This window comes from Paenibacillus sp. DS2015 (genome assembly GCF_050433705.1).
In the GTDB taxonomy this organism is placed as follows: domain Bacteria; phylum Bacillota; class Bacilli; order Paenibacillales; family Paenibacillaceae; genus Paenibacillus_AQ.
In genome coordinates this window covers 1-53,385 of sequence record NZ_JBNPWS010000022.1, presented here as the reverse complement: position 1 = coordinate 53,385, position 53,385 = coordinate 1, and the positions used below count along the sequence as shown (strand labels likewise).

Sequence of the window (53,385 nt, the reverse complement as noted above, 5' to 3'; positions counted from 1 at the left end):
TTGCCCATAATTATTGTCACCCATTGATGTTAATTTTGCGACATATGGAGAAATGACTTCCACTTTAGCTGTGCCCGCTTTGAATACCTCCCATTCCGAAAGTGCCGGCAATAAGTTGTCTTGTATACTTGAAATGGTAACGTCTTTAATGCCATGTACACCTGTTCCTACATAGGGGTATTTCGTCGCTACTTGATCGGCTGTCATGCCGGCAATTTCAGCGCTTTCTTGTGCGGTTATTTCATACAGCCGTAATCCTTTAAAATAACCACTTGCTCCGACTACAGATGAATTAACTCTGAGTATAAATAGTTCCAGAGGGGGGTTGGTAATCACCTGATAGATAAAATTAAATTTTGTTTTATCCGTTGAGATTATTGCGGAACCCCGACCTTGAACATATATACCCACGCTATCGGCGGTGTCGTTTTTTACCTCCCCGGCTAAGAGATACCTCTTTGCTGTATTTAGTCTAGGAAGGGTTAAATATGCGTCTGCAAAATTTGGCGCACTTGCTACTGTTGATATCTTCAAGCTGCCATCACTCTGCGCTGTCAATACAGAGTTAACCTGTGTAAAACCCACCGCTTTATCGCCCTTCCCCAAGTCACCAAACATGTTAATCAGCGTCCGGCCAACAACCCTAGGAAATGCAAGTGCTGGAGCGCTAACCCCTTGTATGACTTGGGATCCAGCATTAATATTAGAGGTTAGCTGGCTTGAGGGACTTAGCTCGGCTTGAACATCAGTAACGTCAGTTTGTAAGTCTGCTACGTTGTCATTTACTACAACGGCAGCGGCGTCTACTCGCTCTACAGCCTCGTCAATCTTATCCCAGTTATCGTTCATCATCGTCTTGATATTGAACGTGTCGTTCTGGTCCAATGTTGGGTCTTTCTTAAGTAACTCGAGATGCTCTGTATTAGTTGACAATAGGTACACCCCCAGTGAAATTTGATAATTTGATTGTCTCTAATTGCTTAAGTGTCATGACGTTGTGGATTTCTCGGATCAGTAGATATCTAAATTTATATTCAAGCGCCATGTGTGCTGGTTTAATATCTTCTAGCGCTTGCTTTAAATCATCCAGATTTAGAGGTATTCCCATCGTATCGATAAAGGTAATAATAATTGTGTAATGCGGTATATCAACCCCGACTTCCAACGTCCCACCATCATAGGCTTGGGCTACGTTTTTGATCATTGATCCTGACACCTTACCGCTTCCACGCATCTTAGATATGATTACAGATCGTCTCTGATCGACTGGCTTTGTCTTATCAACTAAGATTTGAAGATCCTTCTCATATCGATCTAGGAAAATAGTAGATGTCTCAGGGTATGACTCATTCAGTAGCGTTTCGATATCCGAATACAGTGCATCAAACTCTACGCCTTCTGTGGCTGTCAGATTGTCCATCTCTACGATCTCAGCATAGTAATCGGGTAAATAATCCCTCAACCTTTCAACAGTGGTCATGACACACTCACCGTGCCTAAGACTGCAACAGAGTCCATTGTTATTTCGATATTTTGCGTCCCTTCGTTAACTAATAAGTTACTGTAATCAATTACGGGAGGGATCCCTAAGATGATGCTTTGAATCCGTGTATACCTTACCAGAGGATCGTTAAAGGCTAAATCCTTTAAATATTCCTTAGCCCCTGATTCTAGTAACTCTCTGACTCCCTCAATGGTAGCGCCTGAAGCAAGAACCACCGTAACAGATATACTAATTGGTACTTCTAAAGCTCCTACGACTGTTGCCTTAGCGCCTATCGGTGCTGCACCTTCTCCCATACCGTCTTGAGTAGGATCAATATACATCTGAACCGCATTAACAGTAGCTGCAGCAGGGGTTCGCATATCATTGTTTAATATGACTACTTTAACAGTGCCTTCTCCGTCCCAAATGGGAAATGCCCTAGCTCTGCCTACTCCTGGTATCTCCCTAGCCCACAACTCATACTGGTATCTGTTCCCCGAAGTAATTGGTCGGGATACTCTTTCTTGGTAATAATCATAAAGAGCCTGGTCTGTTTCTTGGTCCTGTCCAGCAACAAGCAACTCTGTGATCTCTCCACGTCCAAGATCATTAATGTAGTCGATGGGCAGTAGAGCACCAAAGTGACGACTCCCTTCTGATCCATCGGTTTCACATTCCAGACGGTAGTTACCTAATGAGAGCTTTTCAATTGCTTTATAATTCAAATCACCCAAGGACAATCTACTTCCAATCGGGATATCTAATAGAGCATTGCTGCCATTGTAGAACAAACCTCTTAACTGTGCCTTGCTTGCTTGTTTTCTTACAACACCAGACCAGGCGATAGCACGATCAAGATATTCACCGGTGGCTGTATCCGGAAAGCGGAAACTATCATTTGTGTCTAACTCGATATAATACTGAGCCAGTTCTAAAGCGGCCGGAGCCAAAGCATCATAGATAATACTTCCTTCACGCTTATCTACGTCACCTGGCACTCTGTCTAGCATTCGTTCTAATATATTTTCATAGGTTTGATCCTCATACAATGTTACCCACCTCCCTCGATTCTTGATATCTTCCGAATTCTGATTCAACAGTAAAGTTAATCAATGCATTATCAAGCTCATAGGCAAATTTAAAGCCTGTTACAGCCACGATTCGATCATCTTGGGTCAATGCTTCCTTTACCCACCGTTCGACCTCAGATTCAAACACTGAGCGCCCGCGATTGGCAGATAGATCCACCTCGCTACCAAAGTCATTACTGTAAATAAGATGTTCAAACCGAGTAGTTGAAAGAATCTTGAATACGACTTGCTTGATTGCTTCAAGTCCGTCAATGGTTTGGCTGCTGATTCTCTTGTTAACTAAATCAAGCTTATATGTCCTACTTGGTAGGGCAACCGGCTCTAACTCTTCATCTGACATCTCATAATCATTCTGCGGTATCACCCACTCACCACCTTGTCCATCACCACGAATTGTTGACCGCCTTGGACACGCAAGAGTATTACCTTGTCACCACTCTCTAATCCTTTTCTGATCACTAACTTATCTAGTAATGCTTCATCGGTATCAGGAAGGCCGCTCATTTTGTGAACGTGTTTCAAATCAATCTCAAAGCGCGTCATAGACTCCGGAACAACTAAAAAAGCCTCTGTTAAAGTTAGGCGCTGGTCCACGCTAATCTCTAAAGGGCTTATAGATGATACGGTGCCGAATTGTATTGCCACTGGGCTACTAGCCTCAATAACATCTAGTGCGGCTTGCTTAATAATATCTAGCATTATACCAACCTCAATTCCAATGACATCGTGTGATTCGTTCCACTCTTTTTATGTGTGCACTCATCAACCAAAAAGAATTTATTAATGCCGAATCGTGCGATATAAACATTTACATACATTCCAGCACGCAACCTAAAATCTCCAATAGCTTCAATCTTCATTGATCTAGTCTCTCGATTTTTGACAGCTATTAGCCTGGTTAAAATATCGTTGATCTGTGCGTCATTTAAACCTTCGTCCACACTTTGAGTCAGTTGCAGCAATCCCCACCTTTTTATGTGATTACTATCTTTGATCTTATATATGTCGCGTTTTCCAGAAGTCTTGTTATCTCGATATAAGATGACTTGGTTATAAGTCTCATCATCAATGGATTTGGAATAGGTGTAGCCAGTCATTAAACTACCCTCGCCGATTACAAAACCATATTTCATATTCGAAATATTCCGAAGTGTGAGCTTCCCAAAGTCGTCATAAAACACGAAATTAGTAGCATAAGCAATTAGGGTTTTATCTAGCGACTCACAAATCATGTCAAATAAGGATTTGTCATCGAAAAGCAACGCTGGTATCTTATATGCGCTATCATCTAACAAGCCGACTTTCAACTCAAAATCTTTGGCTATCTTTTGTATGATTTGAGTTGCAGTTTGCTTCTCGAATTTGTAGGTATGACTTACGTTCAAATACCTCATCTGGTCATAAGCAAGAATCTTTGCCTCTCCGCTTTTGCCTGTCTCAAAGCGAAATATATACCCGTAAAATACATTCTCAGATCCATCCTTGAACCTTACAATATCACCATTTTGATACTTGAATTTCTTGTTCTGATATATTCCTTCTTCAATGAGTGTGAATTCCAATGATGAAGCTTTGCCAATTCTACTTGTACGATAACTGATATCCTTTACGATATCTGATACATCCCATACATTCCCGTCTTTGTTATCGATCAGTATTTCCATGTGATCACCCCGGGAGTTTAATTACGGTCCCTATTTTCAGTTTCTTGGCTTGAGCATCCGTAATGCCATTCAATTTCTGGATCTCTTTATATCTCGATCCGTCTCCTAAATTCTTTTTGGCAATGATCCATAGCGTATCACCACTCTTAATAGTGACTGTCTTTGCCTTTGCGCGTTCATCAGCTCGTTTAGGTTCCGTTTTAGTAGCAGTTTTGGTAGTTGTTTTATTTGTGGTAGTCGTAGTTGCTGTTTTAGCAAACACTACTTTTCTGGCAGCGTAGAAGACAAACTCCTTCAATGATAGTTCGTATTCCCAATCACCTACAGCGCCGCCTACTTCTTTATAATTAAAATCCTCAATCGATACTGGAATGTTAATTTTCAAACTGTCACTGACATAGATAAAACGGATTGGACGCTTTTTGTTCATCCAATCCTCGATAAGCATAATAAAATCCGCTGGCTGTTCAAAACCAACGGACTGTATTGCAGATGACATTTCAGCTGGAAACACACCACTAAAGCTAATCTCTTTCAACTTAGGAGCCTTGATAACATTTATTTCGCCTAGCCCAGCAACATCATGCGTTTCTCCGTTCCCTGCACCTTCGATCTCAATTTCCTCAGGCAAAATAGGAATTTGAAAGAATACCTCGTGATTGTTATAGCTCAGTTCGATGCTATATTCAGCCATTAGGAGTACACCCCTTTAGCACTTGATGCAATGTCATCTTGTAGCTTGTTGGTTATTTTAGACACGATAGTATCTAGGTTAGTTTCGTTGTTGATCGGGCCTGTTTTAACTTGCACAGTAGGTGTGAGAGTAACGAAGTTTTGAATATTCTTCATCTCAGCTAGGTCACGCATCACTTTTAAATCCTCGCTAGATATGTCTACTTTGTCTTTGATCTTATCTACTGTACCTATGTTCTTTTTCTTTTTATCGTCAGCCTTTTTTCCAGCGTCAGCAGCGGCGTTTTTTCCGGCATTGGCAGCGGCATTCCATGCTGATAAGTCTTGATTATTATCTGTGCTCGGTAAAGACATGTCTAGATTATTCGCAAAATTAGCGCCACTTTTGTATCCGACATCGAATTGATCTTTGAGGTTCTTCGGATCCATGCGGTCAATACTAATAACATTTTTTGTGCTTGTCGGCTCTTCCCACTGATCCATTAAACCTTGTAATTTATCAGACATGGCGTTAACGTTGTCAGTGTCAAACATATCTGCTGTCCCTAAATCAATGCCTGTCATGTCTGCTATCTTTTTGCTCAGCCAATTAAACCCCTTAAGCACACCGTTGATAGCACCGAGGATTGTTTTCATAAACCCACCTGCAAAATCTTCAGCACTGCGAAGCATGTTTACCATCTGTCCTCCAAATGTCATCGCTAAGTCATAGATAAGCTTCTGTACTGCATACACAGGATCTATAAAGACATTGATCAAAAATTCAGCCACAGACGCAAAGATATTCCATATTAAAGCAACTTTATTGTAAATGACTCCGTAGAGTGTCGTGAATAGTCCGGCTATAAATCCAATGACTTCGCTGAAAGACACCCCGCATTTTTGAAGAATAAGTATGAGACCAATTACAGCAAGGCCTATCAAGACAATGGGCCAGTTAATAACTAGCCAAGCCGCAGCTTGTGCTAATAATGGTGGTACAGCAGCCCATAATGGCGGTATCATTGCCCAAAGTTTAGGTATCACAGCTAGCGCAATGGTCGTGCCAATACCTGCTAAGACAGCACTAATCTCAGGCCAGTAAGTCTGTATAACTTCCCATAACCACATTGCTCCATTTGCAAAGCCCACCACAAGCGTTGTGGCCCAAGCGAGCCCCGTACTTAAAGCATCAAAAAATGGCTGGAATGTTCCCGCTTGAAATGCTTCATTAATCATTGTTATCAAAGGTAGGAGTGCTTGAACCGCTGCACCCCCAGCCTCCGCAAATTTAGATTTAACATTATTCCCAAGAGTCTCCAATTGCTTGGCGGGGCTTGCCATCATAGTATCAAACGCAGCCTGACCCATCTTTTGCTTTTCTAACAATTTATCAAACGCTTTAATAAACCCATCCATATCTCCAGCTTTACCGAGCTTGTCAATATCAAAAGCTCTAATATCCACCTTTGACATATTAAATCGTTCCGCCAATGAAACGATATCGCCTGACATAGCTTCCTTCAATGCAAATGTAGCTCCTTCTATACCGTTTCCGGCACTATCGAAGGCATTCATTCTTTGTGCAAGGTTATTCAATTGCTTCAGCTGATCGGTATTTTGGGTCGTCGAGAAGAATGATAATGTACCTTGTAACGATTTATTGACATCTTGTCCAGCGGCCAAGGCATCCTGCTTGAACTGATCGAACATTGCCGTACCTATTCGTGCGTCACCTGTTCGAGCGATAAGCATATCTTTCATTTTCTGTTGTTCCATAGAACCACCCATAGTAGCTCCAACAAGCGCCTTTGCCCCGGCTATAGTCGCATAGGCCGCCACCATGCCCTTAATACTTTTTAACAGTCCGGAGCTCTCGCTTTTCCCTGTCTTGAGTGATTTATTAAATTTATTTTGACTGTTTGTTGCTTGGTCGATAGAACCTTTTATCGCTGCCTCCGCAGCCGCTATTTGCTTTTTGGCTGCTATCAAGCCTTTATCTACGTTCACATTTTTATTCGTGGCTTGCTGCATGTTCTGCATCGTTGATATCATCATGTTCATACTTGACGTTATACCCTTTAAGGGACCGCTCATAGCATCGAATAACTTCAGGCTTGATGATACAGTTGTCATTGTGCACCCCCTTTCTGACAATAAAAAAACACCCTGTGTAGTAGGGTGTTAAAATAAGGTGGTCATTAATACTTTATATAATTTATCATTGATTTCTAACAAACTCTTATTTCCGTCCTTATACTCTACAGCGACCACGTGGGTTCCTTTTTGCTTTGCACTAAGCCCTGCAAGCAGCCCGACTGGACCAAGGATAAACGATCCGACCAGACCTCTGCCGATAGCACTTGTGGCACTCTTCGTGTGTTCCTCACTCATCACTTCATACGATTCCACCACATCTTTGGTTAGCGTCAATGATTTAGTAAAACTAATGGCTATAATCAATCCATTTTTTGATGTGATCAATTTGCTTTTTTCGTACTCTCCAGCGATAACTGCGTTTTTCGCTCCCAAAGTCATTCCCCCTGAATAGGTCATATTTACCAACAACCTTAACAAATTAGAGGACTTTGGTCTACCCTTTTTTACGTCCTTTACCTTTTGTCTTTGCGCGTTCTTTCTTCTCTTTGTCGATCTTAACAGAGATCATAGCATAGATTGCAGCTTGTTCCTCCGCCCTCATCTTCATTAAGTCGTGCGGAAGTATGTGTAACTCATGGAGGGCGTAGTAAGCTAAGTTAGCCTCACCATCACCCTCCTCTATTAGTTTTTTACTTCTTCAACCAGCTCATTCATATCCTGATCAAAACCATTCATCGCTGTGACCTTTTCCATGAGTCCACTAAACTCTCCTGGTAGTAACATTTTGCGTAGAAGCTTCTCAGCTCCTATTACACCGTAAGATTTTTGAATCTCCGCATTCTTTAAATCCGGAAAAGTCACACAAGCAACAACCAATTTCGAAAGATATTCATTTTGATCAACATCAGATGTATAATTGCCGCCCTTTACTTTCGTTTTCTTCGTTGCAGACTTTCTTAATTCTTGGTTCTCGTCCTCACTGATCGAACGTAGTTTCCACTTAGCTGCCTTACCATCTTTATCCTTGAACCGTGGGGAGACCGCAAACTCCTCTGCCACCTCAACTGCTGCATTTTGTGCAAAAAACATACTTAAATCATTCATATATATAATTCCTCCTATTTAACCCAACGTTGGGGCTGCGAATTGGTCTAGTACATCTACATCATCAAAGGTGAAGTCAGTATCTTCTTCGAGTATTTCACTCTCTGTATCAATCTTGGCCATAATGACGCTATCTAAATTAACGCCTCTAAGTACCACAGTCTGCTTTCCGATCGTGGAACCTTCATCTTCATTTATGATAGTGATATCAAAGTACGTATCTTTACCTGTTTTGATATAGTCCAGCATTAATTGTCTGAAGCGAGAAGTGACATAGAAGATAGTCATACTACCTGTACCTGCCCACCCATTAGCTTTAGATTGCGTTCCACGTTTCCCTAGTACTTTGACCTCTGTTTTGTTTTTCTCAACAGTAGCTTCAAGAGTTTTAACATAAAACATTTCTTCGACTTGACCACCGATTGTTGCATATGCTCGTCCCTCTTGACCGGATATCGTATCCCCTGCGTTTAGGAATGACATACTACTTCACCTGCACTCTCATATATATTTTCTCAATTGAATCAACAGGCTGCACAAAAACTTCTGAATACACTGCATCAGATTCAACACCTTGGATAAATGAGACATCGTTCTGAGCATCAAAATTCTGCAATGCGTTGATGTTCTGTAATGTCGTAAAATAGCTGATCGCTTCACTTCTTAGTAGGTTACGACCATCAGCGTTATTGTCCACTTTACCGATATAGAATTTCTCGAAGATACTTTTCAGATCATTCGCTATACCATCCAACACTCTAATGACTCTATTCTTCCTGAATTGTCTGCCTTTTTTAACTGTGAAGCTATGAAGAGTATTAATATCCTGCTCAACAATCGCCCTACCATCGTTAGCTGTAAATACAAACTCTCCAGCATCTAAAGCAGCTATGATCTGTGTGTTGGTGTATCTCGGCGCAACGTCTACTGCATCGTCATACGCACTATAGGTGAGAGCTTCATTAACATTAGCCGCCGCTGTAGCCCCAGCCACCCATGCAATTGCTTGAGCGTTCGTAAGTGTTGTGCCATCAGACAGTACTACACCGTTTTTTACACTTATCACACCCTCGTAATCGGCGATAGGATAGTTCGGCACAACTGCCTGTACTTTCTTCCCTTCGTCCTCTCTGAGGCGCTTAACAAAGGCTGTGTAGACTGATTTCAGTGTGGTTTCATCAGTGGTCAATCCAACAGTCTGGAAGTCTTGCAACTCTACTGCAGCTAGGAATGCTGTGTGATCAGCATTTGTTACGACGCCATTGGTGCCACCTGTGAGTGGAAGCCCTGCTGTAACCGTTAAAGCACCTGTTCCGCTAAACACTACCCAATCATTCTCAACAAGACCTGCGAAGCCTGAGACAATCTGTGTATCTACTACAGCGCCTGATACCAGTGTATTAACATCGAATTTAGCAGGATCATCTATATTGGTCTGGATAATGATTGAAACGTCATTACCGCGCACACCACCGTATTTTGCTGTCACAGTCAAAGTTGTTAGTGTTGCAGTAGCTTTAACACCTTCGTTTAACCGATATAGCAGCAATGTCTTAGCTCGTTTAAGAGACTCACGAACTAATAACAATGAAGCATCTGTAATGTCATATCCAAGAGCGTCGAAAGTGTCTGCTCCTGCCTCTATAGCAATGAGCTGTTTAGATGGTCCCCAAGGTAATGTAAGAGCCAATGCAGTAATGCCACGCTCTCCTAAGGTTCCAAGTGGTTTCGGAACTGAACTAATGTCGATATATACACCCGGTCTTACTTTATTCTGTGTTACAAATGTGCCACCAGCCATATTACTTCACTTCCTTTCCCAAGAATGTATTTGTGATTGAATCAACTTGTTCAATCGTGTATGTCTTGTTATCTTCCAAGAGTCCATTCAAGATGTCTTTTTGTCCTGCGAATCTCTTGGAATCAGTGATTTGTGATTTGGTGTACCCTTGGGTAACTACCGGCTTATCATCAGCTTTAGCCATTTTTAATAAATCCCTCCTTGGTGAGAGTTTGCATCTTCGGATAATCTTGTTTTGGACGCATAACATGGAAATCGTATGAAACGAAAAAATGAAGCACACCGTCAACGATTTCATGATTCATCTTAGATCCGTGGTGCGGACCAGATATCCATTCCAGTACGTCATATAGCTTCTCAGCTACGTTGTGCATATCTTCATTTGCGCTATCCTTTGACAATGGGAAGTAATGCACATCAAATGTGTGATAGCGTTTATAGCGCCTGCCAAACTCCTTGTCTTGGGCAACGGGAAAGAGCTTAACAAAAAAGCAAGGCTCAATTAAGCCCTGCTTGATCTCTTCTTCATATATGGTTGCGACTGGAAAGGTTTGACTCAGTTTTAATATCACGCCATCCAACACATTATTTACTGTTACCACGGCTTCACCCCTTACGGCCGTTCATTAACTGCTCGAGCAACGCCATTTGTTTCTTTTCTAAATAACGAGGTAGCTCTCGTTCCATTTCTTGCATGGATATCGTCATCATGAATCGACCTTCTACCCAACCTGTCAGATCCTTGCCTGTACGGTGGCCATATTCCACAAAAGGTGCATATTCAGTGTTGTTGAATATCTCGACGACATAGGCACCGCCTTGTTTCTCAACTTTGCCTAATTGCCAATTACGCCTCAATTCTCCTGTATCACCTACAGGCGTTCGCTTTTTGATCTTTCGATCTGCGCGATAGGCCATCTCCAAAAGGAACTCTCGTATCCACCGATCGATTACACGTTGATCCACCGCCTTCTGGAATGTCTTTGCCATCTGTTCCATCTGCCCGAAGTCAAAACTTCCCCACTTAGCCATCAGGCTTTATCCTTACGCTGAATGCTGATCTCTCGGTGCGTTGAGTAGGGGAATGGTTCTCCTGCCGTATACAAGTGCTCTAGAGTCCCACGCGTTACGTTAATGGTGTCACCTTGCTTGATCTCTATGTCTGGCGAGATAAATAGCTTTGTTTCATATGAGATATTGTTAGCTGATTCAGTTTGTCCGTTGCTGCCTAGCGCCTTTTGAGAGACTCGGCAAGGCGTGTCAGTATACACAGCATACAGTTCATTCTTTGTGCTCCCATTTGGTTGTTTAACGGGTCCGTATCGACTCACTGTACATTTGTCCTCATATAGCTTTTCAAGCGCTCTGCGGTATCTTCTGAGGTTCATTTACCACACCACCTGACGGAATCGCACCAAGTCATTATGATGACCCACCATTGCCGTTTGTATCGCCGATCCAATAGATCCTCCTGAACCTTTACCAGGAGTAACAGAGGTATCACCGATCTTTACTGTTTCCCCACCACCCAAGAAGTCATCCAACTCTTCAATGTGACCTTGTTGCGCAGAAAAAGCACCCATTGTTATGGATGCCCATGTGTACATTAATGCTTCAGGTATCTGATTGATTGAGGAGCGATTAATATAATTGATGATGTGAAACCCAGCCTCGTCAATATAGGAACGCACGAGAAGATCATACTTCTCTGGTAGATTCCAACGGCGCTTAATGATAGCTTCTACCTTTTCGATTAGCTCAGTCATTGTTGTAACCCCCTATGCAAAGAAGCAGGGGTTATTCACCCACTGCTACCTTTTGAGATTCTAAAATAATTGCAAGGATGTCCTCTTTTTTGGTCGCATCGCCTAAATTAATTTCTTTAGACTTTGCATACTCTTTGAGCTCCTCCAGTTTCATTTCTTCGATCGGCTTATCTTCACTGATTACTGTGATATGCTGCTGAATGCCTAAAATATCTTTTCCATCGATCTCAAAAACTTCCCCTGCTTGGTATGTCTCGCCGTTATACCGCACAGGGATTTCAATAACTTCGACCTTTTTCATCTCTATTCACCCTCCTTATACCATTGGTTGTGCTTGGAATACGTTGTTAGCTTCAGGGAAAGACGGGATTGCCGTTGTAGCAGCTTTCGCCCAAGTGGATACTGGATCCAGACCTTCTTCGTACACCATACCAATTACATTCCCTACATTGGTCACCTCTTCGTTACCTTGACGTAACAAGCGGCTCTCCTCAGGTGTTGGACCGTACAAAGTCTCGCCTAAAGTGCTATCGCCAAACATAACGAATTTATTTTCAGGAAAGTACCGTTTTGTCGTATACGAACCATTTGATCCTTGAACGCGGTATTTGGCATCGTATGTTGCGATCGTTGGTAATTGGTGCGAAGCAAGGAAACTGTTTAGATCGCCCAACGTTGCGACACGTCCGCTATCTTTACCAAATAGATAACCGGTAATCTTCGAGTTGCGCAAAATTTGACTTGCAAGTTTATTAGAAGTGATGGCGCGTGTTGCTTTTTCGTCTAAGCTCGATGCCCAACGCTCTAGATCACCAATGATATCCTCGGTCCCTGTACCCCAAATAGCAGCACCTGCTAGGACCTCTTTATTAGCAGTAGGCACTTGGTAATCTACAGTTAACGTCCCACCACCATCAATATCAAGTGATAATTTACCATTGGCCAAAGCTTGCATACGCATAACCTCAACCTCCGCTCGTACATCTCCCACTGCTCGATCGATCAAATTAAACACTCTACCCACCAACGTCTGTTGCTCTTGTGGAGTGCGAGGAAATTGTAGTGCTATCAAATCTTTCTCTTTGATCTGATATTTCTTTTTAATATAAGCTGCTTCGAGTGCTTGGTCATTAAATTCCAAAGAACCGATCTCAGCTTCCGTATCAAATGCGTGAATCTTTGCTGCAACTGGCAAGTTACTAGCTCCTACCAGGTATTCGAATTCTAGAGTATCGTGCTTAACTTCCGGAAATAACGTCTCACCTAGATATGGGGTAAGCTCTCTCTCTTTCAGATAACTCAACACTGTCTTTTGATTAAATAGTTCAAAAATATCTGCCATTGTGGTTTTCCACCCTTCATTTTGGTTGTTTATTTAAATGTAATCTTTGTTAATGCAGTCTTAGCAAGTGCTGATGGTGCGACAGGTAACCGCGCTTCAAGGATATAACCCTCTACAATCAACGATCCCGGTTGTGGTCCATAAGTTACGTCCACATCGTTGTACAAAATACCCTTAGCTGATGCGTCATTAGTCGGTAACACCGTACCTGCTTTAACAACCTTCTTTCCATTTACAGCGGTCACCCCTACATCACTAACTAGCGTTGTGAATGACTGTAGGTCTGATGATGCCAAAAAGTTAACGTTACTATAATTTTTAATCCCTCTTACGTATGCCATTTAGATTCACTCCTTCTATTTTTTAACCCCATGGATTCAAGGCTTTTGATGCAGGTGCACCTTTTGAGTTAGCTTCTTTAGCAAAGTTACTACCAAGGTCATTTGGATCACTTTCTTTTTCTTTACCTTCAGGTGGCTTGGCTCCTTTGAACATCGGTGCTTTGTCTTCCTTTTTCTCCGCAAACAAAAAAGCCTTCGATTCGCGAAGACTCTTGATCTGTTCATCCAGTCCCGATTTAACGTTACCAGATTCGTCTAATTCAATTTTCGCTCGATCCAACAATCCAGCAACTAAATCAGGATCGTGTGTATCAGAGGCAAGAGCCAGCTTTAACGCTGTGTTGATCCTTAATACCTTTACATCTGCTTCATACTTATCTGATGCTGTCTTGTTGTCTGTCTGTAGCTGTGTTATTTGATCCTGTAGAGCTTTGTTATCACCAGTGGACTTCTTCAAGTCAACAAGTTGGGTATCTCGATCTTTCAGATCCGTTTCAGCTTGCTTCTTGGCTGTATTCACTTCATCAAACTTTTCCTTCGGGAACCAATTACCATCATTCACAACCGCCAGCTTCTTATCTCCAGCCTTCGCCACGATCTGGTTATACAATTCCTCGCCTAACAACTCTTTTAAATCCATCTATTCATCATTCCTTTTATGTTTTATTTACGTGTCCACCTCACGCTAGGATTACGTTCGATTTAACCCCGAACCTTTAAAGAGGGCAGCGCCTAGTTATATGCCATACGACAGGGCAAAAGAAAAAGCCGCCCAATTAAGGCGACTGATAATAATGATAATAAAAGCACCCTAACCGTTGTGGTTGAGAGTGCTTGTTAAGTCAGTTTAGATGCTAGCTTGTACACTGCAGTTACCTTCTCTTTAAATTTTACTTCGTCAAGATAATCACCTGACTGTAATCTCGCATTTTCATCTGGTTCAAAATATGAGCAATACTCCGGCATATCTTCGTTAAGCAAATCAGATAAGGGTTTGTTCTCTTTTTCTAACGCATCAAATTCGTTAAGTAATGCCGCAGGAAAATCAAAGGAGAATAACTCTGCGCTTAACGTTCCGTCTAAAAAATCTTTCATCATACCAACCAGCTTAACCGCAGCCATCCTTTACGCCTCCGTCCAGTCTATTTTCGGTTTGTTCCTCGTTACAATACTGACAATCTCGTTTGTATCCGAGGCTTGTATAATCGCAATGCCATTCTCGAACCTTACTTTATGACCGTTAGGTTGTAAAAATCCTGCCGGTTTATTAAGCATGTCTCGAATATCTTCTTTCTCGAAGATAACTTTTCCTGCACTTTGCTTTTGGCCTAGGGTTCTGTTTATCGCATGAACCGTAAACTCATGACCGTCTTTTTTAAAATATCGATAAGTATCTTTCAGTTTGTTTTTATACTCAACTGAATATTCACCTTTATCAATTTTATCAAAAGTATCGAATTGACGTTTTGTTGAAGCCCATTCATTAGCATTATTATACTTCATGTCTTGGAACGCGGCAAAGGATTTCGATGCATCTTTCCCTAAAACTTCCTTATGTTTAAGAAAGTTTTTCCTGTCAGCTGATTTATTCATAACTTTCTTTCTCATGATGTCTGCTTCATCTTTACCGTATTTATCTACTACGTGTTTCTGATACCAGTCTTCGTACTTCATATTATCAGGCACAAAGTAGGTGCTACCGTCAGGATCCATAGCTATCCGTTCGCCAAGACCCTCATCGTCATCAAAGTATGCAACAGTCGTTGTGCGACACCGTGCATGAAATGGAGGGTAGTTAACGTTTACCTCCATCTCAGATAGTTTAAATACCAAACCATCCAAACTCCTACACACTGAGCTTGTATGAGTATCTAGTGTTGCCAATACCTCGTATTGCTGAACAACGCCACTTTCCTTGTATCCGGCCATCGTTGCTTGCCCAGCGAAAAAAGCACTCTCAGTCTGAACTAGCCGTTCAGCGTTGGAGCGTGATACATTCATTCGTTCGACCACACTTTTAACGGTACGATCAATGCTATCACCGCGTATAAAGGATTGTGATAGATTCCTTTGAAGCTCTTTCCTCACTTTAGAGCGATCATCCCATATTCGTTGTGACCAGTTACGACCATCCAACCTTGATTCAAGGACAGATTTTAATCCATTATCATCTACGTGAGCAAATGAACCACCGATTCCTATGCCCTTATGGATCTCATAAATATTGCGGTAGTAGGTATCGGTATAGATGTCGCCTAATAGCTTCTCTGTACTTTCCTGCCGACTTCCTGCAAGCATTTCAGAGTGTTGCCCAATCTGAGTTTGTAACGCTTCTAACCGAGTCACACGAGTCTTGTAATACACATTGTTTAATTCTTGTGTCCATCGACCATCTGCGTTATCTTTCGCCTTCTCGGTAAACTCTTCAAGAGTCATCTTGAACTCTTTCAATTCGCCATTTGTTAGCTGCTTACGGGCTTCTGACATAGTGACTTCATTATTAGTCGAATAGCGTTGATAGAAGACCTCAATATCTCTTTGCATGCTCTTCGTAGCTTTGTCGTACTCTTTACGCTGCGCAATTTCAAAGGCATCTGCCTTGATAAATTGCCGCCGGGCTATTTGCTCACTGCGTTTCTTCCAGTAATCCGTTGGCTTCATTCTTCATCATCTTCTCGAGAGTCAGACCCGCCAACCCCAAAGCCAACAACATAAGTGGAGGTATAAGGATCACTCTCATTCAATGATTCAATCAGACGTGCGATACATTCTACTCGTGCGGGCTGATACTTTGAATGCTCGATGGTATCACATAACTCGCATATTAACTTTTCCACTTTAGCTGCCGTCTGGTTTGTTATCATCGGTACCACCTCCAATAATCTGCTCATTGGTGCCTAAGCTAGGGTAATCATCCATGACCGACTCTTGTTCTTTCTTTTTGCGGTCTAACTCAGCTTGCGTATCAGTCGTCCATGGATGATTTGCGATAATGGTTTCGTCCGAAAGTATCCCAACGCTATCTTTGGCATTGGTGATCGCCTCGGTTTCATTGATCAAGATATCCCGATTAAATAGGATGTCTACGTTAATGTCTGAATAATCAACCTTAGTTGTATTAAATATGTGCTGATCAATGAACCATATGAGCTGTTCCAATGCTGCTTGGAACTCATTCTCTATATCGTTAGCATCTAAGTCTAGGTCCCCATAAGAGAACCGAATAGCAGCCCCTGATTTATCACTGGCAAAGTCCTCTGTTTGTGTATCCAATCCTCTACCAAATTCATATATGTTCTTGCGTAGCATGCCTACATGAGTTTTAAAGGCTTCGGTGTCAATTGTAAGGCTTAACGTATCTACATCACCGTCACCACTTACTTTGATGGCTCTATATAATGAAAGGTTCTTCCTGAACTCTCCCAAATTAGCACCATCATAGTTCTTCAATACGTAGGTACTATTGGGTAAGTCCTCAAGGTTGTTAGCATTGTCTGACATGGTTTTATCGTAGTTATCGACCAATGTCTTCAACACTTTGACCAGTGGCATTTCCTCAGCGTTGTACTTAAACGGTATGAAGGGTATCTGCTCCCAGTTCAAAGGTTCTTCAACATCATCCGTACCCACAGCGACAAAGTGGCTTGTATCTGCCCCTGCGTCTTCATCTGGGATAAGGTGGCCCGTAACGCGAGAATCAATTTTATATCTCTTTACGCCTTCTGAGCTCCAATACTCAACCTTGGTAATTGCGATCTTATTCTTAGCCTCATACACTTCAACCTCATAGAATCGAATGACTGCATCCAATTCTGTATGAGCTGCATCTTTCCACAAAGGTACGATCTCTTCTGACGGGATGAGCTTGAAAGATAGCTCGCCTTTATCGTTGTAATACACCTGTATCCAACCAATACCTTTATTGATGGCATTCTTACCAACATTCCTCAGTAGTCGTTTGAATGACTTACCTAGATAGCTCTCTAACGCTTCCTTATAAGGATCGTTTCCATCTGTTTGAATACCGAATGGTTTAGATAGCAGATACCCCACCTTCTGATCCACAAGCTTACGAATGAAGCCATGAACAAGTTTGTTATTAGCTAGATTATCAACATCTACGATGCGACCACCTTCGCCTATTCCTGTCCTATGGTTCTTCAAGATGTCTGTCTGCATCTCGTAATACTCTTGACCTGTTAGCATAAGTTTGCGGCGTTCTGAACCTTTAAAATCGCTTATCTCTTGTGTGATGATCTCTCGTAACGTCATTGGTGCATTGTCGTCAAGGTTACGAATAATATCTTGTGTTGTATTCAAGGCTTAACCTCCCTTCTAATCAAACGAGAATGATGCTTGTTTCATATCATCTTCAAATGCATAACGTGTAGCATCTATGGTGTGATTGTCTTTATCGTCTAAGCGAGCTCTTGGATTGCCGTCAGGGTCTGTCTGGTAATCAATGTTTTCAAACTCACGAGCTATATTGGGTGTCCGATTAACGTCGATGACAATTTCTTCAAGGTCATCAAGCCACTTTTCACCGTATTCAACACTACCTGGACCCTTCTTCGCGCCCTTGATACGTAGCCCTAATTGGTGTTTCATCTCGTCAACTGACTTAGGCTCTGCGCTATCTGCAATTGATTGTAGCGTGTGATACCCTTTGACCTTGATTTTGTCCGCTGCTTCACGATTCGATAGCTTCACACCATATACTTCATCTAATGCGTATATGACTCTTCTGGTCTTGTCGTAATGCCAACGCACAAACGAGAAAGGATCTACACCGTAGCCCCAATCCACACCTTGACGGATATTATCAAATGATTTGATTTCATCATCTGTAATGGCTCTAAAGGTTAGATTGTCAAACGGCACAACGCCTGATCCGATAGCCTTACCGAGATACTCCCATTCATAACGCTGCACCCTTGTGCGTTTTAACTCTTCTGCTTCCCCGATACTCTCTTTACCCAAGTGAGGGTTATCAAGATAAGTAGAGTGGTGTACATATGTGTTAGTTGGGATGATATGCGATTCATACAATTTATTGACCCAACTCTGTTTTCTTTTTGGCGGGTTATAAGTGTAATAGAATGCATAAAAAAGACCATCCCCTAAATCTGCACGCAACACAGACTTTTCAATGGTCGATACTTCATCTTCTGTTTTGAACTCAGCCATTTCCTCAATCCACAAGAAGGCGATAGGGAACTTTGACATCTTGATTGATTTTAACTTAACCGGATCATCTGCACCACGGAATATGATTTTGTTACCCACAGGCGTATATATGAGTTGTAACGGGTTTTTAACAACTCTCCAGTACTGATCCACACCAAGCATCTCAATGGCTTCTTTAAGCTGCTCAAACATGGACTCCTCAAGCGTACGTGCTACCTTGCGGACGCATAGGGTAGTGACCGGATACTTCATCATGTCTTTAATCAGCTTTAGGGCTACCTGCGCTGACTTGCCTGATCCACGACCGCCCTTCAATACATGCTTAAGGTACTTATGTGAATTAGATACCTTCCAAAATGAATGAAAATGCGGTGTAATCTTTTCGGAAAGCTTAATCTTTGTCGCTGTCATCAAGGTCACCGCCTATATCATCGATGATTTGAACGCCTAGACCGCCACTATGATTGATATCCTGCCTATCTCTCCATCTATCAGGTCGGCGATTCTTCAACCAGAAGATCTGTGCTACTACATCAGGTTGTACCTCTTTAGTCACTACCTTGGTAATGGTTAGTTCTCCGATATCTCCCACCGAATTAGCTTGCGTATCCTTTACCAACATTACATAATCATTTATCTTGTTCAGCCTGTGTTCCTTGTAAAAAGGTTGATTCTTGTACCATTGTTCTAAGTCGATGGCTTTTTTGGATGAATTACATCGCCTACAGCAAGGAATGATATTTAAAGCTGTTAATTCCCCACCCTTTACCAAAGGTACGATGTGATCTTTGGTAGCCTCGGTCAATCTCTCATTACAATAGCAGCACTTTCCACCAAAGTAACGAATTGCGAACTGCCACTCTTTATCTGTCAACTCTGATTGCCCGCCATGTCTCTTTACTTGACCGCTATCAATAATGCGTTCTTTAGTCACCTCTTCGAATTGATAACCCATAGCACGTTTGAAGAGCGAATTCTCGACCATTACGTCAGCTACTTCCTGTCCCCTTTTTAAGGCTGCCGAAAGTGCTGGATACTTATCCTTGTATGTCCTGAAAGTAGAGTACGCTAATCCCAATTTAATAGCTGTCTGTTCCTCTGTAAATCCATCCCTTGCCCAAGCTGCGATAAGCAGGAGTTTGGGTTCAACATGTGTATGATATTTAGTTTTCCGTCCTCCTGCCATGATCTCAGCCCCTTACAGTTATTTGTTGTTAATTAATTTAACGTATATCAATGCCAACATACCTATAATGATTCCATTTGACGTTCTGACGTATAGCGCTATATATGCAACGATCCACCATGGGATAAACTCAATCAAAAATAGCTTCGCCTTCTCAAGCACTTTCAAGGTCATCACCTTTTCTACGCAAAATAAAAAGCCACTCATTTGAGTGACCTTGTTTATGTACTATTGAATTTTGCTAGGTAGGTCTTGTATTCCATTAGTCATCATAAAGTAAAGACCTACAAGACCTACAATCCCAATCAAAAATTTAAACGCCTGCCCTCTTACTCTACATACTCTAAGCAATACTGCTGCTATTAACATGGGAGCTAACATATACATCCCCAAGAGAATAAATACAGCTAGCGCCATTGAGTTCATTGTACCGCCAATTTGTTCACTAACATTATCCAAGATTATTCACCCCCAATATCGTTATATTTCGACATTTGGAAGTTTTATCCTCTTGATTCAAAAGAAAAAGCACCCGTCGAGGTGCCTTTCGTTAATCATCACTATTTTTCTGTGGCTGTACCATCACCAAAGTTGTATTTCCCATCGCACTCTTTGCATTTACAAAATGTGCCGCTATCTCTGAACCCAGGTATGTCATCTTTTTCATAAATAACCCGTCCTGCTCCGCAAGGACACTCATACTCCCTACTTATAACTACCCCTGGTCCTGCGCCGTATCCGCTATGACTGGATATTTCTTCGTTTACAAATTTCAAATCCATCGCTTTATCACCTCCACAATGTCACATTTCGACATCAGGAAGGATTTACCTCTAACAATATCGAATAAACATATCACGGTACCCGAATTAGTACTTTTGAAAGGAAGATAAAAATGAGTGAAAGAAACTTTTTAATTGATTTGGTTAACTCAATAAAGGTTCCAGCCGATCTGACAAAAGCAGCTCTGGATCCATCCGCAAAACAAATTGGTGAAGGATTAGGAAGCTTATTTTACCTTGCATTCGCTCCAATAGAAAAAGCAAAAATCAAGAAAGAATATGAAATTACACGCTTTAAAGAAGAAATCGAAGCTGAATTAGCGAAAGTTGCTCCATCAGAACTTATCGAACCACCTCTTAATGTCGTTGGTCCTGCTTTGGAGGCTTCAAAGTACTATATTGAAAATGATGGCATTAGATCAATGTTTACAAAACTAATCGTTTCTTCAATGAACTCACAACTAAGTGATAGTGCTCACTCTTCATTCGTAGAAATTATAAAGCAATTCTCACCTTTAGACGCTATCAATTTTCAATACCTAATCAATAATGCTCCAGTTGCATTGGCGAATATTCGATTACTCAAGAAAGATGATCCCACAACCATCGGTACTTGGATAACTAATTTTTTTCCTTTCCCTGATCTAGAGTTTAATAATTGGCAGCAATACTCTGCTTCCATCGACAATTTAATTCGTTTAGGGTTGATCAATGTTGATCCAGCATTAACCTTTTCGAATGATAGTCTCTATGACAGTTTACTTAATCACCCGCTATATAAATCTTGTGAGTTAGTTCTGAAAGATAATACTCAGGACCCTCAAAACCAAGATAGGATTATTGAGTTAAATAAGAAATATTGGTTATTCACTACCTTTGGTAGTAGCTTTGCTCAATGTTGCTTATAACTCCCTATACTTTGGATTGCAATTTTATTTAATTCTGCTCTATAATCGTCCATAATCTTCTCCAACTCAGATGAGAATTTATTGGTTATTATTTCGAGAGTATCTCTTGTTTCTTTTTTTAACGCTGAAACTTCATTTTCCAGTTTTTCAACTCGTTCTTCAAGCAATTGAACTGTTTCATTCATGATCATCGCCCCTAACTATTATTATATTTACTTTATTCAATCCTGCTGAAAATATCCGCAGGATTTTTCCTTCTACCACTTTACCCTTTTAAAAACTGTATAGTACCTGTCCACTCACCCCAAACACATCTTTTGCATTTCTCAGGCTGTATGTATACCGGTTCACTTTTTAAAGGCTTCATAGTGAAGCTCCTCCACGATTAATTAGACTCTAAAACACAAAAAAAAGTCTGATCAAATGACCAAACTTCGCTTATTTTGATTGACGATAGTAAACCATTATGATATAATTAATTTATAGAAAGGAGGTGAACATGTTGAAAAAAACGAGAAAAGAAAGGCGACAAGAGGATAGAGTTGAAACGATCAAGATGGTGACTGTCATCATCACCCTGATCAACTCGATCATCATCCTCATCATCACACTGACTCGATAGGGTCTACCGGAAGCCAAGCCCCGAAAGGGGCTTAGGCGGAAGGGTTAGTGAAATCAAAGGGTCGCCTTTCTCTTCTCAATTATACCATAATTATAAGGAGCGATTAACCATGAGCCGAAAAGAAAGAACTACAACGGTTATAACATATGTTTCCCTTGTCTTCAGCATAGCTAGTTTAATTATCGTGCTGGTAAAATGGTAATGTACACTTTCAACAGTAAAGAAGAATTAGCAGAATGGATTTCTCGTGAAGTTGTCGGTACCTCTGAAGCTATGGAGATTATGGATTGTTCTCGCCAAAACCTTCACAACTTTGTAAAGCGCGGAAAACTAATTCCGATCAAAGACACTGGACGTGAACGGCTTTTCCTCCGTTCTGACGTACTAGAACGTAAAGAAGAAGCAAGTACTTACAATCGCAAGAAATGAATAGTTACTCATACGCCTGAGAAGTTTTATCTCAGGCTTTTTTTTAAAAAATTAAAAATGCCACTCCCTAAGGAATGGCTATGGAGAAAAGCTATGAAATAATACGAATGGCAGGATTCGAACCTGTGACTACTTGCTCCCAAAGCAAGCGTGCTACCTAGCTACACTACACCCGTTTAATATAGACACCATCCAGGAATTGAACCTGATACCTCGAAGTCTGTTCTTGCGGCCGCCTTCGTGCTCTACCGTTGAGCTATGAGGTGTATAGTGAAAAGAGTGCAGCAGCCGAACGGCATAGAGCCTTGTAAACTGCACTCTTACAATTTGTTCACAATATCATAATAACACATCAGAAATGAGTTTTGTTCCCATTCCGTTCCCGTTTTTTTCCCTACTTATTCCCACGGGCTAAGAGTGAATACTTTTCTACTGCCAATGGCCGCCAACGATAAAAGACACTCTTTGATATCCCCATCATTTTCACTACCTCGTCCCATGGTTTATCTTCAAGATAGTGGAGTCTCAGGAGTAGTGATAGCTGGGGTCTATTCTCTTCAAGTACCTCCAGCACATCATCTATTCGCTTCATCTCCGCTTGCAAGTCTTGGAATTCAGCTACTCGCTCAAGTACTTCCTCGATGCCATCACGTCTTCCTGTTCGGGCTTCAATTACCTTTTCTATTTTCTGCACAACCTCATGGAGTGCCTTCTCATCTTCTTTATCCAAGGTATTACACTCTTGGACCACTTGTTTTTGCGACCTTGTACCTGCTGGATACCTTACTAGATAAGCGCTAACTGTCTTCTCTAATTTCTGTTCATGCCTGTTAAGGTACATGTACGTCGGCATTGTCCGTAGTTTCCGGTGAAGTTCCTGCAGCTGATCATCCTCGTTAAGTCTGCTCACTGTAATTTCGTTCCCGACTGAGTACGTCTGAAGCACCCGGATCCGCCCAACTAAATCTTTGTATCCGGTCAATTGATCAATAACCCTTTGTTCGACTGTTGATAGATTCGATGTAATTGTCATGACGCTCCCTCCTCGATCAGTCGGTTAATATACCACTGGGCTTTCTGCAAATCTTCTACACCGTTTTTCTTTTTCCAACTCCACAAATATTTGATCGCTGCCCCGGTATTATAGGCCTCAATCCCTATTAATCCTGTTACCGCTGCCTTGATGGCATCTATGCACTCGATATCTCCAGCGGTATAGTGCACTGGATGATTTACATTATCCATCTCTATCATTCCTCTGCTATTTTATCGATTCGCGCTTTGACGGCTGCCATCAAGGCATCCTGACTTACAGCTTTACCTTCAAGTGCAGTCATCACGTCCTCGTCCATCGTTCCCTCCGTGATCAGGTGGTGGACGATCACACTACGCTGCTGCCCTTGCCTGTGAAGCCTGGCATTAGCTTGTTGATATAGTTCCAAGCTCCAGTTAAGACCGAACCAAACGATCAAGTTTCCACCGTCTTGCAGATTCAGACCATGACCGGCACTCGCTGGATGAACTGCCAGAAGCGGAATATTACCCTCGTTCCAATCTGCGATGTCTTGATTACCAGTTGCGCCTTTACGTAGGGTTTGTGCTTGCTTGAATCGGTTCTGAATCCGTTCCAAATCGTGCTTATAGCTATAGAATACTAACACCGGATGCCCGTTAGCGGCTTCAACGATATCCTCCAAGGCATCCAACTTAGCATCATGTATGTGCTTGACCCCTCGATCCTCGTCATACACAGCTCCGTTTGCCATCTGTAAAAGCTTGTTGGATAACACCGCTGCGGTATTGGCTACCACATCCCCATCTAGGAAGGGGAGAAGCAGGTCCTTCTCAAGCTTTATATACTGATCCCTAGACTTTTCATCAAGTATCACAGGTACAATACGATCAATACGATCAGGCATATCAAGCCAATCCTCTGCTTTCATGCTTACTGCAATGTCACTGATAACCTCGTAAATTCGATCTTCAGCTTCTTTTTTTTGCTTCCACTCGTAAACAACATGGCCACTCTTGGATCCTGCAGTAAAATACCGATCCCGGTAACCTGTGATTGTCTTCCCAAGTCTATCACCCTGATCCAGTAGATAAATTGGCGCCCATAAATCTAGTAGGCTATTAGGTGCTGGCGTTCCAGTTAATCCAATTAGCCTTTTTACCATCGGTCGAACTCTGCGTAGAGCCCGAAAGCGTTTCGACTGGTGATTCTTGAAACTGGACAACTCATCAATCACAACCGTGTCAAAGTCCCAGCTTGTTCCAAGCTCACCGACCAGCCATTCAACGTTCTCGCGATTGATCACGTATATATCAGCCTCTGCTTTCAAGGCTTTACGTCTGATTGCGGCAGTGCCTAACACTTTGCTGATCCGTAAGTGCTGAAGATGGTCCCACTTCTCAACCTCACGTGCCCAAGTATCCTCTGCTACCCTCAAAGGTGCAATGACTAGAACTCGACCAGCATCAAAGTAGTCGTTCAGCAGCCGATCGATTGCGGTCAAGGTACTTACAGTTTTCCCCAAACCCATCTCAAGAAAAAGTCCTATGAAGTTTGTATTCAGGATCCGATCAGTAGCGTAATCCTGATATTGATGCGGTTTATATTTCATTGATCGCTACCTCCGAATCTATCACCCTTACGTCAAAGCCTAAAGCTTGAAGCTCCCTATGTCGTTTCAGCTGCAGGGGTCTTGCCTTTTCCCCTGGGGCTTTCATTTCGACAAATACCACTCTGCCTCCTGGGAAAAGGCATATACGGTCTGGCACACCACTTGTGCCAGGAGAAGTGAATTTCAAGCATTGCCCGCCTTGACTCCGAACTCTATTTACAAGCTTTCGTTCCAAAGTTGATTCAAGCATCAGGTTCCTCAAATCCAGGTTGGGGAACTTGTTCAGTGTTAAGGCGTATTGTTGTAATTATTTGATCTACTAGGTGCTTGTCCCAACTTTCTGAGGTATGTTCATGATCTCCCAACAAAATGCTAACCGCTTGAAGTGCTTTGGTCACACCTGTACGAACCCAAAAGAGTTCTGGATCCCCCTTAGGGTCAAAGGTAGCTTGGTCGAACTTAATTCCAGCATCTTTAATTATTCTTGCGAAGGATTGTACGTCCATATTTAAAACCTCCTATATCATTGATCTTCACGCACACGTATATGTGGGTACAAATTAATTAGCATAGGGTTTACTATTACCTATATTTACCTATCCCTATGCTAATTAACTACTATTACTTTGATTAAAAAATGATGATATATTGATATAATTACGGCTAACCTCTTGGTACGATAGGGTTTGTTAGTATCATCAATAATGATATTTTCATGTTCTATGATGTTATTCGGTGTATCATCATGTTCATCATAGAACATGATTATTTTTCTTGTTGATGCGGTCAAATCCGGTCTGTAACCCCCACTTTGGAAAGCGAACGCGTGCCTTTACTTCTTGCCATCCTTGGATGTTTCTCATAATGCCGCATATGATTCTAGCGTCCCATCGAGTCATATCTCCTATTTTCTTATGAAGACACTCCACCCATATCTGGGATGCGCAAACGCGATTAAAGAATTGATCATCTTCGCGATCTTCTCCCCACTCGTCCTCAATAGGCGCATCTAGCCACTCCCTGATAACCCCTTCGCGTGGATCCACTTCCATATGGGTAGTTTGCAACTGCAATGCCTCTTCCTTTGCTTCGTTATCCAGCGCCAAGGATTCCCCCGCCTTGTATAAGTGCAGCGCCTCAGCCCATATTTGCCCCACCAGTTCATCCGTTAGATGGTCCCAATGACTAAGCTTCGCTTTAATAGGTTCCACATCTACGGGCCAAAAACGGCGGTTCCCGGTAGCGTCCTGCAAGAAGTCTCTCGTATTCGTTGTGCCAAAAAATACACATTTTCTAGGAAAGTCAGATACCACCCGATCATAAGCTACACGGTACCGGTCCTCAGTCTTCGACAAAAAGGCCTTAACCTCATCAACCTCAGATTTCTTCATAGCCGACAGCTCACCGATCTCGAAGATCCAACCAGACTGCAAATGCTCTCCTGCCTCTTTGTTGTCAAAAGTTCGAAGCGAATCACTAAACCATTCACGCCCAAGCTTTGCAAGTAGGCTACTCTTACCAGCCCCTTGCGGACCCACTAAAACCAACATCTCATCAAATTTACACCCTGGACGATACAACCTAGCAACGGCAGCTATTAACATTTTGCGTGTAACTTGCCGAACATAGTGGGAATCCTCTGCCCCTAAGTAGTCAATAAATAAGTGCTCTAAACGGTGTACCCCATCCCATGATTTCGATTCGATATAAGCTTTAATCGGATGAAACTTATTACGATGAACAACTTCAGTAAATGCATTCTGAATGACTTTAGAAGGGCGTAATTTAAAAACCTCACCCAACCAATTCTCTAACCTCTTATCATCTGCCCCCGACCATGGCTCATAGTCAACATGCTGTCTGTCTTTCTCACGCCAAGGTAAAGATTTCTTGATGACTTCCGCGTTACGAAAGGCATCAAATGCAAGTATTCCTTTCCATACACCATGTGAGAGAATCATCATTATATTAGATGAGGTACATAGAACTTCACCTGTCTTATGGTGGCGCTCTATTTTTTCACCCCAGTTCTCATCCTTAGGCTCAACTTCTGGTTCATACTCAAAGTCGTCTGAATCTACCATTTGAGAGTATTCATCCTCTTGCTCTGCCATCGCTAGCAACTTGACCTCTTTCTGACTAATAGCCCAACGCTCCATGGCTGTATGACTTGGCATCTTTGTTATATTAGTCTGCTCACTAGCTCGATCATCTAAATGCCCAAATTTATGAATCCTTATTAGATCAAATAAGTTATAACTACGACCATCAGACACAGGATCTGAGTCCTGATGTGAGTATGCTAGATCCTGATCTGGAAAGACTTCGAGCCCATTCCCAGATGAGCCATTTGTATAGGTGTAGCGATTAGGCATAGACCCCGACACATACTGGTCAGGCAGGTGCAACTCTATCCCTTCTTCAATTCCGTAAGCCCTGCAGAGCAATCCGATCGTGCCGGGCTTTGTCCTCGGATCTTCGGGTTTCTTCCCACTTTGCAATGGTCCTGTTTTATCCTCCGGATGCCTCGGCCACTGCATGACATCGCGCCAATCTGCGTATTGATCTAGCACACTATCAACGGATAGTGGATCACCCTCGTACACTTCCAGTACCGGATCAGCATCCTTACTGCAACTTGGCAGGTACATAAGCCGGTGAACGTCGAACGTTGTCTTATCGAAGTACTTTATATCAATTTGTTCTGCTAGTTTACGAGATACAGCCGCATACTCATCCGGGCTCATTGTCCGATCAGCAGGTATAATCAAACGATATTTAGGTTTATTAGGACGATAGCTATGTGTAGAGTAGACGACATAAGCCGTCCCTCCAAGCACGAGTTCCACGGAAAATAGGAATCCATCATCGGCATGATCCACGTCTAGCGTAATCATGCTGCGTGTATCTACGTTCTCCTTCTTGCGCCGACCACCTCGGACAAGCCCACCAACAAAGGCAGGACCATCCTTGACTTTACCACGTGCAATATTGCTCATCTTGTCGTACTCGGCCATCGTCTCGGACGTGCGATGAACTTTTTTCAAACGGTCAATGAGCTCGTCCCATATTAAATACTCAGGTTTCCAGCTTGTGTCGGCTCGATGCTTGCCGAACGATATGTCTAATTCGATGTCGTGCATTTGACAAACATCCTTTCCATTAAACATGTTGCATTTTATAACGTTCATCATCGAACTGTGCATTAATTTGTTTTCAACGGACACCATCGTTTAATTGTTTTAAGAGCCAAAGGGCTTTCGTAATCCATCGTCCCAAATCCAACGAAAGTGTTATCCGTTACTTCATTTGCCTTTGGATGCTTGCAATAGTATTTCTTCCGACCAAGGTGATTTTGTTGCGTCTGCATCCTTCCAATCTGCTTGCAAAAGTTGCAATATTTACACTGTCTGCTAATGGTTTTCACTCCTTCGCTTAATGTGTCTACTCTTCAACTCCCAAATATTTGAGCGGCCCAATCACCTTCACGATCACGTAACCTCTGAGCTCCTAATCTTCCTGAATCCGCAGGCTTCCAAACAGGTTCTGTTGCCGCTCTCTCGAAATCCCATTTCAGATTCTTAACCCTATTTACAAACGCGTGATAAGAAATACCATTCCGATCTGCTAGATCAACCATGACTTTAGGGTAGGTTCTCAAGCACTCGGTAGCTCTCAAGGCATGTTCTCGGCGCTCTTGTTCGGATTCAATAGGTTTTGTAGCTGCCTTTTCCTCAGACCAGCCTAAATTGATACGCGACATGAATGCGGCATACTTAATACCGTTTTGCTCTGCCACATATCGCCACCGGCTACGATCAGTTATCTTTCTTGGCGGGGTAGTCATAGCCCTTTCTTTAGGCCAACCTTGTTCTCTAACTCGACGATCTAACATAGCTGGTGTAATACCTATCTCTTCTGCAGTTGCGTATTCTTCTGGGGTATTGTAGAAATAGTGTGACATCTGTTTTGTCTCCTCCTTGGCGGCGGTATCGATAAGATCCTATAGACCTCACCGATCACGCGCCCGTTATCATCTTTGATAATGTCCCAAGGGATATCTTGAAAGTAAGGATCAACAGCCTGCATAGCATTCAACCTCCAAACGCCGCTTATAACGGTTGCGATAATATTCAACAAGCCCTGCCTTTTTAAGAATTGCATATTTTGTCCGACAAACATGCTCCGTCTTACCAAGCGCAAATGCCAAGGTTCTGATATCGTCAATTTCATAAAACGTACACAGGTACTCCAGATCATCCATAGTGAAGGGCTTGCCGTGATTAAAGTGAAAATCAGGATGAAATTTCATACGTTTAAATCCGTCATACTCAATCCCGTCAATAGCATCCGATCCGGGATGCGAACTTGCGTTTTTTCTCATCGGAATCACCTCAGTCCTTCATATAGAAACTAGTTTCAAAGGCTTCCGCTCGAAGAGGTAAGCCTGGTGCCCAGTCAATAGGTAGACCCATGATCGTTGTGATCTCTTCCATACAGTCATTCTCAATAGGCTCATCGATAATCACTTCATCATGGACGTGCATTCTGGTTTTATAACCGGAAACATCTAAGCGGATCATTGATTCAGCTAGGCAATCTCTAGCAATCGCCTGTACAATGTTCTCGACTAACTTGGGTCCGTAAGTATCAATGCGACCCCAAGTCTTCTTGGTCTGATCCACACCGTCATAAGTGAGTGCAGGCTTTCCAAACTTACCTTCTTTGATTTGAGGATTTACGTAAGCCAAACGGCGACCAGATGGCAATTTGATGAATAAGTAACCCGAGTCATATTTGAACGACAAGCCGAATTGTAACTTAACCAGCGTTCGATCCTCTACAGCCGTCATAGCAGCCCTGTCCACGTCCCACCAAAGTTGAGTAATATGAGGGTTTGCGAATCTCCATGTTTTAACTAGAGGTAGAAGCTCATCTTCTATTAGCCCCATCTTCAAAGCGCCCATAGCTTCCAGCGCCCCGACTCCGCCACCATAACCAAGTGCCAACTCTGCAATCTTACCTTTACTCCGTAAATCCTTTGTGATCTCTTCCAAAGTCAGGTGGAACATCTGAGCCGCCGAAGCTTCGTATATCTTGCCGTGAGAGTTGAACACGTCAAGTCGCCACGTTTCTCCTGCAAGCCAAGCAATGACTCTAGCTTCAATGGCTGAGAAGTCGGAAACGATAAAACGGTTTCCCTCAAGAGGAATAAAGGCTGTACGGATTAACTGAGAGAGAACACCAGGTACACTACTGAATAGTAATTCTATTAATTCGTAATCCCCCGCAAGCAGAAGATTCCGCGCCATTTCCAAATCCTTAAGCTTGTTTTGAGGTAGATTCTGCACTTGTACCAATCTTCCAGCCCATCGGCCTGTCCGGTTAGCTCCATAGAATTGAAGCAATCCCCTAACACGTTGATCGGAACATAGTGCCCGATCCATAGCCTCATATTTTTTAACTGAAGTCTTGGACATTTCTTGTCGCAGCTCTAACATCCGCCGTGCACGATCACCTTTAACTTGCTCTAACAATATAGGAACAGAATCCTTCGTCAGAGCTTCAACCTGAATACCTTCCTCTTCCTCAAGCCATGTCTTAAGCTGTGCGACACTGTTCGGGTTATCTAATCCTGTGAGCTCCTTCGCTTCTTCAAGTCTTCGACGTTGAAAGTCGGCGTCACATTCAATCGCCCGTTCTACAAGTAACGGATCCAGTCGAATACCTGCATCATTGATACGTTGATCCAAAGCCCATAATCGGTGTTCACTCTCTAAGATCGGATGCTTAAGTAGTCGCTTCCTTACATCACGTTCAGCTTCCACGTCTTGACCGCAATAGTTCTTATACTCTTGCCATTTCTCAGGTGCATGGTACGGAAGGTTCCTAGTACGGCCACCATTGACCTTGGTTGGCTTACAAGGGACAGAGAAATATTTAATGAGTGCTTTACCTGCAGCGTCCTTCTGATGATCTACTTTGAGGACCTTAGATACGCCGTCCAGATGACCGGGTAATCCTAAGTTGAGTGCGTGAACTGCTGTGCATCGCCATTGTTCCGGTGGCATCGGTGAACCAAACTGTTTTGCAATACACGTTCGTTCAAAGTTAGCGTTAAAAGCTGTCTTAAGGATTTCCGGATCTTCCAAGGCATCCATAACCTCTTGAGGTATCTCTTCAAAATCTAGTAAATCCACTACTTTAACGGGCTCATCATCAAAGGCATAAGCGAATATTAGGATTTCAAAGTCTGGAGCTTCCACATACGGGTATACGCCTGACTTGAGTAGATCGACACTGCTGTAGGTTTCAATATCAATCTGTAAGACGGTCATATCACTTTCCCGCCGTGTCGCTGAGGACGTGTTGCGTTGTATGCCATCTTTTCATTGATAGCTGCTTCCAGATCAATCCCATATCTTCCGCAAGTAACAAACACTCTGATAACCACGTCTGCTAGTTCTGACGGGATGCCGCACGGTTTCCATTCGGGAGTCACTTGTTTATCCGTTTCAAAAATATTCGTTTCATTTTCTTTCTCGTACCAGTTTTGATTTATAGGCTTTCCATTCCGATAATCCTCCAATGCCTCAGATGCTTCCGAATGAATCAGTGAAATGGTTTCACCGAAACTAGGTTCCTTATCCCACCAACCTTTACTTACTGCATTTGCATGGGCTATTTTGACCAACTCATTGATTTGCATTGTGATTCCTCCTAAAAATTTGATAGAGAAAGGGGCTCCTTGCGGAAACCCCTCTAAGATGTAAGAAATATTAGTTCAAGAAATCATCGTCATCACCAATGTCATCAGTGTCAAAATCCTCACCGGAGAATTCTTCTCCAATGCTTGCACGACCACCACCTAATGGGTCACCATCCTGTATCTTGACTATGTTGTTAAGACCAGCAGCCACACCCCGATTACCCTTCACATCGAACTGATAAAAGTTAACGCTCACTTTCGCGTAGCATCCGCTATACACTTCCGTTGTGTCCGTGATCTCCTGAAACTTCGTCTTACCTTGTCCGTCTTTACCTACAGGCTTCGCAATCCCTGGTTTATTCTTGCTGGAAGCGTTAAAGAAATAATGGTCCGCGTATGCTTCATCATCTGGACGCTCCTCATCTCCATCACGTAGAGGAGTTTTAAACTTAGCAGGAAGCTTACCATTGTTTTTATCCATAGCCTGTTGCTTCAGTACATCAACTGCAGCCTTAATTTTCTGAAGCGTTGCCTTGTCCGACTTTGGGATCAAAATCGAAGTGCTGAATTTCTCTTCCCCACCATCGATTGAAGATGCCTCAAAAATATGTGCATAGGATAGGCGAGCCTTTCCTGTGATTACCTTAGTAGTTGTGTTATCAATTGCCATATTGTTCATTTCTCCTTTTAGTTAAGTAATTTAATGCGGAATAGATAATTCTCCGAGCGAGTCTAACGTTTCTGGCCAGTCACCCTCACCAGCAAAATCTTCGTCAAGACTGTTAAGTTCTGGACGCTTGTCCGTCTCAGGAACATGCACGGGCTTACCTGGTGGTTTCACAATCAGATCACCTAACAGATCACCGAACTGCTTCTTTCCAATCACTTTCTCCAACGCTGTGATTCCAAGTAAAGAACGAGGAGAAATAATATCTAAGTCCCAACCATCAGCGGCAAGTGCGCTCTCAGCTTGATCCTTATCTGTAATGGCTCGATTGCTTCGACCCTCTACCAACTTCCACAAAGGAATTCTATTCCCCGATTTCGCTTGGTCGAAGGCGTAATCTTCTACATCTTTAGCCCATACCTTCAACTGCTGAGCAACATAGAGAATCGATCCAATTTCATCCAGACTAAGCAAAGCAGGCTCTTTAAATTCATAATGGAGAGCTTCCATATTTGCATCAGCTCTAGCCCGACAATTGCCTTTGACTTTGCACCAGCGGCAATGATCACCTGCTTTAAAATCTCCCTCACCTGCAAAGGCTAACTCTGCGGCAGGCTTAACTACTGACTCTGCCCACTCGATCAAATCACCTATTGCCATAGAGTCTGTGCTAACGCTGTCCAATCTCGGTTGAGCAATAGTCATACGGACCTCATTAATCCCATAAAGGTAGTTATAGCCGTGCCATGCGCCAAGCCCGTATAGTCGAATCTGAGGATTGTTGAAAGCACTAACGGGAACGCCCTTACCGTATTTGAGATCAATAACTTCAAGTACACCGTCAGCAATGATCACAACGTCACCTGTACCAAAGCCATCCGGTACCCATTCAGTGAAGTCCAATCGATCCTCCAGCAGCAAGACGGCATCTACACTACGAGCCTTTGCTTCCATGAAGCGTTCAGCTACTAGATCAACATACTCCGCAACTGAGCTTTCCATTTCCAGATCATACAAAGGATTAGCCTTAATCTTCTCTAGAGCCTTTTCTAACTGCTTCCGTTGTTTTGAATTACAGGGAAGTAACTGACGATGCAACATAATTTCAGACAATTCATGCGCCAGTGTGCCCTCATTTGCGTACTCGCTCTGCTTATCTGCTATGCTCTCTTGAATTCTTGCGCTCGGTGGGCAATTGATCCATTGATCCGCTTTGGATGCTCCTAACAGGGCGTGAGCTCTTTCAGCATGTGCTGGTTGCGTCATAACGCTTCAAGCTCAGCTATAAACTCGGTACGGATATCTTCCGGAACATCTGAGACAGATTTCGACTCGAATTTATCAAGCAACGCCTTGATCGCCTTCTTAGCCTCCGGCGTTTTGCCCTTTTCTTGTGCCTTAGCCCGAAGGTCTACAATAGTAGGAATATCTACAGTATCACCTGCAGGTTCTTGGTCTTGTTCCGCTTGAGTGTCTTCCTTCACTGTCTCAGGCTCCTTAACTTCTTCCTTCTTAGGATCAGAGGCTTTACGAGTTTGACGCGTAGGTTTTAAATCTTCCAATGATGCTGTAACTGGTGCAGAGGCTTGTCCTGTAAAGGCAGCGGATAAGGTAGCGAACTCCTGAATAGCTTCTGCGGCGTTATCGCCGTTAATCGTAATTTGTACTGACATATATGAGTCCTCCTATAAATGAATTTAATTAGTGCTCATTGCTTTCAATATCTTTTCTTCATTTTTCAATATCATTTCTACACACGGTTTACACACAAGTTTGTCTGGATAAAGAGGCGTTAAAGAATCACGCACGATGCCACATAAGCAACACCCAGGTGCATACTTACGAAGAATGATCCTATCTCCTTCTACGAATACCTCAACAGGATCTCCATCGGCAATTCCCATCGTCCGACGAAGCTCCTTAGGTATAACCACTCGGCCCAAATCATCGATGCGACGTACAATTCCTGTAGCTTTCATATTGCATTCTCCTCTCGATCAGGTTAAACTGACCTTAACTATATTTTGTTTTACCTAAGCTACTGTTGGCGCAGTGGCTTTTATCCATTTCTTAGCGTTTTCCTCTGTTGCGAACCTCAGTACGACCATACGTTCATCGCGTGTCAGCTCTAGCCAAACTCTTCCGGTTACGTTCATCCTCTTGTCTCACCTCCCTTCAAGGTCTACCCCGTAACGTTCGTACAAGCTAACAAAGCGTTTCAAACTCATTTCTTTGGGTTTGCCATCACGTTGTTTGTGCATGTGTACTTTGTCTGCCTTCACATTTGCTACATCTACCACCCACGTTACAGGCTTATCATTGAGGTATTGGAACGAGTAAATGTTACCTGGCCGAACGATCACCACTATCCCTCCCAGCAGTCACCGCTACCACACCTAATCTGGTCAGTAGACATTTTGAGCTACAACACATTTCATGCCCGTACATCCAAGCAGTTTGACCGAGTATGATCTCAGTCCCACACTCTGTATTAGTGCAGTAGTCGATTACTTCATCAGTAGCTAGATCCAGAACCTTACTCATTGGCTTACACCACCTGTTGAGCAATAATTCCGATCTTCTTCTTCCTTTTTCCAACGATCTAGAGATGAACTACTAAATAGGTAACGTGGACTTTTACTGCCCTCTGCCCCTACGGTCCGGTGCGGAATGCGCTTGGCCTTACACAGATTTCGCAACGTATACTCCGACATCTGCAGATACTCACAAGTTTTAGAAAAAGATAAGGTTTTATCGGAAGAAACTGAAAGTCGTTCCATAATACGTTTCTCAGCATCGGCAACTTGTACTGCCACCATATCAGCAATGGCTTGCTCAATGGCTGTCATGAGACATCAGCTTCAATCCGGTTTTGAATAGCCATTTCCTTCACGATGGCGAAATAGATTTCTGTCAACTTCCCATCCTCAAAAACCACATCCAGCTTACTGACTTTATCAATCTTGGTTTTAGCTAGACCCTCTAGCGCCATCCGCTGACGCTTATTCACTACTCGCTTAGTTAAATCGCACCTTGCCCGATCTTCTAGTCTTTTGTAACTGTCAGTACGAACATCTTGATAGGAACTACCACCACCAAGAGATTGAGCAACTTTATTAAGAAGACCTGTTACCTTCTTACGGCCATCAATCGGATTTAAGGCAAGGATTTCATTTTGATTCTCAACTTGCTGTTTGACTGCATCTACATCATTTTTCAACTTCGATTGCTCTAACTCCATTCGAGCCACTGAATTAAAGATTTGATTGAATAATTGCAATTCCGGCGATAACGCCTGAGTATTGATCTTCACGCTGTAGTAATCATCTACTAGTAATTCGTAAGCTTCCCAAGCTTGATCTGTGTTGAGTGACTTCGCGTGCATCCAAGCTCCCTTTTCAGTCCAGAGATATATGCTAGGGGCAAATTTGAGGTTATCGTCAATTTGACGATTAGCTTTGAATTCCTTTAACTCCTCACCTTGGATCAAGAAGAAATGCTTTTCTGCTGAATAGCGATTTTCATTTCTTTCGAAATTCTTACTGATAATCTTTGTTTCTGTACCGAATGACTCAGCGAGTTGCGCTGTTGTCAGCACACGCTGTTCAGCATGATTGATAACTTGAAATTGACTCATAAGTTTTTCCCTCCCGTTTTTCATCTCAGCAAAGCATCTACCTTCACTCCCAAAGCATCAGCTATTTTAATAAGCGTTTCTGCAGTCGGTCCATGCTCTCTACTTCCTAGGTTATAAATGACCGTCATCGACACTTTACTTTCCTTACTAAGTCGATACAGCGTCCACCCCTTGCTTTCGAGTAGCTTGTCCACGTTACTTTTGATCAGCATCCCCATGTGTTTCGCCTCCTTCTTAAAACAACACTATCACTCAGGTGAGTTACTGTCTAGTTAGGTGTGACTCATATACGTTATAAAATGTCTGGTTTTCTGCATTTAACTCTTTATAACTTGACATATCTAACTCTTATGAGTTACTATTACTCCTATGAGTTATAACTTAAAAGAGAAAGGATTTGTCAAATGAACGTGTACAGTAAAATAGAAGAGTTGATGGCGGAAAAGGGGATCAGTAGATACAAGCTATCAAAGGATACTGGAATCCCCTACTCTACGCTTACACAAATACTAAATGGCAGAACTAAAGACCCTCAAATCAGCGCACTACAGGCAATTGCTGATTATTTCGATAAATCTTTAGACTATATATCGAATAATTCTCTCGGAGCGATAATCAAAAACCGTCTCACTGAGATAGGAATTACAATGGAAGAATTATCGGAGCAAACAAAAATCCCATTGGATAAATTACAAAATATTGATAACCTACAACCTACTCCACTGGACTACGAAAAGGATGGATTATTAGATCGCCTGAGTCGCTACCTAGGCGTTTCGTCCTACGCGATAACATCAGCCTACGCACGCCAAGAACCTCCAGCCTATGATGGTCCACAAGATAAAAGGAGTATTGAAGAGATCTTTGCGAATGAAGATTTCAATGAAGCCACAGAATATGAGAGTCCCAATCAATTAAAGTCCTTTGAAGAAACCTTTGCGAGAGATGATCACAATGAACCATCCCAAATACCCGAATGGGCCACTTCAAAAGACGCTAGAGATTTTAAGCATATGCTTGAGGAAGACACACCTGTAATGTTTGACGGCGTGCCTATTGAAGGGGAAGCTAAGCAGCGTGTTATGGACGTTCTTACAGGGTTATTCTGGGAAGCTAAAGAACTGAACAAGAAAACCTATGGTAGAAAGAAAAACAAGAAGGGCCCCACAGATAACTCCAACGGGTAGGTGAGACAACTTGGATGATACTATTACAAAGCTTGTTCGGAAATTTAGAACAAATGATCCGTTTCAAATATCCGAGGGAATGAATATTTTGATCCGATTCACAAGTTTTGGAGATGGGACACGGGGTCTATACTATAGAACATTAAGACGAAGATTCATTGTTATTGATGAAAATCTCGACGATCATTGGCAACGATTTGTATGTGCTCACGAGCTCGCCCATGACAGACTCCACCCAGGATTTAACCGCTTCTGGCTGGATGAGCATTCTTTCTTTAACGTGGGGAAGTTTGAATGTCAGGCTAATCGGTTCGCACTGAAACTCCTTACACACACCACTGATCCTGAGATTGGGGAGAGTAAAGAAACTTACCTGCTTCGCTGCTCCATACCTCGGGAGTTACATAAGTTTTACTTATAACCTATGCGCTTCCACCGCTGCAAGGCGGTTTACTATATATAAAAATAGAACATGTGTTTGTAAGGAGGAAGAAGAATGGCAAGTGGGAGCATAGAAAAAAGAGGTTCAAACAGTTGGCGACTCATTGTTGAGGCCGGAGATTCTGGTGTGCGCGATAAACAAACAAAGACAATTAAGATTGATGACAAAGCACTATTGCGAACAACCAAAAAGCTACAAGAATACCTAGATGATCAACTGCACGAATTTAAGAAGGAGATAGAATCGGGTGAATATATCAAGCCTCAGAAGATGACTCTGGATCATTTTTTTGAAAACGAATGGAAGCCGAAATATGCGGCCAATACTGATAACCTATCCCCTTTATCCTACAAAACTTATCAGACCTACTACGCGTCACACCTCAAGGATAAACTAGGGCATAAAGAGTTAGGCGTCATAAAGACAATCCATCTAGTTACCTTTTTTACGGATCTCGCCAAACCAGAAGCCCGTAAAGATGGCAAGGACAAGCCGCTGTCGTCTGGCACCATCCAGTATATTTATCGGATACTGAAAAACATCTTGCAAAGAGCAACCGAATGGCAGTTTATCAAAGCCAATCCGATAATTGGAGTTAAACGACCTAAAGTTGTACAGACAGAGAGTGCGTACTACGACGAGGACGAAGCAAAAGTGATTATTGCTGCCCTATATGATGAACCACGAAAATGGAGGTTATTTATCCTAGGTGCCATGATCGGTGGCTTTCGTCGTGGTGAGCTAGTTGGGCTAGAGTGGAAAGACATTGACTTAATTAACGGCACAATAGATGTAGTTAATAGCATATCCTTAACTGAGAAGGGTAAGGCGATTGAGAAGGGTCCAAAAAACAAGAGCTCAAAACGGACAGTCACTCTCCCGGACTGGTACATGGATGAGTTAAGAATTTATCGTAAAGAATGGGTAAAGGAAATGTGGGAGGTAAAGGAAATGAAGGTCTGGAAAGGTGAAGAACGTGAGTATGTCTTTCACGGGGGATTCGGGAATCCCTATTATCACTCATATCCTTACAGATGGTGGAGCCGATTCACAGAAAGACGTGGTCTAAAAAAGATACGGTTCCATGACCTGAGGCATAGCTGCGCCACGCTGCTCATTGAAGCTGGAGCATCCATGAAGGCAATCCAAAAGCAACTGGGTCATGCTAGAGAGCAAACCACGTCTGATATTTATGCTCACGTCACAAAAAAACTCAGCCGTGATACTGCTGAAAAGTTCAATAAATTCTCCCCGCAAAACCTCCAGCTTAACACCTCAAGTAATCCCTCCGCAAAATAAAATTCTTGGGGACAAGTTGGGGACGGATTGGGGACGAGATTCACTTTCCCACCCTATTTATCACTAATTCTCATTCGAGGTTACATTCCAAGAATCCACTTATACCAAGGTTTTTCAAGGTTCACTAGGTCTCTCTAGGTCAATAATTTCACTTTGACAGGGTAGGGGTCACTGGTTCGAATCCAGTACAGATCATTACTGAAAACCCTTGTGTAGCAGGGGTTTTTCTTATTTCCAGAAGTATATCTATTAGATGCTTTCAATGGATTGGGGGAGGATTGGGGGAGGAAACAAAAAAGCTCAAGCAAAATTCTAGAGCTTTTTTTGTTATCTTATTTTTTTACCTATCTCAACCCCCTTTTCAATGGCGGCCGAAAAAAATAAATAAGCCATCACTTAAATTACTCCATTATTAATATCCAATATCATTCTGTGGAATCCCTGAAAATTCGAAGAAGGAAATATCCATAGAATGGGCATTTCCTTCTTAATTTATATTATTTTTTGTAACGCTACTTCTAAAGAATATAATTCTAATCTTAGTTTAATTTCCTTCAAATATTAGGAATCGTTTTTATTTTTGGATATATTTTTACATTCTTTTTCTTTCATTTCAAGTTCTTGTTCTCTCTCTTCGATTATAATCCTCATCCCTTTAGCCATAAGTTTTATGAACTGCCTCTCGTATGGTTCTCGCTTTATCATTCCGCTTGCATCTCCTTAATTCACATTTATTCCTTAATGTACATTGATACAACTCAGTGAGTTTAATTCAGTACTTTCCAACCGGCTGTTCTCTCAACCATTTTTCAAGGAATTCTCTAGTCTCTCTAACGGGGAAATACCATTTAGTCCCCACTTTATGTTTAATAAATCTCGGATCAAAAAAGAATGTATTTTGAATTGTATTCCAACTCATACAGGTCCGTTTCATTAGCTCTTTACTATCCCAAAATACATATTCCGCATCTACTTCCTTAATCAATGTATTGATTCTCTCTCGGCACATCTTCAAGACTTCTTCCTGATCGATATCAACAGTTACTAATTTCCCCAAGAATATCCCCTCCATTAATCTTGTTTTTAATAGTAACTAGTAACCCTATTACTATCTCTTATGTTCACAGTATATACCAAACGTATGTTCTTGTTAATTGAAATATATTATGGTTTAATGTGATTAACGAAAACGTTGGAAAGTGGTGCTGATTTATGAGAGTCCGAGAACCAATATCTGCAATGGATCAAAGACTAGTCAAAAAGTATTTGTTGTTGCCTCTTATCCTTACGGCGTTCGAGCGTGACAATAAGATTATGGGTTCAGATCTATTTAAGACACCCATTTACAGTGAGGTGATTGAGAAGGCCATGATGGACGTCACGTTAGAGCTATCGGGAGTGCGTAAAGAATTTCTAAAACGTGGAATCAAGGTATATGAAGAACATCGGTATGTAGATGGAGTACACGCATATTTTAAGTGTCGAGGGCTAACCGGGGAAATGTCAATGAGGTGGGAATTTGTAACTGCTGAAGTATCTGTGTTAATGAGGAAATACCTGGGCTTGATATAAGTATGTATCAAAAAAAGGATTTACCGGAACATATGAGGGAACCTATAAATATTTTGTGAAAATATGGATATATATTCCTAGTTCTGATAGACTAGTAATGCCATTTATTATCAGATATTGGGGGAATTGAAATGAAAATGAAAATTGGATTGCTACTCGCATCTATCATGTTGTTGCTATCAGCATGCGCTTCTAATGACTCTACCAAATTAAAGAAATTGGAATCCGAGATTAGTGCCTTGAAGCAAGAGAACGAGCAGTTGAAAGGGGAACAAGCATCACTTAGCACAGCTGCAAAAGATTCGGACTCACTAGCAGTGTCTGAGGATGTTAAAGAAGTCAAACAAGAGGATCTAACGCCACAGGTCATTACACTCATGAAAGGTCAGCCTTATTCAATCGAGGATTTCGCTGAGGTCATTGTGTCAAAGACACAGTTTTCCAAAAAAATTGAACCTTCTAGCCCTGGATCATACTATACTTATTACGAGTCGAAGGAAGCTGATTCAACCTATTTGGCAATAACTTTAAAAATAAAGAATCTTGCCGATTCGGGTAAAACAGCTGATACATTAGCTGATATTAAATTTAAATATGATGGCAAATATGAATATACGACCTTCACAATTCTCGAAGAAGGTAGCGGTGAAGACTTCACGTATGCCAATATATCAAGTATCCAACCATTAAAAACTGGAACGTTGCTATATTTAGCAGAAGTCCCTAAGGAAATAGAAACTGATGAGAAACCGTTAAGTGCAGAAATCAAAATAAATGGGGAAGCCTATGAGTACAAAATCCGTTAAAAAGGAACTACATATAGCAGCAGCAAGCAATCAGAGAGTAAAGCTTCTTCAGTATAATCCCCTAAGTTATTAAGTTTCAGTCTAATAGTTGATATTCTCCTTCGTTCTGGAGGAGTTGTCCCACAACTGGGGAGAGTTCGAATTTTATCATCTAAACAGACATTACCCCGCAGACGTAATGTCTGTCGGGGTAATCATAACTCAACGTTATTCTATTGGAAATTGTATAGCTGGACCAATCCAATCAAAGGAATCAAGTATTTTTTGATACGCTTCTGTTAATACGTTCAATGTATCAAGACTAACCTCTAGTTCTCCATACTTTCCATTATCCATAGTATACCCCAGTTTATTATCATTCAAGGTACTCGAAATCAGCATTCCGGTACTAGAGCGTATAATATTGTTACGGAGAGGTTTTAATTTAATCTTTACTCCTTCCCTCCCTATCCTTCTAATACGATCCTCCTTATGAGCTTCAGAATTCCTTAACTTAGATACATTGGGATACTTCGATATTAACTCCTTGATTATTACAGGAATCTCTGAAGGGATATCTTCAACTTTGGCTAGCACTCTCAATAGTTTGAATATTGCATCCACGCTATACAAAAAGGATTTTGCAAATACAAACTCAACTGAGTGTTGATATGTTGTTGGTATTTCACCCCGAGCCCATTTTTCTCTTTTGAGAATAAGATCAACATCTATGCCTTGTGGATTCTCTGACAGAATTTCATTTATCCGAGTCTTTTCTCTTTTTAATGTAACGGAAAGGGATTCATAGGGCTTGCTTCTCTCCATCTCAAAGTAACTTAAAGAAATAGCCGTCGCAACTAATTCGCTTTCAATGTTATTTAGTATCATCTGATTTTCAGCAGCCCATTCAATACCGTAATCCAAATTTAATCCAGGATACCTGAAATTAATAATATGCATTTTCATACTCCTCCTAACCTCCCCATAACTATCATCAGAAACAGAGCAATACTCCTAATCCTGACTATCATATAATTATAGTTATATTGTAATATTATGTAAACAATTTCATTTTTCCCAGAAAATACATCTCTACCCAAACAAAAAAATAACCCCACCAACCGAAGTCAGCAGAGCTATTCGTACACATCAATAAAAATGGGTTATCTTTATATTAGAAGATGAACCTTAAAGGGAGATTATATTGGGGTTAGAAATAGATAAAGACCACATTGGTGTTATACTAGTTAAATATCCAATTTATTAATTCAGACCATTAAGTAACCTTACTCAGTGAACGACATGAACCCAAAAGCGTTCCATAGTGCATCAAAAATTGGGGTCAGTTGTTCTTTCAGGTCAGTCCGCGTTTCGATAATAACTTCTGGGAAAATAAGCCTATCTTCGTCAAGCGGTGGAGGAGAGTCAAACCTCTCCCGGTTGATCTCAAATACGTAACCTTGGACACCGTACATAGACACAATAACATAAAAGGGCTCTTGCATGCCCATCATCTCATAGTTCATAACATTCTGATTCACGAACTTAAAAATATTCTTAGGAACACCCTGTGATGAGATTCGGCAATCTCTTGTTAACCTACTCGAGGCGCCTTCAATAATCCCGTTACGAAAGACCTGAGTCAGCGAGAGTTCTTCTTTCCCATCTGCTTCTGAGTAAATACCATGGAAGTTAATTTGAGGATTCCAACCTGCACTGGCCATTGGAGTTAGACGGAGACTGGAGAATAGAGAGAGGTCTAGTGCAAACCGATTTTCAAAACAGGACACTGGTAAGAGGTGGACAAGGGTAAAAGGCTTTGAACCAAATTTTAATGAATGGTGCAGTACTCTTTCCTCTCTAAATTGACGCACCTTATTAGCGAAATCCCCGCTTTCAGCGAAAATCTGCCGTAACTCGAAGACATCTAACGGGAACTTCCCATTCGACTTTCTTGAATAGAACTTGGCCGAACCTTTGATTCGATGAGGGCGAACCCAACTACGTCCTACCCGAAACAAAAAGACATAGCATCCCTCACTGACTTGAAAAACCTTGGTGTCTATATGGGGGAGCTTGGGCTCTACTCCATTCTGGAGGATATTCATGAACTTCAGTAATTCCTTATCAGTGTCCGTCGTCGCGATCCCTGGTAGACTCACCGTACCATCTTCGGGTGCATCGATTCCAAGAAAGAAATCCCCACCAAAGGTATTTGCAAAGGATGTGATGGCTGCACAGAAAGAGTCCGCATGCGGCATCTCTCCTTTAAATTCATGGTGTTGATCCTCTTTCATATTGAATTGTGCAAATTGCTGAAGATCGTCAAGGCTAACGTTATCTAATCGCTTAGAGTATGTAGACAATTTATTAAACCTCCAAATCAGATTTATATTTTCCTGTGTCTCCGATTACTCGAGACAATTTTATAAATATCATTCTATTTAAACCTGTATCATTTCGATAATGAGCCTTAAAAGGAGATTATATTGAGGTTGAAAATAAATAAACCCTCTGGCATCACAGCTTCAGGGATTCGTTTCTCTTGTAATATATTATAAGCTTATGTACTTTTACTTTGTCTGCTTTTACTCTACTGTCACAATGTACAAATTATAGTCCCCATCTTCACGTTGTTCACTTCCGGAAATCGCAACTTTCCCCATTTCCTCCGAATTCACATCTTTAGGTTCATCAACCTTCTTGTAGAATTTTTGATCCAAATACACGTAAATAGCCATCGCTTATCTTCCTCCTCAAAAAAATACTTTGATATGTTATTCAGGTATATAATAACATAAAACGATTAAATTATTACGATTTTCCATATTAACCCCAGCTCTTAATAAGAGCAAAGTATTACATAAACTATAGGAGCCTTCCGCGACACTAATCGGAAGGCTCCTATTAAATTTACTCTTTAGTTGTGCCGGCACGCTTATTAAACGCCAATTCAAAAAGACCGGTAGCACTCACTCCAGCAAGTCCTCCAGCCCACAATCTCTCTGCAATAGCTAGCTCAGTGAATGGATAAAATGCGGCACCAATAATGAGCCCAATCACCAAACCGATCAGCGGCAATATATTTTTAGGAACATTAACCATTCTCTTTACTAATTCAACCCCTGCCAACACAAAAACGGCCAACACCGAAGCGAAGACCAACACATCAACTAAGTTTTGATTTTCCATATTACTTATTTCCCTCCTTATTTAAGTTAATAAGCTGAATAACTCCCGAATCGTAGAGACCTAGATTATAATTCATCTGAATGGCTAACAAATCAGCGTGACTTTTATCAGTTGTCTTTGTGATCGCTCCAGCTCTCTTAGCTGCTGATAAAGATTTATGAGCCCATTCGGGTGGCGCTTGATTACCTGTGATATTAACACGCTTCTCTAATGAAACCATACGCTTCTCCTGTGCTTCAATCGCTTCACCTTGTAATTGAATCTTCGTTTCCAATTCTTTGATATTAGCCATATCTGAATCATCCTCCAGTGCTTTAATTTTCTTGATCACTTCATCCATTTGTGCCTGAGTGGGGCGTATGCCTTTTAATAATTGCTTACTTACGCTCAATCCGAACGCCATTTGAATATGAGGGCGATCTTTAAAGTTGATCCAATCCCCACCCCACTCAAAACCTAATAATTTCGCCTGTGTCACAACTTCCAACCAATCTGATATTCCGTTACTGTTACTGTCTGCTGTCAGGTCATAGCCATTTCTGGTTAAGACAAAATCACCGGCTAAACCGTAGTTATGCATCGAATAGCCAGGCTTTGCATTAGAAACTATCTTTTCGCCTTTAGCTTTACTTGCCTTTGTACGTCCTTGATCATAGATAGACTGTTGCTGAGCTGATGAACGATAACCGGACGTGATACGAATCTCTACGCCCTTTGCATAACATCGTTCAACAAGCTTTTCCAACCCTAGTTTCACAGCTGGAATAAGCTTGTCCGTTATCTCTGCAGCAGACTTCTTTTTTAAATCTTCAAGTGTGGCCACTTTATAGCCCCCCTAATTTAACTGCAGTCACTATAGCAGCCATCACGATACCTATTACTGATCCACCAATTGTGCGCCAAAGCCACTTTTGATCAGCTTCAATCTCATCAAGTCGATGGTGTGCTGATTTTGCTGAACTCAATGCTTCCTGTGCGATATCTTTAGCATTCAATTGGGCATCCAGTTTGGTCTCAACACGTGTCAGACGTTGTAATATTTCTGTAGTTTCATCCATACAACTTCCCCCTTTTCTATCTAAATACAAATAGCCCCCATAGTTATGAGGACATAAAGGTAAAATCTCCTTATTTGTCGAATGGTTATACCATCTGACTCAAGGAGGTTTAATATTGCGTGCTTACCATATTGATAGAAATAATTCTTTAAAAGAAAATGACACCATCAATCTATCACAAATTAATACCTATCCTTTTTTCCTGAAAGAAATAATGGAACGCAGATATCCCGATGGTCTTTCTCAACATGGTGACAAGTACTACGCTCAGCAAGCTAATAAAGATACGTTGCAAGACGTATTAACCGAGAATATTTATGAATATGAACGAAGGTTGTATTTTTCTCATCTTCCATCTCGTTTACAGTCTGTTTTCGCTTCTGAAACAATAGAAGATGCACTCTTTTGGAAATCGAGAATCGTTCAAAAAGAGTGTACAATCTGGGAGATAGAGTTTCACCACAACCAATATATTAAACTTGATGCTGCATGGCTTGGAGTTAATAAAGATGAACTGTCGTTTTTAGTTGCTGCGTATCATGCTGAAAAATACTGGAGAACGAAGGAGCATCGAACTTGTCCAAACCTACTTCAACGTAATTTTAAACAAGGTGTGCCAGGAAAAGTATTATTAACCGACATCACGTATTTAACGTACAAAAACGGCAAGCGTGCCTATTTGTCGACCATTAAAGATGCCGAGACAAATGAAATTTTGGCTTATGAAGTGTCGGATAGAATCACATTAGATATCGCACTCAATCCATAAACTGAAACAAAAGCATCATCATTTAACCAAAGATGCCTTTATTCATTCGGATCAAGGCGTGCACTACACGAGCCCGCAATTTCAAAAGCTAGTTAAGAAAATGAAGTTAGGTCAATCTATGTCACGACGAGGAAACTGTTGGGATAATGCCCCACAAGAATCCTTCTTTGGGCATTTTAAAGATGAGACGGATATCTAAAATTGTGAAACGTTAGAGCAGGTCAAACAAGAAGTTAAAGATTATATGATTTATTACAACCATTATCGTGGCCAGTGGAATTTAAAAAAGCTGCCGCCTGCAAAATACAGACAGCAGCTTCAACAAGTTGCCTAACCTTTTTATAATTGTCCTTTACAATGGGTACATTTTAAAAAGTGTTTCTGAGTAACTATCCTTTATATTTATTATTCGGGTTCTCTATTAGCCTATTCTTCTAATTCCTCAACTTCCTCCTCTTCAAGCATCGCTCTTTTACTTTCCTCCCACTCTGCTCTCAAATCTTCTTGATCTCTCCATTCAGCTTCCTCCTCTTCAAACCTCTCTCTTTTACTTTCCTCCCATTCTGCTATCAAGTCTGCCTTCAAGTCTTCTTGATTTCTCCATTCAGCTTCCTCCTCTTCAAACCTCTCTCTTTCACTTTCCTCCCACTCTGCTATCAAGTCTGCTTGATAATCCCATTCAGCATACATTTCTATCAATTGAGCTTCCCAGTCTGCTCTCAATTCTTCCCTATAGGTTTCGACATTTTGATCATTATCTAATACTAAATCCATAGCAGTAAAAAAATTGCCTAATTCATTCATACGTTTCTTTAAATTTACAAGATCAATTCTTTGTTGCCTTGTAAATACAGGTTCCAGTTGCCTGTTAAGTGGATATCTAAAATTGATAGAACCACCATCTTTGCTTTGAAATTGTGCCACATAACTTTTTACAGCTCCCATCATATTGCTGAGACTTTCATTTTTCCCTAACAACATTGGCTCTATTTCATCCCAAACAGACTGTAAATTATGGCTAAATCTTTTTAATTTAGTCCTTTTGACTTCAATAGTTTCGTTTGAATAATCATAATATAATGCTTTTAAAGATAATTCCAAAAATTGTCTATAATTGAACACAATAGGAAACTGGTGATAACCTAAAATATACATGTCTTTTGATTCTACTACAAAATCCACTGCTATATCACTTACCTCTTTATAACCTTTGAGATAGCTGTAAAAGCTTGCTTCATCCCGATCTTGATGGGCAAAGTCTTGGTAATCGTTAGTTTCTTTAAATAATTTTTCTCCATTTTTAGGATACTCATTTACAGCCCTTTCTCCAAACACATCTTTATCTAACTCTTCCATTTATTATAACCGCCCTCGTTGTCTTATTGTGAATCTTATACATCTGGGATCGGGAGTAGTACGACATTTTCTCCCTAAAATTATGTCCTCCAGTTTATTTTTAGCAAATTATGGTATTTTCCTCTTCAATTCTAACATTTTCATATTACGATGTATGTGAAATTTTGTATTCATCACTTTCTTTCGATTATCACTTAAGAAGGTTTGTTCCGTCATAAACACAATTATAGATAATAGTGGTAGATTCTTAATCAATTTATTAGTAGAATGAACTTGCATAAAATCACAACCCTCATGTGGAATAATAGAAGAGACAAAGGGGAAATTACAGCATGAAGATTTTCGGATTCAGAAGTAAAAAGAAGTGGAAAATGTTTTTAGCAAGTATCACTTATGCTTTTATTCTCATGGTTATTGTCATCGCAATCATTGATCCTTCAAGTGAAAAGACAGCTACACCAGATGAAGCAACACCTGCTGTAACAACTGAACCAGTTGTGTCTACTGAAGCAAAGGTTGACTGGAAGAGTAGCGTTGCTACAATCGCTAAATCCGATAAAACGGAAACAGAAAAATTTGATGAAGTAAACGTTCTTGCTAAAAGCTACGTCCCTAACGAAGGTGAAATCAAAGAGTTCGAAGACTATATAGTCAAGGAATTTAATGATGGAACATATTTGAGTGATATTAAAAATCATGAGTATATGTTGACCAATATTTTCAAAGCAAATATAGTTGAGCAACATTACGATGACTCAGAAAATAATCCTATAGTTAAGTTTGCGTATGACTTCTGGCAAAATACTAAATACACCTATAGAGGTGCAGATACAGTGGACAGCGATGCAGTGAAGTCAAATGAATCACAGATGACGAAGTCATTAGCAAAAATTAAATAAACATTCGAGTTGCAAGTGCGTGGCATCATCCCACGTTTAAAACCGTTCAACTCTGACTCAAAACTATGCAGGAAATAACAGATAACAGAGAAGAAGACCTACCAAAGCCTATTACAGGTCTGGTAGGTCTTCTTAGCTTACGATTGGGGAAAATCAAGACGCCCTTCTTAAAAATAATATCTAGAAATATTCCTACTTATTAACCGATATATGTTAGTCGTTCAAGAAGTCACTGCTAATCTTCGGAAAAGAATAATCATAGCAGATATCTTCCTTCTTGCTTTAAATTTTGGCAACATTTTTGGCAACAAATTAGAAATAACAATAGAAAGTAGTTAGGTAATACAAGGAACAAAAATCCGCTACCCCTTGATATACAGGCATTCCTAGATATACCTACACACTAGGAGATACAACCTATTTATCTTGACAGGGTAGGGGTCACTGGTTCGAATCCAGTACAGATCATCATTGAGAACCCTTGTGTATCAAGGGTTTTTCTTATTTCAGCAGCCCATGATCACTACGAAATTACGCTATGATACGAATTTGATACGAATCACCTTTAAGATACGAAAAAGCAGCGGTTTATATTCCGCTGCTTTCTTTATTGGTAGAAACGTCGATATGTGTTCCTTCAAGCCAGTTCCTGAAGACAAGTTTACTGAGGTATTAGGGCAAAAGAAAAAGCACCGGTTAGGATGCTTAATTCTTCGCTTTATTTGATCTAAACTCTAGATACTGAGCCACTACTTTCTCACCTGTAGTATTATGTTTTTTAGCTATACTCCACCAGCCTTTTTGTAAATGTGGAAGCGCCTCATCAAAAGGAAGCTTTCCATATTTATCTTCGAGTGCAAGACACTGTTGAATAATATCGTTCATCTCATCACCTCCCTTACATCATAATTCGATATTTGGAAGAAATACCCTCTTTGTTCAATATAAATGAGACTGGCAGCTGGTGCTCTTATAGGTGGGGTACTTACCGGAGGCATTGGACTTCTGGCAGGTGCGGCTATTGGTGGGCGTAAAAAAGATAATTCGCTAGCAGTTGTTTCCTTCACAGACGGTCCATTCGAGAGCATTATCTATTTCAGATGCGAACAGAAAGAATATCAAAAGCTTGTAGCATTATTATAATTGTTCATCCTGAAATTAGAAGGTTTGATACTTTGGATATGATCAAGTTTATGAAAAAGATGTTTAAGTGATAGGCGGTAATTTATGCGGATATCAGAAAAAAGTATCTAGGGTAATAGATATGTCTCATTAGAACACGAAAAGATCCTGTAGGCGCTATGCCAGCAGGGTCTTTTCGTTGTCTTCAGCAAATCAAGCAACTTAAGTAATGATTCCAAATACTTCATGCACTCTGTCTAAAGCTAGGTTTGTATTATAGAAAAATCCGGGTTACACGAAGCCTGATGCTATGACTGGACTGTTCTTTCAATTGTATTCTTTTTAGTCAATATGCCCATGAATCCAGCAATAATGAAAAGAACACCAGAAAGTATGTAGAACATTGAAATGCTTATGAATCCTGCGATGCCACTAATTAGCATCAGCCATCCAGATAACCTCGGCTTGCTTTTAGCAAATGCAGATCCAACTATACCTAAAATACTAAATAATAATGCCGATACCGCCAGCGCGCCTATTTGGGATGTGCCACTATCAGACAGAGCAGCGTCCACACCACCAATAAACATTGCAATTATTGAAGCAATAATCCCAAAAATACCAGCAATCAAACCCATTGCAAACATCTTTTCACCCTCTATTCGCCATAATCCAACATAAATCCTTTTATTTTCCCAAAAAGGGTTAAAATAAAGGACTACTCTATTTTAAAAATAGCCCCCCACCAACCGAAGTCAACAGAGCTGGATAAAAGAGGAGTACCTCCTTCTCTGTCGAAATTTATAGCAACAATTAAAAATAGATATACGACGGAGGATCACATGAAAACAAAAGTTTTGATAGGGTCTCTTATTTTATTATTTGTTATTTCTTTGTCAAATGTCTCAGTTTCAAGCGCTCAAACATTAACCCCTCAGGATATCTTAAAAAAGAAATATCCCAATGAGATAGTTACAATTATTAAGACGATGGACGTTAACTCAGACAATAAGAAAGAATCATTTATTTTAACAGACTCAGGGAATTTTTATTTGATTAACGCTAAGGGGTCTATTGTCTTGATCAATACAGGATTTATAATTGATGGAGCCTATTACGATGAGGTAAATATACAAATTTACTCTGTAAGTAGCAAAGAAAAACATATAGCCATCACAGGTTCCTTTTCACCCTCAAATACCCAGCTATATGTTTATCGACTTCAAGATGGGACATTAAAACAGGTTCTAAAGTTAATGGGCGATCTTGATGTTCAAATTGATAAAAAGGGTAGAATACATCAGCTTTGGAGGGACTATTATCCAGAGGGCGGCTGGGAAATAGCCGAGGGTATATTTACATGGAATACAAAAATAAATAAATAAATAAATATAAAGGAACAGGGAAGTATGTTTTACAGTAAATTTAAAATCCAGAGGATCAGAGGTACCACCAAGATTCTACGTTGGATGTAGATTTTTTAAAAAGTAACGATTAGATAATACATTAAAAGAGACCACTTGGCATTAGCCTTTGTGGTCTCTTTTATCGTATGTGGTTATTTAAGAATACATATTAGTTTAGAAGCAAAATGCACTGGTAATGATAACCAACAAAATGAACAGAACTAAAATTGCCCCTACGCTTCCACCGCCGTATCCACCAACAACTCCACTCATCGTAATTCCTCCTTTCCAATCGGGTACACGTTAATGTATGCGAAAACATAAAATTGGGATTGGGTTTAATGGCAAGAAAGATTCGGGCTTCATGATACGTTATTTTTTGCTCAGGAAACAGCCTGATAATTTACATATTGCTAGGATTGCACCATGGCTGGATGATGGTTATAGCTTTCATCCTTCTATCTATCCTCTTAAATAAATTTCTATTCAATCAACTTTTCTTGTAGTAAAATATTAGGAAATATATTACTTTGGGGAGATACAGGAATGAATGATATTGGATTGATCATTTTGATATTGCTCTACTATGGATTTGCTATTTGGGTCGTTAGAGATATCTCAAAAAGAAACTTAGGTCCAGCTGCAAATTTGATTGTGTTTATTTTTGTGTTTTTTGTACCTCTTTTCGGTGTGTTGGTGTACCTCTATTTCCGATCCTCATCCACTCCAAATCAATTCCGACGTTAAAATAGTGTCATTTGTGGTTACCGCTGTGTTCATACTTGAAATTCACCGTTGTTGTCACCATACGTCCCCTTACTGAGCAATAGAAAAAGCGCCTCAACCGGCGCTCCTAGAGATTAGATAGATTTGTTATATGTATAACGTAACATGGCTCTTATATGATATTGCTACGCATGTTGTTGATATTGGTTTTTGTCCCAAGTGGACATCCACTATCAGCCGCTAGAAAGACGCCAAAGGTAAAAGTAACCTTCGTGAGTGCAACATTAGTCCAAAAATAACAGCGTGGGGGATGAATGGTGGTGGGGAGGGTTTGTTAATGGAAAGGAATTATCCGATGGTTCAAGCGTAACAATTAAAGTAGACTCTAATGGATCTATCAAGTTACGTGTAGAGGCTCAGGAACAAGATAAGTATCCTGACGATGGAGCTATAAATGTAACTGTAAAATTGTCATCTTTCAAATCTTCCATCACTAAGAATATGACTGTTATTGTTCACACAATGCTATTAGCCTACTAAGGTATTCGCATTTAAGAAGCAATAAACTGGATTATTCCAACACTGAATAAGAAAATTATAAATCCCAAAATAACCCACAAGACTGTTCTCCCACAGCCTCTCCCTTGATTCGAATTACTCTCCAACACATGAATACGGTTTTCAAGTTCTCGTATTCGTTCCTCTTGATCCGACATTTGCACATCTCCAATCATATGTTTCATTTCTATATCCTTTTTCTATCTAGATTTCAATAAAAATAAACTTAAAAACTCCTAGAACTTTTTTATTCTCAAGGCCATCAGGAACATTAAAAATCGAAAAAATTATGAAGTTATCCCGGCCGGTAACCGAGTTCAACAGAGGTCTTCCAATTAAGCTTGTAATTCCTTCAACAAATTCACTTCCACCTGATCCCATCATTTTTTTCATTGCACTCTCAACAAAATCCTCTTTAGTTGGATTCGTTACTGCCAGCGTCACTAACAATAAAATGATTAGAAGAAACCCCTTATTTTTAGGGCTCCTTCGAGTATTTACGTTTTGTTGTTGGTCATAGATTGGATTAATTATGTTTCCCTCCCAATAAAAATATTCTATCTAAAATTTCCACAAGTCACGAATTTCATATACGAATAAAAACACAAAGATACCCTACCCATAACTAAGTAGAGTGCTTAAATTCGATATCAGGTAAATCTAAATATAAATGATTTGTAACATTTTGTAAATCAACTATGCATCACTGAACGTGCTCAGATACTACATTTAAAGAGACCATATTGACGTTATGCCTCTGTGGTTTTTTTGAAGAAGAACAAAAAAAAGACCCTGAAAGCACAATGTCATTAAGTTAATTTCAAAGACAAGAGCGAAAATAAAAATGGAATCTGAAACGGCATGGGGAAAAGTCCTGTGCCGTTTGTTTTTTGTGC

The 53,385-nt window shown here is 41.0% G+C and carries 77 protein-coding genes, 1 tRNA gene and 2 pseudogenes (1 of these 80 only partly in view); 15 read left to right on the top strand and 65 right to left on the bottom strand.

Features of this window, described 5'->3' with window-relative positions:
* The 29 genes from J2T13_RS17990 to J2T13_RS17850 form a co-directional block, all read right to left on the bottom strand.
* On the bottom strand, positions 1-933 hold the 5' portion of the coding sequence (locus J2T13_RS17990) for a pyocin knob domain-containing protein (protein WP_429373737.1). Its footprint begins 1,623 nt before the window's first position; the window shows 933 of its 2,556 coding nt (coding positions 1-933); it begins with the start codon at positions 931-933; its stop codon lies beyond the left edge, outside the window.
* Complete coding sequence (locus J2T13_RS17985) at positions 923-1,480, bottom strand: putative phage tail protein (protein WP_429373735.1); 558 nt, start codon at positions 1,478-1,480, stop codon at positions 923-925. Before J2T13_RS17985 ends, J2T13_RS17990 begins: the two co-directional genes overlap by 11 nt.
* The gene (locus J2T13_RS17980) at positions 1,477-2,535 is read right to left on the bottom strand and encodes a baseplate J/gp47 family protein (protein WP_429373733.1); all 1,059 of its coding nucleotides are present in this window, start codon (positions 2,533-2,535) and stop codon (positions 1,477-1,479) included. The genes J2T13_RS17985 and J2T13_RS17980 overlap by 4 nt, the downstream gene beginning before the upstream one ends.
* Positions 2,528-2,941, bottom strand: a complete 414-nt coding sequence (locus J2T13_RS17975; protein ID WP_429373731.1) for a DUF2634 domain-containing protein — start codon at positions 2,939-2,941, stop codon at positions 2,528-2,530. The genes J2T13_RS17980 and J2T13_RS17975 overlap by 8 nt, the downstream gene beginning before the upstream one ends.
* A complete protein-coding gene (locus J2T13_RS17970) occupies positions 2,938-3,276 on the bottom strand; it encodes a DUF2577 domain-containing protein (protein ID WP_429373729.1) in 339 nt (112 codons plus the stop codon). The genes J2T13_RS17975 and J2T13_RS17970 overlap by 4 nt, the downstream gene beginning before the upstream one ends.
* On the bottom strand, positions 3,276-4,241 hold the full coding sequence (locus J2T13_RS17965; protein WP_429373727.1) for an XkdQ/YqbQ family protein: 966 nt from the start codon (positions 4,239-4,241) through the stop codon (positions 3,276-3,278). The genes J2T13_RS17970 and J2T13_RS17965 overlap by 1 nt, the downstream gene beginning before the upstream one ends.
* Before the next feature lie 4 nt (positions 4,242-4,245).
* On the bottom strand, positions 4,246-4,935 hold the full coding sequence (locus J2T13_RS17960; RefSeq protein WP_429373726.1) for a LysM peptidoglycan-binding domain-containing protein: 690 nt from the start codon (positions 4,933-4,935) through the stop codon (positions 4,246-4,248).
* Positions 4,935-7,049: a hypothetical protein gene (locus tag J2T13_RS17955; protein ID WP_429373724.1), complete on the bottom strand. Its 2,115-nt coding sequence runs from the start codon at positions 7,047-7,049 to the stop codon at positions 4,935-4,937. The genes J2T13_RS17960 and J2T13_RS17955 overlap by 1 nt, the downstream gene beginning before the upstream one ends.
* A 48-nt stretch (positions 7,050-7,097) precedes the next feature.
* Entirely contained in the window at positions 7,098-7,451 is a 354-nt protein-coding gene (locus tag J2T13_RS17950) for a hypothetical protein (RefSeq protein ID WP_429373780.1), read from the bottom strand.
* Between the two features lie 243 nt (positions 7,452-7,694).
* Complete coding sequence (locus J2T13_RS17945) at positions 7,695-8,117, bottom strand: phage tail assembly chaperone (RefSeq protein WP_429373722.1); 423 nt, start codon at positions 8,115-8,117, stop codon at positions 7,695-7,697.
* A gap of 18 nt (positions 8,118-8,135) precedes the next feature.
* Positions 8,136-8,600: a phage tail tube protein gene (locus J2T13_RS17940; protein ID WP_429373720.1), complete on the bottom strand. Its 465-nt coding sequence runs from the start codon at positions 8,598-8,600 to the stop codon at positions 8,136-8,138.
* Position 8,601: 1 nt separating this feature from the next.
* Positions 8,602-9,918: a phage tail sheath family protein gene (locus tag J2T13_RS17935; protein ID WP_429373718.1), complete on the bottom strand. Its 1,317-nt coding sequence runs from the start codon at positions 9,916-9,918 to the stop codon at positions 8,602-8,604.
* Position 9,919: 1 nt separating this feature from the next.
* A complete protein-coding gene (locus J2T13_RS17930) occupies positions 9,920-10,102 on the bottom strand; it encodes a hypothetical protein (protein WP_429373716.1) in 183 nt (60 codons plus the stop codon).
* A complete protein-coding gene (locus tag J2T13_RS17925; RefSeq protein WP_429373714.1) occupies positions 10,095-10,520 on the bottom strand; it encodes a phage tail terminator family protein in 426 nt (141 codons plus the stop codon). Before J2T13_RS17925 ends, J2T13_RS17930 begins: the two co-directional genes overlap by 8 nt.
* A 4-nt stretch (positions 10,521-10,524) precedes the next feature.
* The gene (locus tag J2T13_RS17920; protein ID WP_429373713.1) at positions 10,525-10,950 is read right to left on the bottom strand and encodes an HK97 gp10 family phage protein; all 426 of its coding nucleotides are present in this window, start codon (positions 10,948-10,950) and stop codon (positions 10,525-10,527) included.
* A complete protein-coding gene (locus tag J2T13_RS17915) occupies positions 10,950-11,306 on the bottom strand; it encodes an ABC transporter ATP-binding protein (protein WP_429373711.1) in 357 nt (118 codons plus the stop codon). The genes J2T13_RS17920 and J2T13_RS17915 overlap by 1 nt, the downstream gene beginning before the upstream one ends.
* Positions 11,307-11,684 carry a DNA-packaging protein gene (locus J2T13_RS17910; protein WP_429373710.1) on the bottom strand — a complete coding sequence of 126 codons (378 nt, stop codon included), beginning with the start codon at positions 11,682-11,684 and terminating at the stop codon, positions 11,307-11,309. It lies immediately after the preceding gene.
* 31 nt (positions 11,685-11,715) lie between these two features.
* Positions 11,716-11,985 carry a hypothetical protein gene (locus J2T13_RS17905; protein WP_429373708.1) on the bottom strand — a complete coding sequence of 90 codons (270 nt, stop codon included), beginning with the start codon at positions 11,983-11,985 and terminating at the stop codon, positions 11,716-11,718.
* Positions 11,986-12,000: 15 nt separating this feature from the next.
* Positions 12,001-13,026, bottom strand: a complete 1,026-nt coding sequence (locus J2T13_RS17900) for a major capsid protein (protein ID WP_429373706.1) — start codon at positions 13,024-13,026, stop codon at positions 12,001-12,003.
* A 29-nt stretch (positions 13,027-13,055) separates the two neighbouring features.
* A complete protein-coding gene (locus J2T13_RS17895; protein WP_429373704.1) occupies positions 13,056-13,367 on the bottom strand; it encodes a hypothetical protein in 312 nt (103 codons plus the stop codon).
* A gap of 22 nt (positions 13,368-13,389) precedes the next feature.
* Positions 13,390-14,007 (bottom strand): phage scaffolding protein, encoded by a 618-nt coding sequence (locus J2T13_RS17890; protein ID WP_429373702.1) that lies wholly within the window; start codon positions 14,005-14,007, stop codon positions 13,390-13,392.
* 197 nt (positions 14,008-14,204) lie between these two features.
* Positions 14,205-14,489, bottom strand: a complete 285-nt coding sequence (locus J2T13_RS17885; RefSeq protein WP_429373700.1) for a hypothetical protein — start codon at positions 14,487-14,489, stop codon at positions 14,205-14,207.
* A 3-nt stretch (positions 14,490-14,492) separates the two neighbouring features.
* The gene (locus J2T13_RS17880) at positions 14,493-16,028 is read right to left on the bottom strand and encodes a minor capsid protein (protein WP_429373698.1); all 1,536 of its coding nucleotides are present in this window, start codon (positions 16,026-16,028) and stop codon (positions 14,493-14,495) included.
* On the bottom strand, positions 16,025-16,231 hold the full coding sequence (locus J2T13_RS17875; protein WP_429373696.1) for a hypothetical protein: 207 nt from the start codon (positions 16,229-16,231) through the stop codon (positions 16,025-16,027). The genes J2T13_RS17880 and J2T13_RS17875 overlap by 4 nt, the downstream gene beginning before the upstream one ends.
* On the bottom strand, positions 16,206-17,687 hold the full coding sequence (locus tag J2T13_RS17870) for a phage portal protein (RefSeq protein WP_429373694.1): 1,482 nt from the start codon (positions 17,685-17,687) through the stop codon (positions 16,206-16,208). Before J2T13_RS17870 ends, J2T13_RS17875 begins: the two co-directional genes overlap by 26 nt.
* 15 nt (positions 17,688-17,702) lie before the next feature.
* Positions 17,703-18,965: a PBSX family phage terminase large subunit gene (locus J2T13_RS17865; protein WP_429373692.1), complete on the bottom strand. Its 1,263-nt coding sequence runs from the start codon at positions 18,963-18,965 to the stop codon at positions 17,703-17,705.
* Positions 18,946-19,740, bottom strand: coding sequence for an HNH endonuclease (locus J2T13_RS17860; protein ID WP_429373690.1), 795 nt, complete (start codon positions 19,738-19,740; stop codon positions 18,946-18,948). Before J2T13_RS17860 ends, J2T13_RS17865 begins: the two co-directional genes overlap by 20 nt.
* 228 nt (positions 19,741-19,968) lie before the next feature.
* Positions 19,969-20,199: a hypothetical protein gene (locus J2T13_RS17855; protein ID WP_429373688.1), complete on the bottom strand. Its 231-nt coding sequence runs from the start codon at positions 20,197-20,199 to the stop codon at positions 19,969-19,971.
* Between the two features lie 101 nt (positions 20,200-20,300).
* Positions 20,301-20,522, bottom strand: a complete 222-nt coding sequence (locus J2T13_RS17850; RefSeq protein WP_429373686.1) for a hypothetical protein — start codon at positions 20,520-20,522, stop codon at positions 20,301-20,303.
* Positions 20,523-20,635: 113 nt separating this feature from the next.
* Between J2T13_RS17850 and J2T13_RS17845 the strand changes: the two genes are divergently transcribed.
* Positions 20,636-21,430: a DUF4393 domain-containing protein gene (locus tag J2T13_RS17845; RefSeq protein ID WP_429373684.1), complete on the top strand. Its 795-nt coding sequence runs from the start codon at positions 20,636-20,638 to the stop codon at positions 21,428-21,430.
* Here the strand turns inward: J2T13_RS17845 and J2T13_RS17840 are convergent.
* Positions 21,415-21,615 (bottom strand): hypothetical protein, encoded by a 201-nt coding sequence (locus J2T13_RS17840; protein ID WP_429373682.1) that lies wholly within the window; start codon positions 21,613-21,615, stop codon positions 21,415-21,417. The genes J2T13_RS17845 and J2T13_RS17840 overlap by 16 nt on opposite strands.
* Before the next feature lie 314 nt (positions 21,616-21,929).
* On the opposite strand from J2T13_RS17840, the gene J2T13_RS17835 reads away from it, so the two are divergent.
* Positions 21,930-22,052 carry a hypothetical protein gene (locus tag J2T13_RS17835; protein ID WP_429373680.1) on the top strand — a complete coding sequence of 41 codons (123 nt, stop codon included), beginning with the start codon at positions 21,930-21,932 and terminating at the stop codon, positions 22,050-22,052.
* Positions 22,053-22,253: 201 nt separating this feature from the next.
* The gene (locus J2T13_RS17830) at positions 22,254-22,481 is read left to right on the top strand and encodes a helix-turn-helix domain-containing protein (RefSeq protein ID WP_429373678.1); all 228 of its coding nucleotides are present in this window, start codon (positions 22,254-22,256) and stop codon (positions 22,479-22,481) included.
* A 102-nt stretch (positions 22,482-22,583) separates the two neighbouring features.
* On the opposite strand, the gene J2T13_RS17825 is transcribed toward J2T13_RS17830, so the two are convergent.
* The 21 genes from J2T13_RS17825 to J2T13_RS17725 form a co-directional block, all read right to left on the bottom strand.
* A tRNA-Pro gene (locus J2T13_RS17825) sits at positions 22,584-22,657 on the bottom strand.
* A gap of 218 nt (positions 22,658-22,875) precedes the next feature.
* A complete protein-coding gene (locus J2T13_RS17820; protein ID WP_429373676.1) occupies positions 22,876-23,514 on the bottom strand; it encodes an RNA polymerase subunit sigma-24 in 639 nt (212 codons plus the stop codon).
* Complete coding sequence (locus tag J2T13_RS17815) at positions 23,511-23,726, bottom strand: DUF3310 domain-containing protein (RefSeq protein ID WP_429373674.1); 216 nt, start codon at positions 23,724-23,726, stop codon at positions 23,511-23,513. Before J2T13_RS17815 ends, J2T13_RS17820 begins: the two co-directional genes overlap by 4 nt.
* Before the next feature lie 5 nt (positions 23,727-23,731).
* Complete coding sequence (locus J2T13_RS17810) at positions 23,732-25,105, bottom strand: SNF2-related protein (protein ID WP_429373672.1); 1,374 nt, start codon at positions 25,103-25,105, stop codon at positions 23,732-23,734.
* Positions 25,095-25,355, bottom strand: a complete 261-nt coding sequence (locus J2T13_RS17805; RefSeq protein ID WP_429373670.1) for a VRR-NUC domain-containing protein — start codon at positions 25,353-25,355, stop codon at positions 25,095-25,097. The genes J2T13_RS17810 and J2T13_RS17805 overlap by 11 nt, the downstream gene beginning before the upstream one ends.
* Positions 25,348-25,611: a hypothetical protein gene (locus tag J2T13_RS17800; protein WP_429373668.1), complete on the bottom strand. Its 264-nt coding sequence runs from the start codon at positions 25,609-25,611 to the stop codon at positions 25,348-25,350. Before J2T13_RS17800 ends, J2T13_RS17805 begins: the two co-directional genes overlap by 8 nt.
* Before the next feature lie 246 nt (positions 25,612-25,857).
* Positions 25,858-28,248 carry a VapE domain-containing protein gene (locus tag J2T13_RS17795; RefSeq protein ID WP_429373667.1) on the bottom strand — a complete coding sequence of 797 codons (2,391 nt, stop codon included), beginning with the start codon at positions 28,246-28,248 and terminating at the stop codon, positions 25,858-25,860.
* 308 nt (positions 28,249-28,556) lie between these two features.
* Positions 28,557-29,069, bottom strand: coding sequence for a hypothetical protein (locus J2T13_RS17790; protein ID WP_429373665.1), 513 nt, complete (start codon positions 29,067-29,069; stop codon positions 28,557-28,559).
* Positions 29,070-29,180: 111 nt separating this feature from the next.
* On the bottom strand, positions 29,181-29,489 hold the full coding sequence (locus tag J2T13_RS17785) for a DNA-entry nuclease (RefSeq protein WP_429373663.1): 309 nt from the start codon (positions 29,487-29,489) through the stop codon (positions 29,181-29,183).
* Between the two features lie 10 nt (positions 29,490-29,499).
* Positions 29,500-31,443, bottom strand: coding sequence for a DNA polymerase (locus J2T13_RS17780; protein ID WP_429373661.1), 1,944 nt, complete (start codon positions 31,441-31,443; stop codon positions 29,500-29,502).
* Positions 31,440-31,814 (bottom strand): hypothetical protein, encoded by a 375-nt coding sequence (locus J2T13_RS17775; RefSeq protein ID WP_429373659.1) that lies wholly within the window; start codon positions 31,812-31,814, stop codon positions 31,440-31,442. Before J2T13_RS17775 ends, J2T13_RS17780 begins: the two co-directional genes overlap by 4 nt.
* A gap of 70 nt (positions 31,815-31,884) precedes the next feature.
* Entirely contained in the window at positions 31,885-32,484 is a 600-nt protein-coding gene (locus tag J2T13_RS17770) for a DUF2815 family protein (RefSeq protein ID WP_429373657.1), read from the bottom strand.
* A 30-nt stretch (positions 32,485-32,514) separates the two neighbouring features.
* Complete coding sequence (locus J2T13_RS17765) at positions 32,515-33,747, bottom strand: DUF2800 domain-containing protein (protein ID WP_429373655.1); 1,233 nt, start codon at positions 33,745-33,747, stop codon at positions 32,515-32,517.
* A complete protein-coding gene (locus J2T13_RS17760) occupies positions 33,744-34,154 on the bottom strand; it encodes a hypothetical protein (RefSeq protein WP_429373653.1) in 411 nt (136 codons plus the stop codon). The genes J2T13_RS17765 and J2T13_RS17760 overlap by 4 nt, the downstream gene beginning before the upstream one ends.
* Before the next feature lie 24 nt (positions 34,155-34,178).
* Positions 34,179-34,460, bottom strand: coding sequence for an AbrB/MazE/SpoVT family DNA-binding domain-containing protein (locus J2T13_RS17755; RefSeq protein WP_429373651.1), 282 nt, complete (start codon positions 34,458-34,460; stop codon positions 34,179-34,181).
* A 54-nt stretch (positions 34,461-34,514) separates the two neighbouring features.
* Positions 34,515-34,637 (bottom strand): hypothetical protein, encoded by a 123-nt coding sequence (locus J2T13_RS17750; RefSeq protein WP_429373649.1) that lies wholly within the window; start codon positions 34,635-34,637, stop codon positions 34,515-34,517.
* 9 nt (positions 34,638-34,646) lie between these two features.
* The gene (locus J2T13_RS17745) at positions 34,647-34,844 is read right to left on the bottom strand and encodes a hypothetical protein (protein WP_429373647.1); all 198 of its coding nucleotides are present in this window, start codon (positions 34,842-34,844) and stop codon (positions 34,647-34,649) included.
* A complete protein-coding gene (locus J2T13_RS17740; RefSeq protein WP_429373645.1) occupies positions 34,825-35,025 on the bottom strand; it encodes a hypothetical protein in 201 nt (66 codons plus the stop codon). The genes J2T13_RS17745 and J2T13_RS17740 overlap by 20 nt, the downstream gene beginning before the upstream one ends.
* On the bottom strand, positions 35,022-35,330 hold the full coding sequence (locus J2T13_RS17735) for a helix-turn-helix domain-containing protein (RefSeq protein ID WP_429373644.1): 309 nt from the start codon (positions 35,328-35,330) through the stop codon (positions 35,022-35,024). The genes J2T13_RS17740 and J2T13_RS17735 overlap by 4 nt, the downstream gene beginning before the upstream one ends.
* Positions 35,327-36,118 carry an ORF6N domain-containing protein gene (locus tag J2T13_RS17730; RefSeq protein ID WP_429373643.1) on the bottom strand — a complete coding sequence of 264 codons (792 nt, stop codon included), beginning with the start codon at positions 36,116-36,118 and terminating at the stop codon, positions 35,327-35,329. The genes J2T13_RS17735 and J2T13_RS17730 overlap by 4 nt, the downstream gene beginning before the upstream one ends.
* A gap of 20 nt (positions 36,119-36,138) precedes the next feature.
* The gene (locus J2T13_RS17725; RefSeq protein ID WP_429373641.1) at positions 36,139-36,336 is read right to left on the bottom strand and encodes a helix-turn-helix transcriptional regulator; all 198 of its coding nucleotides are present in this window, start codon (positions 36,334-36,336) and stop codon (positions 36,139-36,141) included.
* 186 nt (positions 36,337-36,522) lie between these two features.
* Between J2T13_RS17725 and J2T13_RS17720 the strand changes: the two genes are divergently transcribed.
* From J2T13_RS17720 to J2T13_RS17710, 3 genes are all read left to right on the top strand, one after another.
* Positions 36,523-37,305 (top strand): helix-turn-helix domain-containing protein, encoded by a 783-nt coding sequence (locus tag J2T13_RS17720; RefSeq protein ID WP_429373639.1) that lies wholly within the window; start codon positions 36,523-36,525, stop codon positions 37,303-37,305.
* 10 nt (positions 37,306-37,315) lie between these two features.
* A complete protein-coding gene (locus J2T13_RS17715; protein ID WP_429373637.1) occupies positions 37,316-37,726 on the top strand; it encodes an ImmA/IrrE family metallo-endopeptidase in 411 nt (136 codons plus the stop codon).
* A gap of 75 nt (positions 37,727-37,801) precedes the next feature.
* Entirely contained in the window at positions 37,802-39,046 is a 1,245-nt protein-coding gene (locus tag J2T13_RS17710; RefSeq protein ID WP_429373635.1) for a tyrosine-type recombinase/integrase, read from the top strand.
* 561 nt (positions 39,047-39,607) lie between these two features.
* Here J2T13_RS17710 and J2T13_RS17705 read toward each other — a convergent pair.
* Both J2T13_RS17705 and J2T13_RS17700 read right to left on the bottom strand, forming a co-directional pair.
* The gene (locus J2T13_RS17705; RefSeq protein WP_429373633.1) at positions 39,608-39,751 is read right to left on the bottom strand and encodes a hypothetical protein; all 144 of its coding nucleotides are present in this window, start codon (positions 39,749-39,751) and stop codon (positions 39,608-39,610) included.
* Between the two features lie 67 nt (positions 39,752-39,818).
* Positions 39,819-40,055 carry a group-specific protein gene (locus tag J2T13_RS17700; RefSeq protein WP_429373779.1) on the bottom strand — a complete coding sequence of 79 codons (237 nt, stop codon included), beginning with the start codon at positions 40,053-40,055 and terminating at the stop codon, positions 39,819-39,821.
* 203 nt (positions 40,056-40,258) lie between these two features.
* Between J2T13_RS17700 and J2T13_RS17695 the strand changes: the two genes are divergently transcribed.
* Entirely contained in the window at positions 40,259-40,618 is a 360-nt protein-coding gene (locus J2T13_RS17695; RefSeq protein ID WP_429373631.1) for a hypothetical protein, read from the top strand.
* A 131-nt stretch (positions 40,619-40,749) separates the two neighbouring features.
* The gene (locus J2T13_RS17690; RefSeq protein WP_429373629.1) at positions 40,750-41,424 is read left to right on the top strand and encodes a bZIP transcription factor; all 675 of its coding nucleotides are present in this window, start codon (positions 40,750-40,752) and stop codon (positions 41,422-41,424) included.
* Between the two features lie 207 nt (positions 41,425-41,631).
* Here the strand turns inward: J2T13_RS17690 and J2T13_RS17685 are convergent, their stop codons facing one another.
* From J2T13_RS17685 to J2T13_RS17660, 6 genes are all read right to left on the bottom strand, one after another.
* Positions 41,632-42,363 carry a hypothetical protein gene (locus J2T13_RS17685; protein WP_429373627.1) on the bottom strand — a complete coding sequence of 244 codons (732 nt, stop codon included), beginning with the start codon at positions 42,361-42,363 and terminating at the stop codon, positions 41,632-41,634.
* Between the two features lie 326 nt (positions 42,364-42,689).
* Entirely contained in the window at positions 42,690-43,769 is a 1,080-nt protein-coding gene (locus tag J2T13_RS17680; RefSeq protein WP_429373625.1) for an AlbA family DNA-binding domain-containing protein, read from the bottom strand.
* A 222-nt stretch (positions 43,770-43,991) separates the two neighbouring features.
* On the bottom strand, positions 43,992-44,144 hold the full coding sequence (locus tag J2T13_RS17675; RefSeq protein WP_429373623.1) for a hypothetical protein: 153 nt from the start codon (positions 44,142-44,144) through the stop codon (positions 43,992-43,994).
* Positions 44,145-44,316: 172 nt separating this feature from the next.
* Entirely contained in the window at positions 44,317-44,595 is a 279-nt protein-coding gene (locus J2T13_RS17670; protein WP_429373621.1) for a holin, read from the bottom strand.
* 1 nt (position 44,596) lies between these two features.
* Positions 44,597-45,418, bottom strand: coding sequence for a M15 family metallopeptidase (locus J2T13_RS17665; RefSeq protein WP_429373619.1), 822 nt, complete (start codon positions 45,416-45,418; stop codon positions 44,597-44,599).
* Position 45,419: 1 nt separating this feature from the next.
* Positions 45,420-45,653, bottom strand: coding sequence for a hemolysin XhlA family protein (locus J2T13_RS17660; RefSeq protein ID WP_429373617.1), 234 nt, complete (start codon positions 45,651-45,653; stop codon positions 45,420-45,422).
* 214 nt (positions 45,654-45,867) lie between these two features.
* On the opposite strand from J2T13_RS17660, the pseudogene J2T13_RS17655 reads away from it, so the two are divergent.
* Positions 45,868-46,200: pseudogene (locus J2T13_RS17655) on the top strand (DUF2441 domain-containing protein); the annotation flags it as partial.
* A gap of 12 nt (positions 46,201-46,212) precedes the next feature.
* A pseudogene (locus J2T13_RS17650) lies at positions 46,213-46,756 on the top strand (IS3 family transposase); the annotation flags it as partial.
* Between the two features lie 92 nt (positions 46,757-46,848).
* Here J2T13_RS17650 and J2T13_RS17645 read toward each other — a convergent pair.
* The gene (locus J2T13_RS17645; RefSeq protein WP_429373615.1) at positions 46,849-47,778 is read right to left on the bottom strand and encodes a hypothetical protein; all 930 of its coding nucleotides are present in this window, start codon (positions 47,776-47,778) and stop codon (positions 46,849-46,851) included.
* Between the two features lie 332 nt (positions 47,779-48,110).
* Here J2T13_RS17645 and J2T13_RS17640 point away from each other — a divergent pair, with 332 nt between their 5' ends.
* Positions 48,111-48,677 carry a hypothetical protein gene (locus tag J2T13_RS17640; RefSeq protein WP_429373613.1) on the top strand — a complete coding sequence of 189 codons (567 nt, stop codon included), beginning with the start codon at positions 48,111-48,113 and terminating at the stop codon, positions 48,675-48,677.
* A 705-nt stretch (positions 48,678-49,382) separates the two neighbouring features.
* Here the strand turns inward: J2T13_RS17640 and J2T13_RS17635 are convergent.
* The gene (locus J2T13_RS17635; RefSeq protein ID WP_429373612.1) at positions 49,383-49,562 is read right to left on the bottom strand and encodes a hypothetical protein; all 180 of its coding nucleotides are present in this window, start codon (positions 49,560-49,562) and stop codon (positions 49,383-49,385) included.
* Positions 49,563-49,625: 63 nt separating this feature from the next.
* Here J2T13_RS17635 and J2T13_RS17630 point away from each other — a divergent pair, with 63 nt between their 5' ends.
* Entirely contained in the window at positions 49,626-49,820 is a 195-nt protein-coding gene (locus J2T13_RS17630) for a hypothetical protein (RefSeq protein WP_429373610.1), read from the top strand.
* A gap of 287 nt (positions 49,821-50,107) precedes the next feature.
* Here J2T13_RS17630 and J2T13_RS17625 read toward each other — a convergent pair whose 3' ends face one another.
* Positions 50,108-50,446, bottom strand: a complete 339-nt coding sequence (locus J2T13_RS17625) for a DUF4064 domain-containing protein (protein WP_429373608.1) — start codon at positions 50,444-50,446, stop codon at positions 50,108-50,110.
* A gap of 195 nt (positions 50,447-50,641) precedes the next feature.
* On the opposite strand from J2T13_RS17625, the gene J2T13_RS17620 reads away from it, so the two are divergent.
* Positions 50,642-51,184, top strand: coding sequence for a hypothetical protein (locus J2T13_RS17620; protein WP_429373606.1), 543 nt, complete (start codon positions 50,642-50,644; stop codon positions 51,182-51,184).
* A gap of 195 nt (positions 51,185-51,379) precedes the next feature.
* Here the strand turns inward: J2T13_RS17620 and J2T13_RS17615 are convergent, their stop codons facing one another.
* Positions 51,380-51,478 (bottom strand): YjcZ family sporulation protein, encoded by a 99-nt coding sequence (locus J2T13_RS17615; RefSeq protein WP_429373604.1) that lies wholly within the window; start codon positions 51,476-51,478, stop codon positions 51,380-51,382.
* 37 nt (positions 51,479-51,515) lie between these two features.
* Here J2T13_RS17615 and J2T13_RS17610 point away from each other — a divergent pair, with 37 nt between their 5' ends.
* Both J2T13_RS17610 and J2T13_RS17605 read left to right on the top strand, forming a co-directional pair.
* Positions 51,516-51,683 (top strand): hypothetical protein, encoded by a 168-nt coding sequence (locus tag J2T13_RS17610; protein WP_429373602.1) that lies wholly within the window; start codon positions 51,516-51,518, stop codon positions 51,681-51,683.
* Between the two features lie 551 nt (positions 51,684-52,234).
* Complete coding sequence (locus J2T13_RS17605; RefSeq protein WP_429373600.1) at positions 52,235-52,471, top strand: hypothetical protein; 237 nt, start codon at positions 52,235-52,237, stop codon at positions 52,469-52,471.
* 11 nt (positions 52,472-52,482) lie between these two features.
* Here the strand turns inward: J2T13_RS17605 and J2T13_RS17600 are convergent, their stop codons facing one another.
* Both J2T13_RS17600 and J2T13_RS17595 read right to left on the bottom strand, forming a co-directional pair.
* Positions 52,483-52,674, bottom strand: a complete 192-nt coding sequence (locus tag J2T13_RS17600; RefSeq protein ID WP_429373598.1) for a hypothetical protein — start codon at positions 52,672-52,674, stop codon at positions 52,483-52,485.
* 19 nt (positions 52,675-52,693) lie between these two features.
* Positions 52,694-52,933 carry a hypothetical protein gene (locus J2T13_RS17595; protein WP_429373596.1) on the bottom strand — a complete coding sequence of 80 codons (240 nt, stop codon included), beginning with the start codon at positions 52,931-52,933 and terminating at the stop codon, positions 52,694-52,696.
* Positions 52,934-53,385 lie beyond the last annotated feature (452 nt).

What these genes read in the sequence shown, in the direction of transcription:
- J2T13_RS17865 (WP_429373692.1), bottom strand. Translation starts at nt 18,965, where the DNA reads ATGACAGCGACAAAGATTAAGCTTTCCGAAAAGATTACACCGCATTTT.
- J2T13_RS17935 (WP_429373718.1), bottom strand. Translation starts at nt 9,918, where the DNA reads ATGGCTGGTGGCACATTTGTAACACAGAATAAAGTAAGACCGGGTGTA.
- J2T13_RS17710 (WP_429373635.1), top strand. Translation starts at nt 37,802, where the DNA reads ATGGCAAGTGGGAGCATAGAAAAAAGAGGTTCAAACAGTTGGCGACTC.
- J2T13_RS17810 (WP_429373672.1), bottom strand. Translation starts at nt 25,105, where the DNA reads ATGAAATATAAACCGCATCAATATCAGGATTACGCTACTGATCGGATC.
- J2T13_RS17900 (WP_429373706.1), bottom strand. Translation starts at nt 13,026, where the DNA reads ATGGCAGATATTTTTGAACTATTTAATCAAAAGACAGTGTTGAGTTAT.
- J2T13_RS17730 (WP_429373643.1), bottom strand. Translation starts at nt 36,118, where the DNA reads ATGAGTCAATTTCAAGTTATCAATCATGCTGAACAGCGTGTGCTGACA.
- J2T13_RS17625 (WP_429373608.1), bottom strand. Translation starts at nt 50,446, where the DNA reads ATGTTTGCAATGGGTTTGATTGCTGGTATTTTTGGGATTATTGCTTCA.
- J2T13_RS17895 (WP_429373704.1), bottom strand. Translation starts at nt 13,367, where the DNA reads ATGGCATACGTAAGAGGGATTAAAAATTATAGTAACGTTAACTTTTTG.
- J2T13_RS17630 (WP_429373610.1), top strand. Translation starts at nt 49,626, where the DNA reads ATGAGACTGGCAGCTGGTGCTCTTATAGGTGGGGTACTTACCGGAGGC.
- J2T13_RS17950 (WP_429373780.1), bottom strand. Translation starts at nt 7,451, where the DNA reads ATGACTTTGGGAGCGAAAAACGCAGTTATCGCTGGAGAGTACGAAAAA.
- J2T13_RS17735 (WP_429373644.1), bottom strand. Translation starts at nt 35,330, where the DNA reads ATGACAGCCATTGAGCAAGCCATTGCTGATATGGTGGCAGTACAAGTT.
- J2T13_RS17645 (WP_429373615.1), bottom strand. Translation starts at nt 47,778, where the DNA reads ATGGAAGAGTTAGATAAAGATGTGTTTGGAGAAAGGGCTGTAAATGAG.
- J2T13_RS17640 (WP_429373613.1), top strand. Translation starts at nt 48,111, where the DNA reads ATGAAGATTTTCGGATTCAGAAGTAAAAAGAAGTGGAAAATGTTTTTA.
- J2T13_RS17940 (WP_429373720.1), bottom strand. Translation starts at nt 8,600, where the DNA reads ATGTCATTCCTAAACGCAGGGGATACGATATCCGGTCAAGAGGGACGA.
- J2T13_RS17675 (WP_429373623.1), bottom strand. Translation starts at nt 44,144, where the DNA reads ATGGCTATTTACGTGTATTTGGATCAAAAATTCTACAAGAAGGTTGAT.
- J2T13_RS17850 (WP_429373686.1), bottom strand. Translation starts at nt 20,522, where the DNA reads ATGGATTTGAAATTTGTAAACGAAGAAATATCCAGTCATAGCGGATAC.
- J2T13_RS17790 (WP_429373665.1), bottom strand. Translation starts at nt 29,069, where the DNA reads ATGTCACACTATTTCTACAATACCCCAGAAGAATACGCAACTGCAGAA.
- J2T13_RS17690 (WP_429373629.1), top strand. Translation starts at nt 40,750, where the DNA reads ATGAAAATGAAAATTGGATTGCTACTCGCATCTATCATGTTGTTGCTA.
- J2T13_RS17775 (WP_429373659.1), bottom strand. Translation starts at nt 31,814, where the DNA reads ATGCAAATCAATGAGTTGGTCAAAATAGCCCATGCAAATGCAGTAAGT.
- J2T13_RS17930 (WP_429373716.1), bottom strand. Translation starts at nt 10,102, where the DNA reads ATGGCTAAAGCTGATGATAAGCCGGTAGTTACCCAAGGGTACACCAAA.
- J2T13_RS17760 (WP_429373653.1), bottom strand. Translation starts at nt 34,154, where the DNA reads ATGTCAGTACAAATTACGATTAACGGCGATAACGCCGCAGAAGCTATT.
- J2T13_RS17725 (WP_429373641.1), bottom strand. Translation starts at nt 36,336, where the DNA reads ATGGGGATGCTGATCAAAAGTAACGTGGACAAGCTACTCGAAAGCAAG.
- J2T13_RS17820 (WP_429373676.1), bottom strand. Translation starts at nt 23,514, where the DNA reads ATGACAATTACATCGAATCTATCAACAGTCGAACAAAGGGTTATTGAT.
- J2T13_RS17915 (WP_429373711.1), bottom strand. Translation starts at nt 11,306, where the DNA reads ATGAACCTCAGAAGATACCGCAGAGCGCTTGAAAAGCTATATGAGGAC.
- J2T13_RS17635 (WP_429373612.1), bottom strand. Translation starts at nt 49,562, where the DNA reads ATGAACGATATTATTCAACAGTGTCTTGCACTCGAAGATAAATATGGA.
- J2T13_RS17765 (WP_429373655.1), bottom strand. Translation starts at nt 33,747, where the DNA reads ATGACGCAACCAGCACATGCTGAAAGAGCTCACGCCCTGTTAGGAGCA.
- J2T13_RS17700 (WP_429373779.1), bottom strand. Translation starts at nt 40,055, where the DNA reads ATGTGCCGAGAGAGAATCAATACATTGATTAAGGAAGTAGATGCGGAA.
- J2T13_RS17875 (WP_429373696.1), bottom strand. Translation starts at nt 16,231, where the DNA reads ATGATAACAAACCAGACGGCAGCTAAAGTGGAAAAGTTAATATGCGAG.
- J2T13_RS17705 (WP_429373633.1), bottom strand. Translation starts at nt 39,751, where the DNA reads ATGATAAAGCGAGAACCATACGAGAGGCAGTTCATAAAACTTATGGCT.
- J2T13_RS17610 (WP_429373602.1), top strand. Translation starts at nt 51,516, where the DNA reads ATGCGAAAACATAAAATTGGGATTGGGTTTAATGGCAAGAAAGATTCG.
- J2T13_RS17815 (WP_429373674.1), bottom strand. Translation starts at nt 23,726, where the DNA reads ATGGATAATGTAAATCATCCAGTGCACTATACCGCTGGAGATATCGAG.
- J2T13_RS17720 (WP_429373639.1), top strand. Translation starts at nt 36,523, where the DNA reads ATGAACGTGTACAGTAAAATAGAAGAGTTGATGGCGGAAAAGGGGATC.
- J2T13_RS17905 (WP_429373708.1), bottom strand. Translation starts at nt 11,985, where the DNA reads ATGAAAAAGGTCGAAGTTATTGAAATCCCTGTGCGGTATAACGGCGAG.
- J2T13_RS17785 (WP_429373663.1), bottom strand. Translation starts at nt 29,489, where the DNA reads ATGAGAAAAAACGCAAGTTCGCATCCCGGATCGGATGCTATTGACGGG.
- J2T13_RS17770 (WP_429373657.1), bottom strand. Translation starts at nt 32,484, where the DNA reads ATGGCAATTGATAACACAACTACTAAGGTAATCACAGGAAAGGCTCGC.
- J2T13_RS17970 (WP_429373729.1), bottom strand. Translation starts at nt 3,276, where the DNA reads ATGCTAGATATTATTAAGCAAGCCGCACTAGATGTTATTGAGGCTAGT.
- J2T13_RS17985 (WP_429373735.1), bottom strand. Translation starts at nt 1,480, where the DNA reads ATGACCACTGTTGAAAGGTTGAGGGATTATTTACCCGATTACTATGCT.
- J2T13_RS17830 (WP_429373678.1), top strand. Translation starts at nt 22,254, where the DNA reads ATGTACACTTTCAACAGTAAAGAAGAATTAGCAGAATGGATTTCTCGT.
- J2T13_RS17795 (WP_429373667.1), bottom strand. Translation starts at nt 28,248, where the DNA reads ATGCACGACATCGAATTAGACATATCGTTCGGCAAGCATCGAGCCGAC.
- J2T13_RS17740 (WP_429373645.1), bottom strand. Translation starts at nt 35,025, where the DNA reads ATGAGTAAGGTTCTGGATCTAGCTACTGATGAAGTAATCGACTACTGC.
- J2T13_RS17750 (WP_429373649.1), bottom strand. Translation starts at nt 34,637, where the DNA reads ATGAACGTAACCGGAAGAGTTTGGCTAGAGCTGACACGCGATGAACGT.
- J2T13_RS17835 (WP_429373680.1), top strand. Translation starts at nt 21,930, where the DNA reads ATGTTGAAAAAAACGAGAAAAGAAAGGCGACAAGAGGATAGAGTTGAA.
- J2T13_RS17840 (WP_429373682.1), bottom strand. Translation starts at nt 21,615, where the DNA reads ATGAATGAAACAGTTCAATTGCTTGAAGAACGAGTTGAAAAACTGGAA.
- J2T13_RS17755 (WP_429373651.1), bottom strand. Translation starts at nt 34,460, where the DNA reads ATGAAAGCTACAGGAATTGTACGTCGCATCGATGATTTGGGCCGAGTG.
- J2T13_RS17945 (WP_429373722.1), bottom strand. Translation starts at nt 8,117, where the DNA reads ATGAATGATTTAAGTATGTTTTTTGCACAAAATGCAGCAGTTGAGGTG.
- J2T13_RS17910 (WP_429373710.1), bottom strand. Translation starts at nt 11,684, where the DNA reads ATGACTGAGCTAATCGAAAAGGTAGAAGCTATCATTAAGCGCCGTTGG.
- J2T13_RS17600 (WP_429373598.1), bottom strand. Translation starts at nt 52,674, where the DNA reads ATGAAACATATGATTGGAGATGTGCAAATGTCGGATCAAGAGGAACGA.
- J2T13_RS17845 (WP_429373684.1), top strand. Translation starts at nt 20,636, where the DNA reads ATGAGTGAAAGAAACTTTTTAATTGATTTGGTTAACTCAATAAAGGTT.
- J2T13_RS17800 (WP_429373668.1), bottom strand. Translation starts at nt 25,611, where the DNA reads ATGGACGTACAATCCTTCGCAAGAATAATTAAAGATGCTGGAATTAAG.
- J2T13_RS17890 (WP_429373702.1), bottom strand. Translation starts at nt 14,007, where the DNA reads ATGGATTTAAAAGAGTTGTTAGGCGAGGAATTGTATAACCAGATCGTG.
- J2T13_RS17620 (WP_429373606.1), top strand. Translation starts at nt 50,642, where the DNA reads ATGAAAACAAAAGTTTTGATAGGGTCTCTTATTTTATTATTTGTTATT.
- J2T13_RS17960 (WP_429373726.1), bottom strand. Translation starts at nt 4,935, where the DNA reads ATGGCTGAATATAGCATCGAACTGAGCTATAACAATCACGAGGTATTC.
- J2T13_RS17965 (WP_429373727.1), bottom strand. Translation starts at nt 4,241, where the DNA reads ATGGAAATACTGATCGATAACAAAGACGGGAATGTATGGGATGTATCA.
- J2T13_RS17955 (WP_429373724.1), bottom strand. Translation starts at nt 7,049, where the DNA reads ATGACAACTGTATCATCAAGCCTGAAGTTATTCGATGCTATGAGCGGT.
- J2T13_RS17860 (WP_429373690.1), bottom strand. Translation starts at nt 19,740, where the DNA reads ATGGCAGGAGGACGGAAAACTAAATATCATACACATGTTGAACCCAAA.
- J2T13_RS17695 (WP_429373631.1), top strand. Translation starts at nt 40,259, where the DNA reads ATGAGAGTCCGAGAACCAATATCTGCAATGGATCAAAGACTAGTCAAA.
- J2T13_RS17880 (WP_429373698.1), bottom strand. Translation starts at nt 16,028, where the DNA reads ATGAAGCCAACGGATTACTGGAAGAAACGCAGTGAGCAAATAGCCCGG.
- J2T13_RS17780 (WP_429373661.1), bottom strand. Translation starts at nt 31,443, where the DNA reads ATGACCGTCTTACAGATTGATATTGAAACCTACAGCAGTGTCGATCTA.
- J2T13_RS17885 (WP_429373700.1), bottom strand. Translation starts at nt 14,489, where the DNA reads ATGGCTGCGGTTAAGCTGGTTGGTATGATGAAAGATTTTTTAGACGGA.
- J2T13_RS17615 (WP_429373604.1), bottom strand. Translation starts at nt 51,478, where the DNA reads ATGAGTGGAGTTGTTGGTGGATACGGCGGTGGAAGCGTAGGGGCAATT.
- J2T13_RS17660 (WP_429373617.1), bottom strand. Translation starts at nt 45,653, where the DNA reads ATGGATGAAACTACAGAAATATTACAACGTCTGACACGTGTTGAGACC.
- J2T13_RS17685 (WP_429373627.1), bottom strand. Translation starts at nt 42,363, where the DNA reads ATGCATATTATTAATTTCAGGTATCCTGGATTAAATTTGGATTACGGT.
- J2T13_RS17805 (WP_429373670.1), bottom strand. Translation starts at nt 25,355, where the DNA reads ATGCTTGAATCAACTTTGGAACGAAAGCTTGTAAATAGAGTTCGGAGT.
- J2T13_RS17670 (WP_429373621.1), bottom strand. Translation starts at nt 44,595, where the DNA reads ATGGAAAATCAAAACTTAGTTGATGTGTTGGTCTTCGCTTCGGTGTTG.
- J2T13_RS17920 (WP_429373713.1), bottom strand. Translation starts at nt 10,950, where the DNA reads ATGGCTAAGTGGGGAAGTTTTGACTTCGGGCAGATGGAACAGATGGCA.